The organism is Streptococcus parasanguinis, assembly GCF_000963275.1.
Lineage (GTDB): Bacteria > Bacillota > Bacilli > Lactobacillales > Streptococcaceae > Streptococcus > Streptococcus parasanguinis_B.
This window is the reverse complement of sequence record NZ_JYOW01000001.1, coordinates 634,914-691,224: the sequence shown is the minus strand read 5'-3', so window position 1 is coordinate 691,224 and position 56,311 is coordinate 634,914. Positions and strand designations below refer to the sequence as shown.

Sequence of the window (56,311 nt, the reverse complement as noted above, 5' to 3'; positions counted from 1 at the left end):
CTTTTACCACTGCCTTACAAGCATCTACAAACATGTCAACAGGTACTTGAGGCATCAGCAACCGATCTGCTGTGCGTTGCAAACGTTTAGCGTTTTGATCTGGACGGAACAATTGGACGCTTCCATCTTTTGTACGGTAGGCTTTCAACCCTTCAAAGGCTTGCTGACCGTAATGCAAACTTGGAGAAGATTCGGACAAATGCAAAGTCGCATCTTCTGTCAATTCCCCTTTTTCCCAAGCTCCATTGCGATAATATGCCAAATAGCGATAAGGTAATTTCATATATGAAAAGCCAAGGTTTTCCCAATCAAGTGATACTGTCATGATAATGCTCCTTTTAATTCTTTCTATTCCTAGTCGATCTGATGCAGGTCGATTCAGTTTCTCAATCTATGTACACTATTGTACACCATTTCATGAGAATTTCAAGCGAAATTTTCAATTTTCAGAAAATTTATTTTTAAAGAAAGTCAGTCCTAGAATGGACCGACGCTTTCTTTTATTTGATGGTAGCTGAAAAAACTTCTTGATCCGAAATGGTATCGTTGACAAAGGATCCATTGCTTGTTCTTTCAGAAATGCTTAATTGCGTCAAATCAATTTCTGTCACCTGCCCTGTTGTAGAAGTGATCTGAAGAATTTGATCTTGTTCTGCCACTTCATCTTGGCTCGTAAAGAGATCAAAATCTCCCTGGTCAGTGAAGACTGGACCTGCCTTGAAGACGCGGTGTGGTTTATTTTTCAACTCACGCAAGACCTGTAGTCCCCGTTTAGCCCGACTGGTCACAGGAATATCGTCCTGAGACATCCGTTTGAGACTGCCTCGCTGGGTCAAAATATACATACTTGGAGTCGTCGACTTAAAGACCGCTACCACTTGATCTCCATCTTTCAGGTTAATAGCTTTAACCCCTGCTGCTTTGGCTCCTACGACAGGGACCTCTTCAATATTGAAGCGCAAGCCATACCCATTTTTGGTGATGATCATGATGTCTTCAAGGACAACTGGCGCAACAGCTACGATACAATCGTCTTGGTCTTTTAGCTTAGCGTACTTAGTCGATTTAGAACGATAGGTCCGCCATGGGCTCAATTCCTTGCGTTCAAAGCGCTTGATTTGTCCTTGTTGAGTTGCTGCAAAATAGGTTACTCCCTCAAACTGATCCACAATCTCCGCAAAGAGAATTTCTTCCTCTTGCTCGAAATTGGTCAAGGTCTGACTGAGGTGCTCTCCGATATCCTTCCACTTGGTATCTGTTAATTCATGAATTGGTCGATAAATGGCATTCCCCAAGTTGGTAAAGAGTAAGAGATGCTGAGTGGTCTTAGCAGGCTCTACAAAAATCAACTCGTCATCGTCTCGCTTACCGACTTCTTCCAGTGTTGAGGCATTGAAAGAACGAGGCGAGGTCCGTTTGATATATCCAGCACGGGTTACGCTGACGAAAGTTTCCTCTTCAACAATGAGACTGGCTGTATCAATCTCAATCGTTTTAGCAGTATCTTGCAACTCACTGCGACGAGGGTTGCCAAAGAGCTTCTTAACTTCACGCAATTCCTTCTTCATGAGATTAAACATAGTCCGTTCATCCCCAATGATGGCTGCCAAGGTCGCGATTTGCTCCTTGAGACTGGCATGCTCTTCTTCCAAGGTCACGATATCGGTATTGGTCAAGCGGTACAATTGCAAAGTGACAATAGCTTCTGCTTGTTCTTCCGTGAAATCGTAGCTGACCTTGAGGTTTTCTTTAGCATCTGCCTTGTTATCAGAAGCGCGGATCAAGGCGATGACCTCATCGAGAATGGAAATGACGCGGATCAAGCCCTCTACGATGTGGAGGCGTCGCTCTGCCTTTTCCTTATCAAAGCGCGAGCGAGCGACAATGATATCCCGACGGTGTGCAATGTAGCTAGAGAGAATCGGTACAATCCCCACCTGACGTGGTGTGTAGTTGTCAATCGCCACCATATTGAAGTTGTAGTTGACCTGCAAGTCAGTATACTTGAACAAGTAGTTCAAAATCAAATCTGCATTGGCATCTTTCTTCAACTCAATCGCAATGCGAAGACCATCTCGGTCAGACTCATCCCGAACTTCTGCGATACCAGCCACCTTGTTGTTAACACGAACATCGTCGATCTTCTTGACCAAGACTGCCTTGTTGATCTCATAAGGAATCTCGGTGACAACGATTTGTTGCTTACCGCCTTTTAGCTGCTCGATCTCAGTTTTAGAGCGGACAACCACCCGACCCTTACCAGTTTCATAGGCTTTCTTAATCTCATCCCTGCCTTGGATAATGGCACCAGTTGGGAAATCCGGTCCAGGTAGAAACTCCATGAGCTTGTCTACCTTGGCAGATGGATGGTCGATCATATAGACCACGGCATCAATGACTTCAGCAAAGTTGTGTGGCGGAATATCTGTCGCGTAACCAGCTGAAATCCCTGTTGCCCCATTGACCAAGAGGTTTGGAAAGGCTGACGGCAAAACAGTTGGCTCTTTTTCCGTATCATCAAAGTTCCAGGCAAAAGGCACTGTGTTCTTTTCGATATCTTGCAAAAGATAGCCTGCAATTTCAGACAAACGGGCCTCGGTATAACGCATGGCTGCAGGTGGATCACCGTCCATGGAACCATTGTTTCCGTGCATTTCCACAAGGATCTCACGGTTCTTCCAGTCTTGAGACATGCGGACCATGGCATCATAGATGGAACTGTCTCCGTGAGGGTGGAAATTCCCCATGATATTTCCGACAGACTTGGCAGACTTGCGGTAGCCCTTGTCATGGGTATTGCCATCCTTATTCATCGAATAAAGAATCCGTCGTTGAACTGGTTTCAAGCCATCCCGAATATCAGGAAGAGCCCGTTCTTGAATAATGTATTTGGAGTAGCGACCAAAGCGCTCCCCCATGATGTCCTCCAAGGACATATTTTGAATATTAGACATAAGATACAAAGCCCTTAAAATACAAAGTGAAAATTAGAAATTTATCTTTTTCACACAGCACTCAGGGCGTGTTCAACTCCTTTCAAAGAATGTTGAGTAGTCTTTTGTAGAAAAAGGCAATCGGTTACCACAAGCAACCAAAGGATCCTTTTTTTAGTTTAAAATAGATTCATTGAATGATTCGAAAGTTTCTCTTTAGCATAAGAAGTCATTTTTTCTGCTACTTCCTTATCGTAAGTAAACCCCATCTCTTGGGCCAGAATTTGAGCTTCTCGATTGAATAGCCCCATGGTAGCAAATAAAGACTGAGTGATTTTATCGAAACTTGATAAATCAAGCAAAGCTGAGAACTCCTTCTCTTGCCCGGCTGGTAGATACTGGAAGAGGTACTTGTAGTTCTTTCCGATATCAACTATTCCCCTATCGCTTGTCACCTGCCAAGCTATGACCTTAAGCAATTCTTGCTGACAAATGCCATAGAGGTGGTCGGTCGCATAAATAAGCTGATTTCTTCGAATAGCCTTGACGACATATGCCGATACCCACCAAAATTCATTGCAGGCGGCTGCAAATTCCTCTTCAGTAGGCGGAGCGGTCCAATAGCGCTTGGAATTAGGCTGATAGGCTTCAAACAAGCCTTTGTCGTCTTTTATAACTTCAAAATTTGCTTCGCTGTCCACCCACTCTTGGATAGACTCCTTGGGACAGAGGGTCAAATCGATACGGTTGCCATCTTCAAAGAGCATGAGATACAGACGACGGTGTCCCAGTCGGTTGTGCTGTTCGATGAGTCGGTTTCCGTACTGATCCAACCAGGATAAATCCGAAATCAGGTCTTCTAGATCATCAACGATATAGACCACATCATAATCTTGAAACTCGTCTTTGGGTGCCCGAGGATTGGCTCGCGAACCGGATAAGGCCACTGCTTCCACTTGCAAGGACTCAGCTATCTGCAAAATCAGATTCATCATTTCTGTATCAGTTCTCATGTCGATTCCTTACCATTTCTACATCCCAGCTTATTTAATTTATAAGTAGAAAGTGATTAAAAAACTGTATTTTCTTCCAAGGTAAACTTAACATTGTCTTCAATCCATTGACGACGTGGTGCAGCCTTATCTCCCATAAGGACAGAGACACGGCGTTCTGCACGCGCTAAATCATCAATGGTGACACGGATCAGGGTACGAGTTTCTGGATTCATGGTCGTTTCCCAAAGCTGATCCGCATTCATTTCCCCCAACCCTTTGTACCGTTGGAGGGTTGCTCCACGGCCAAAGGTCCGACGCAACTCTTCTAATTCGCTATCTGTCCAAGCATAGGCTACTTCTTCTTTCTTGCCTTTGCCTTTCGACATCTTATAAAGAGGAGGAAGTGCAATGTAGACATGACCTGCTTCTACCAAAGGGCGCATATAGCGATAGAAGAAGGTTAAGAGGAGGGTTTGAATGTGGGCACCATCCGTATCCGCGTCGGTCATGATAATGATCTTATCGTAGTTGGCGTCTTCCACTGAGAAATCTGCCCCAACGCCAGCACCGATGGTGTAGATCATGGTGTTGATCTCCTCGTTTTTGAGGATATCACTCATATTGGCCTTCTCAGTATTAAGAACCTTCCCACGAAGGGGGAGAATCGCTTGGAACTTACGGTCCCGCCCTTGTTTGGCAGAACCGCCGGCTGAGTCTCCTTCGACTAGATAGAGTTCGTTTTTCTTAGGATTTTTAGACTGGGCTGGTGTCAATTTCCCAGATAAAAGTCCTTTGTCTTTTTTGCTCTTCTTGCCATTTCGACTTTCATCTCGCGCTTTTCGAGCAGCTTCACGCGCATCCCGGGCTTTAATAGCCTTACGAATGAGATTGGAAGCCAACTCCCCATTTTCCATGAGGAAGAAGGTCAATTTATCAGAAACAATGCTATCGACGACTGGACGAGCCAAGGGACTTCCTAATTTGTCTTTGGTTTGCCCTTCAAACTGCAAATGAGCTTCTGGAACCAGGATAGAGAGAACAGCCGACAAACCTTCACGATAGTCTGATCCTTCCAGATTCTTGTCTTTTTCTTTGAGAAGTCCTGTCTTTCTTGCATAGTCGTTCATAGCCTTGGTAATAGCTGTCTTCAGACCCGTCTCGTGGGTTCCCCCATCTTTGGTGCGGACATTATTAACGAAGGACAAGATATTATCTGAGTAGCCATCATTGTATTGCATAGCCACTTCTACCTGAAAACCATCTGATTCGCCACTAAAGTAGAGAACCGGTGTCAAAGTTTCCTTGTCTTCGTTCAAGTACTCTACGAAATCTTGGACACCATTTTCATAATGAAAGGCCACATGGTTGTCTTCTTCCTTACGAAGATCGGTCAGCGTCAGCGTCACGTCCTTCAGCAAGAAGGCTGATTCTTTGATTCGCTCAGCAATGGTATTAAATTTGAAATCCGTCGTTGAAAAGATGGTTGGATCTGGCATGAAGGTGACCTTGGTCCCTGTCTTAGACTTGGGAGCAGAGCCGATCTTTTCGAGGGTTGTAACTGGTTTTCCACCATCTTCAAAACGTTGCTTGTAGACAGCTCCATCACGAGTAATTTCTACCTCTAGCCAGCTAGAAAGGGCATTGACGACAGAAGATCCCACTCCGTGAAGACCTCCAGATGTCTTATAGCCTCCTTGACCAAACTTCCCTCCGGCGTGGAGGACTGTAAAGATCACCTCAACGGTTGGTTTACCCATAGCATGCATCCCGGTCGGCATCCCACGTCCCTGGTCTTCTACCGATAGCGAACCATCTTTATTAATCGTTACATCGATTTGTGATCCAAAGCCAGACAAGGCTTCATCGACCGCATTATCCACGATCTCCCAGACCATGTGATGCAAGCCATTTCCGTCGGTCGATCCGATATACATCCCTGGACGTTTACGGACTGCATCCAACCCTTCTAGTACCTGAATGGCATCGTCATTATAATTATTAATATTGATTTCCTTTTTTGCCACAAGGAACCTCCTGTTTGTTCATCTTTTCTATATTACAGTTTTTTAGGAAATTTTGCAAAATTTTTTCTCTTTATATGGAGATTTCTATATCTCAGTAAAAAAAGCTGGCTTGACACTTTCTTCAGATGTCACACTTGAACTCCAGAAATTGCTTTTTCTATCGATGGCTTTTTGATATAATGAGAGTATGATAAAAGAAATAAGTGTTTTAATTTTAGCCTATCTGTTAGGCTCCATTCCTTCGGGATTATGGATTGGGAAAATCTTTTTCCATATTAATTTACGGGAACATGGCTCGGGCAATACAGGAACGACCAATACCTTTCGGATTTTAGGGAAGAAAGCTGGGGTCATTGTCTTTGCGATTGATTTCTTGAAAGGAACTTTGGCCGTTCTCCTTCCGACTTTCTTTGGAATTCAGGGGATCTCGCCGATGGTCTTTGGTCTCTTAGCCGTTTTGGGGCACACTTTCCCAATTTTTGCTGGATTTAAGGGTGGAAAGGCAGTGGCGACGAGTGCTGGTGTCTTACTTGGTTTCTCGCCTATCCTGCTACTCATTTTAGCAGTTTATTTTGTAGCTAGCCTGTATTTAACCAGTATGATTTCGTTTTCGAGTGTTACCGTTGCGCTACTCGCCATTCTTTCGGTCCTCCTTCTTCCTTTGACTGGATGGATCTTGCACAGCTATGATCCACTTTTTACAATCATTGTCTTGGCACTAGCGACCTTGATCATTCTTCGTCACAAGGACAATATCCAACGGATCAAAGAGAAAAAAGAAAATCTCATCCCTTGGGGAAAGAATATCACCCATCAACAACCAAAAAACTAGAGCAAGCGCTCTAGTTTTTTATGTTCATTAAACAGAAGATCTATGGAAGAAAGCAAATAGGAGTCTCTTTCTTCTATAACTTCACTTTCAGGAGTCTCTCAATTTCTTGATAAAGAATCTTTGTTGGCTGGTAGACTTTGCTTTTCTGAGCCAGAGCCTTTAGGTGTGACCAATCTTCCCGAGAAACCAATTCATTAAATAAGCGCAAAACTTCGGAATCTGTCTTTTTACGAGAAACCAATCCTACTTGGAATAACTCAGCCCGAACCGCATTGTCAAACTGGTCATAGTCCTGAGGCAAAATCAGACTAGGAATCCCCTCTTCGATACACCCCATCAAAATCCCAGCACCTGCATGATGAATGGCAAAGTCCATTTGATCCAGAACATCTGAATAAGGGAGGTAATCAAAGATCAGAAGATTTTCCGACAACATCCTTGGTGGATGCTCCAAACCACTAGGGTCGCCTAGGGTTACGTAAAAGACATAGTCAGGATGTTCTTGGCTCAAAAGCTTTGCCAACTCCACCATCCTCTCCTTTTCCCATTTTAAATGGGTCCCACAGGTAACGAGGACCCGCTTTTTAGAACTCGTAAAATACTGTTTCTGTTCTTGAGGAAGTCGATCAAAAGAGAGACAGCGATAACCAACCCATTTAAGCTGGGAAGGAAAATCGTCTCGAAACTCCAACTCTTTCATGCCCAGTGCCAAGATTGAATAGGGAGAATAGACCGCTTCTGTCCCATCTTCACGGTAGAGTTTAAAATCCTGTATGGTATCAAGATTCTTCTTAACCAGCGCAAACCCAACTTTCTTTGCCAGACGGATGACTTGCCTACCCAGAGCATCTCTCCATTTGTAGAAGGTCCCCTGATGCGGTTTCCATCCTCCTAGATAAGCCGGAGTGGTCGTGCGACTTTCAATTGCTACTGGACTTGGAATGGTCGTAATCCAAGGAATCCCCAAACGATCTGCTAAAACTCCAGCAGGAGCGGCTACAAAATCTGCAATAATCAAGTCTGGTCTCCCCTCAGAGTCCCAAACTCGATTTATCTCGTTGAAAACTTCAGGAATCAGTTTGCTATTAGCCCCTAATTGTTGGTACATGATAAAGAGATTTGCTTGCTTGGCAGTATTAGCTATATCTTCCATGACTGTCGGACGGTCAGGAAACAAGGCAAGGCAGTCGAAGCCAATCTGCTCGACCAATTCCTTTTTCTGAAAACCTGTGATGACTCGAACCTGAAAACGAGGATCCTCCAGCAAGGGCTTGACCAAAGTCAAAGTCGGAAATAAATGACCACTAAAGGGGACGCTAATCACATCGATTTTTATCACTTTGTCTAATCCAGTCATAGATGATTCCTTTCACATCTTCTCTGTATTCATAGCTATAATGATTCGTATCCACTTGGATATCCGCTGAATGGCGGTCCAAAATTCGTGAATAAGGATCTTTTTTGCCTTTGATAACCAATACCTCTATCTCCTTTTGACTTAAAAGAAGCTGGGAAACAGGGCCAAGCGCTATCACGCGCAAGCTTGGCAAGGATACCTCCTTCCCTACACTTCTAAGCCACTGCGTCAGCATATTGACCCCTGAACTCTTACAAATAAGAACCACTTCCTGCACTTCCAGCAAGGGAGACAAGTGTTGTTGTAAGAGCTTTTGGAAGCGAGGGTTCAAAATCGTATGCCAATAGTAGATGATATTGGATGCAGAAGCTGACAAGGGGGATACTTGAGGAAACTTTATATGTTCAAAATCTTGATTGAAGGGAAAATTGCTGGCTACTACTGAATAGCCTGATGGACAAATCGCATGAAGGAGGTCTAGCTGCCCAGCTGTCAGCCCGGCACAAGTGACATCACTGCTCCCACTGAGAAAGAGAACCAAGCGATTAGAGTCTAGCATGGTCTGATCAAGAGATAAGTCAGACAAACGGTCTAGATAGGACTTCATCTTACTCATAACGAATCTTTCCGTCCGTCACACGAATCTTCCGTCCCCGCCAGTTTATCACAGGAGGAGTCAATAGAACATAGACAAACAACCAAGGAAGCAGGAGATCATTCAGCACTTCATAGATGACTTCATCCAAGTGTAGGCGATTGGATAGAATGCTTTGCCGATAGAGGAGCATCCATACTGCCTTGAATACCAGTAAGCTTAAGGCTAGAAGAAGATAAGGCCATCCTAAAATGAGACTTAGGATCAAACCTGGAAGAGGTAGAAAACTCGGTAAACCTATGAGACTAAACAGCTTCCAATCCAGGTGTTCTTTGAGGTAGATAGAGCTAAAGAGAAGCCAACGCTTCATCTGGAGCAAATATTGCTTGGCATCCTTGATAGTCGTTCGAACATTACAGGTAACTCGCGTTTGAATAATGGATATTCCTTTACTACTCAAAAAATCGGCCACGGCTAAATCATCACATAGATAATCCTTAATCGCTGTGAAAAGCTTCTGGCCTTTTGCAAGTTCTACCGGTAGGATATAAAACATCCCGTTGATGGAGTGATTCGCCTCAACTTCTGCCATTGTAAAATAGGTAATAAAGGAATTGCCATTTACAAATGCTGCGACCAGCTTGGACCAGAAATTGCTTCTCTCCTGGTTATAAGGAATACCTGTCAGAATGACCTCTTGACCCAAATAGGCGGTCAGCTCACCCATTTTAGAAAAATCAATCACACTATCATCGTCCAAAACAATCAGATAAGGCCGGGTCAGCTCCTCTACAACCTGCTCAATCTTGTAACTCTTGGGATTAATCCCCTGAGGGACGTCTTCAATGAGAAAAATTCGAATGCGGTGGGCAAAGGATGCGTCTTTACAAATCCGATCTGCTACTCGCTGGGCTTCTGTATCAGACTGATCAATCAACCAGTAGAATTCTACTGCTTCAGTTTGCTGGAGATTGGCCCGCAAATCACTCTCTAAACGAGGATCCCCAGAAAGGATGGGTTGGACCACCGTAAAAAGCTCTTCTGGAAAGTCCGCAGTATGAACCTGACCTCTTTTATAATAAGTAAAGGACAGCAACCAACGGATGAGAAATAAAAGAAGATAAGTAACGGCTAAAAATATAAATACAAATTTCATCTATTCAGTCCCTTTTTTAAATATATAGCAAGGAGACGGATGATCCACCTTTGGGGAAGCAGGCGACCTAGCCAAACTAGCAAGCGATAGCGAAGGCCGATAATAGCATAGGAAGTATCCCTTTCTATAAATCGGATCAACTGCTGAGCGACTTTCTCAGGCTTCATCTGCAAGCGACTGCCACCCAATGCTTCTACTAGTTTGGGAGGAAAAATAGCTGTTTGGACTGGTCCAAGAATATAGAGACCTAGCTGAATCGGGGAATCTGATTGCCTCAGTTCCTCCTGGAGAGCAAGAGTGTAGGTCTGCAAGGCAGCCTTACTGGCACTATAGGCTGCTAGATAGGGATGAGGAAAAAGAGTAGCCAGAGATGACAACTGGACTAGCTGGATCTTATGATTCTTCTTCACTAATTGCTTAATTAGTTGAACCGGAGCATGGTAATTGACTTGCCAGAGGTCTTGCTCACTAGCTGAATCAAGGTCACTTTCACGGGAAAAGTAAGCTAAACCTGCACAATTAACAAGAAGATCTGCATCTAGGTTCTCTACAAAAGATTCTAGAGCCACTTGATCTAGCATATCTAATGTTAGGATTGAAAGCTGCGCCTTACTCCCAGTTAGTTCTTTTTGGACTTGGGAGAGTTTGTCAGCATCTCGACTCACTAAAAACAGATGCTCCAAACGTTGTGCCAATTCTTTCGCTAGCTGCCGGCCAATCCCTCCTGTAGCGCCTAAAATGATTGCTTTTTTTATAGTATCTTCTATCTTCATAGCTCTAGTGTACCAAATTTCAACCAGTTAGAAAACTCTTACTACCATTCTCCAGCTTTACAGTTCAACCCCTACTTGTCAAAAATGTCTCTAACATAAAAATAGAGTCCTTTTTGTCTTTTGTCTATTTCCTAACCCTACTTCGATAACTACTAGCTATTAGGCGATCAAATAGGAAGGGTCGGTTTAATAAAACTACTGGAGCTGTGATGATTACAAATAGTACCAACATAAAAAAGCAAGAGCAAACAAGCAGAGGAACAAGAGTCTACCTGTAGCTTTATTAAACTCATTCATTATAGTCACTAGGCTCAATGGAATCAAGAAGAAATAGGTATCTCATAAGATTTCTCTTAGATCAGTATCCACTATAAAGCATCGACTAAGTCCATCAGTATTTCCATAGGTGTTTTTTTCCTACGACCATTAACCGTTTCGATAAGATGATAAACTTTTAAACGATTGTCGTTACTGAAGACAAAATCAAAGCGAAACTCACGACCGTTCGGTGCCACTGTATCAAATTTCGTTTTATATTTATCATGAACGGGGCTAACTGGAAATTTATTGAAGAGTAATCGTCGTTTCTCCCCTGCTTCTTTCAAACAGTTTTCTAGCTCCTGACAATAGTTATAAAACAGCTGATAGAGGTCTTCTTCTGAAATTCTTCTTCTCCGAACTAATGATGAAAAATCCGAAAAATTCCTGCGCGGGATGTCAATACTAAATGAGAATCCCTCTTGGTTGATTCTTTCTAAAAATGCATCTCTTGAAATCATAGAACTACTCTTTCTTTTATCAATTTGTAGTGAACCCTTATTGTTTCTATACACAGTCAATCCATTATGTAATCAAGCAGATCCATCAAGGTTAGTTTCTTACGACCATTGACGGTCTCAAATAAATTATAAACTCTTAGTTCTTGGTTCTTTTTAAAAGCAAACTCAAAGCGAAACTCGTGGCCATTACATGCAGCTACATAAAATCCGGTCTGATACTTCCTCTTATCCGCTACAGCTTGCATTTTCCGGTCTTCTACCTCTTTACAAAGTAAAAGAAAGATCTGATAGAGTTGCTCCTCAGAGAGCCTTTTTCTCCAAACTAATGACTTGAAGTTATTGTACGTCCACCATGGGATTTAGATATTGAAGGAAAAACCTTCCTGATTAGCTTTATCGATAAATGCTTTTCTGGAGACCATACCACTTCCCCTTCTATTGGAACATCGTTTGACTTTATTATACCACCTTTTATCCTTTCACAAAAAAAGCATTCCAAATGGAATGCTTTTTTCTGTTTCTTAATAGTATTCCCCTTGGCGGTAGTTCCAAGAGTTGAAATGATCAGATAAGTGCATCATGATCTTATCGATATCCAATCCTTTACGAATCACAACTGGACAAGTATTGACAGAACGGCTACCTGCTCCTTGTTCTGGGATGAGTTTTCCTTCGGCATCAACCATAGAGACCATCACACCTTGTTCATAGCGAGTTTCAATGGTCTTGTCTGGTTGGATAGAAGCTACATAATCATCGGCTTCGATAACCAAGTCCACGGCACCTTCGATGCGCTCACCGATTCCTTCGACCTTCCCGCGGTTTCCTTTACCGGAAGGGTTGGCTGAAGAAGCGTAAACCATTTTGCCTTCTTTTTCCCACATTTCTTTGGCGATTTGCTCACCAGCTTTACCAAATTTGATGACAAAGCATGAAGTTCCACGAACGTCTGTCATGAGTTCTTCACGTCCATCTCCAAAAGCTTGCAATTTTGCATAGGCATCTTCACGCCACGGAAGGATACAACCAAGCAAGATATCTTCATCCCAATGTTTTTGGTAGAAGGCTTCGATTTCAGGATTCAATTGCGCAAGGGCACGAAGTTCATCCATGCTTCCGCAGAGAACCACACCTGGTTTGTTGCGGTTGCGTTCTTTGGCTTCGAATTTACGTTCCAAGCCAGCCTTGTCACTGGTCATGATGATGTAGCCAACTTTGGTAGGGCAGACGATACAGCCACCCTCTCCTTTAAGAATATCAAATCCTTCTTGTGAAAGTTGTCCGTCCCATTGAATGTGTTTTGTCATAAGTCTCTTTCCTTTTCTATTCTTTTTAGTATTGTATCAAAAAATAGTCTCAAATTCAATATATTTTCAGAAAATTCGCAATTCGGTATACAATTTTATCATTGCCAGTAAGCTGGCCGGTTCTTCTCATAAACTGCGATCAAGTCTTCATACTGAAGCGTAATCCCGATATCATCCAAACCATTGAGCAATTTGTGCTTCCAATCTTGATCGATCTCAAAGCGAAACTCTCCAACAGGCGAGATGATCTTCTGCTCTTCCAAATCTACCGTCACTGGATCTGTCGGCTTCAAACTTGCCAATTTTTGACGAACCTCTAGCGGTTGGACAATCGGTAGCATGCCATTATTGAGCTCATTATTGTAATGGATATCTCCGAAGGATCCGGCGATAACGACTTTAAAGCCATAATCGGCTAAAGCCCAGGCTGCGTGCTCCCGAGAGGAACCAGCCCCAAAATTGTCACCAGTGATCAAAATGGTCGCCTTGCGATATTCTGGCTTGTTAAAGATAAAATCTGGATCCTCAGTATACTGGTCATCCAAATAGCGCCAAGCATACATGAGGTATTTCCCAAAGCCTTTTTTATCAATCAACTTTAAGAATTGCTTGGGGAGGATTTGGTCGGTATCAATATTATCGTTCATCAAAGGAACCGTAGTTCCTGTATAAATGGTAAATTTCTCCATGCTTCCTCCTTTTACTCGACTTCTGGCATTTGGCGCACATCGACAAAGCGGCCGGCGATTGCTGCTGCAGCGGCCATTGCTGGGCTACAGAGATGGGTTTTAGCCCCAAATCCTTGGCGGTCTTCAAAGTTCCGGTTGCTAGTAGAGGCACAGTGGACCCCATCTGGAACCTTGTCTGGGTTCATTCCTAGACACATGGAACATCCTGGATCACGCCATTCAAAGCCCGCATCCATGAAGATCTTGTCTAAGCCTAATTTTTCAGCGGCTTGCTTAACCGGACGAGAGCCAGGTACCACAATAGCAGTTAAGTTTGGCGCAATTTTTTTGCCTTTCACAAACTTGGTTGCCAACTCCAAATCGCTGAGACGCGCATTGGTACAAGAACCGATAAAGATATAGCCTAATTCAATGTCTGATGGTTTTTGGCCAGGTTCTAGATCCATATAATGATAAGCCCGTTCATCATTCATGTCGCGAATCTCTGGAAAAGGAGTCTCGAAGTCCACTCCCATAGAAGGATTGGTCCCCCAAGTCACCATCGGAGCAAGATCAGATACATCCATACGGATGACCTTATCATAAACGGCATCGTCATCACTGACTATAGTCTTCCAATCAGCTACTGCGGCCTCAAAATCATCTGGCACACATTCGCGTCCCCGGAGGTAGTCAAAGGTCGTCTCATCTGGATTCATGATCCCCATTTTGGACCCGAACTCGATCGACATGTTACAGATGGTCATGCGTTCTTCCATGGTCAAGCGATCAATTGCTTCTCCCCGATACTCTACGACATAGCCAACTCCACATGCAACACCGTAGCGCGCTATCAAAGCTAGGATGTAATCCTTTGAATAGATCCCTTTTTGTGGGGTTCCGGTAAATTCAACCAACATTTTCTTTGGTTTGACTTGCCAGATGGTTTGGGTAGCAAAGACATGCTCCACTTCACTGGTTCCAATCCCAAAGGCAATGGCACCAAAGGCTCCGTGGGTTGCGGTATGGCTGTCTCCACAGACAATAAATTTCCCAGGCTGGGTCCGACCGGTTTCAGGGCCCACCATATGAACGATTCCTTGCTTAGCAGAACCATGGGCAGCATGATCAATCCCAAAGTCCACCACATTCTCAGCTAATTTATCAATCTGGGCTTTTGAAATCACATCTCTAATATCAAAAATATTGACCGTTGGAACATTGTGATCAAAGGTTCCAAAGGTTAAATCAGGTCGTCGGACCTTGCGTCCTGCGTCCCGTAATCCTTGAAAGGCTTGCGGACTCGTCACTTCGTGGATGTAGTGTTGGTCCACATACATGAGTTGGGGTTGCCCTTCCACTCCTGTAATCACGTGGCGGTCCCAAAGTTTATCAAAGATAGATTTTCCACTCATCATCTTTCTCCATTTATCTTGTTGTTAAGAAATCCATTGAAGGATTAGAAAGAGGGCACCTGCTAAAAGAAGGCTACTGCCCCACCAGGTGGCTTGAAAATACCATTTCCGCACCTTGTGGTGAAAGAGATATCCACTTAGTAGAGCTCCGAATCCACCAAGCACCCAGCTCTCGAGTAACAGGACCTTTTCAGGAATCCGCCACCTGTTTTGGATAGCTTTTCGTTTATCTAAACCATAGGTCAGAAATACGATACTATTCCAAATAGCAATAACAACTAAACAGCGATCTCTCCAAGTCATCTTAGAGATTCCCAATAATGGCTGCAGTCATCTCAGCAGTAGAAGCCTGACCACCTAGATCTCGCGTCAAGATTCCTTGATTCAAGGTTTGATTGACGGCTTCCTCGATCATTTCTGCACCTGCTGTTTCTCCAAAACTGTCTCGGAGCATCATGGCAACGGACAGAATCATGGAAATCGGATTGGCAATGCCTTGACCTGCAATATCAGGTGCTGAACCATGAATCGGTTCGTACATACTTGGTCCTTGGTCAGAATGACTAGCAGATGGCATCACGCCTAGTGTTCCTGGAAGGACGCTGGATTCATCAGATAAGATATCTCCGAATAGATTCTCTGTCACTACAACATCAAAGCGGGCTGGATTGGTAATCATGATCATGGCCGCACTATCGACAAGCTGGTGCTCTAAGGTCACATCTGGAAATTCTTTAGCCACTTCTTCTGCCACTTGGCGCCACAATTTAGAAGTTGCAAGGACATTTTGCTTATCGATACTGGTCACTTTCTTACCACGTCCTTGCGCGATCTTGAAGGCTTGGCGCATAATCCGACGGATTTCTTCTGCACTGTAATCATTGATATCGCGCGCTGTATCTTCTTTCAAGATATGCTCTCCAAAGTAAATCCCACCTGTCAATTCACGCACGACCACAAAGTCAACACCCTCGATACGCTCTGGCTTCAAAGGAGACAAGTGTTTCAAGGCGTCAAAAATCCGTACAGGACGAATATTGGCAAAGAGATTTAATTCCTTACGAATAGCAAGCAAGCCTTGTTCTGGACGAACAGGAGCATTGTCATATTCCGGACTCCCGATGGCTGCGAGAAGAATAGCATCCGCTCCTTTAGCTACTTTGAGAGTATCTTGGGGAAGTGGGTGGCCAGCGGCATCAATCCCAGCACCCCCAAAAGGTTTGTCTTCTAGACTATAATCAAAGCCAATTTTGGGAGCAACGGCTGCGAGGACCTCTAGTCCAGCTGCCATGATCTCAGGGCCAATCCCATCTCCTGCAAGTGTTACAATTTTCTTTGTCATGTTCAGTTCCTCTTAGGCTTGTGGAAGATCACGGTAGGAGACAGCTCGTCCCATCTCACCCGCATTCTCTTTTTGAACCAGCGTGTTAGCATTGATATAAGCGATGGCAGAGGCTTTCAATACGTCGAAGTCCAAACCAGAGGCATTGAAAATCGTATCTGTATCAACATTTTCCACGGATACCAAGACACGGGCTTGGGCATCGATCCCATCAGTCACTGCATCGATATTGTATGAGGTCAAGCGAACAGTTTGGTTGAAGAATTTATCAATTGCATTAAAGATCGCTTCAACAGACCCTTGACCATTGGCAAGGAATTCAAGTACTTCCCCTTCTTCATTGCTGAGGCTAACCGCTGCTGTAATCGTTTCGTCTGCATTCGTTGTCAAGCGGAGATCGTTAAATTGGAATCCTTCTGGATTTTCAACTGCTGTACCGGCTACAAGGGCGCGGATATCGGCATCTGTGATCTCGTGTTTCTTGTCTGCAAGAGATTTGAACTTAGCAAACAATGGCTTGATGTCTTCTTCTGTGAAATCCAGTCCCAACTCATGCAGTTTTTCGACAAAGGCATGGCGACCAGACAATTTTCCAAGAGGGAGACTATTGCTCTTAACACCAACCAACTCAGGCGTAATGATTTCGTAGGTAAGAGGATTTTTAAGAACTCCGTCTTGGTGGATCCCAGACTCGTGTGAGAAGGCATTGCCACCAACAACCGCCTTGTTTTTAGGAATTGGAATACCAGAGTAACGAGAAACCAACTCAGAAGTGTTGATGGTTTCATTTAGGACAATCGGACTTTCAACTTGGAAATAGTCTTCACGGATATTGAGAGCAACCGCTACTTCTTCAAGCGCCGCATTGCCGGCCCGTTCACCGATGCCATTAATGGTTCCTTCGACACGACGGGCACCATTTTTAACAGCAGCGAGGCTATTCGCCACCGCCATACCTAGGTCATCATGGCAATGAGGGGAATAGATAATCTCGCGATCTGTCTTGACATGGTCAATCAAGTATTTGAAAATGGCACCGTACTCCGCTGGTGTCGTGAAACCGACTGTATCAGGAATGTTGATGTAGCTAGCACCAGCATCAACTGCAGTCTGTACGACTTGCAAGAGGAAATCCAATTCGGTTCGTGTCGCATCTTCTGGTGAGAATTCCACAATCTCAAATTTTGAGCGAGCGTAAGAGACGTGCTCTTTGATCGCTTCAAGGATTTCTTCCTTTGTCTTGTTGAGTTTAAACTCCCGGTGAATCGGACTGGTTGCGATAAAGACGTGAATTTGTGGATACTTAGCATCCTTCAAGGCTTCATAACAAGCATCAATATCTGATTTGACAGAACGGGCCAAACCTGTCACGGCTGTCTTGGTCAAGACCTTGGCAATCTCTTGAACAGCTGTGAAGGAATCAGGACTAGCTGCAGGAAAACCTGCTTCAATAGCAGAAATGCCCCACTTTTCCAATTGTTTAGCAATGGCAATCTTTTCTTTGATAGAGAAATTAACTCCTGGAGTCTGTTCGCCATCCCGAAGGCTGGTATCTAAAAATTCAACTTTACGCATAGGGTCTCCTCATTTCTATGTAGTGGATATAAAGAAAAACATCTCACTCGGTTAACCAAGCGAGATGTTTTTGCCCGCTTGGTAAGCCAAACAGGACTAATGCTTCTGCACTAGCCCTTGTACCTCAACAACAAAGCAAATTGAATAAACTTAGCTGTTTTCATGTTTGACTTTCTCCTTTGTTCAATGTCTTGTTTAGTATTTTAGCATAGGGAAAAAGCAATGTCAAGAATTTTCTGTAATATTCTGAATTTTTTGAATAGAAACAAAATAAAGCTTTCAGTTCTAGTTAGATTGAGGATAAAGTCATCTTAGAAACTTTCCGTCATGAGAAAAGTGCTAGAAACACTATTGTTTCTAGCACTCGGAATTATTGAACCTAAGGAAATTTTTTAAGATGATTGTGAATTCAATTTGAATAGCCTCTTTCGCCCTACTTCTTCTGATACAAATCAAAAACGATCTTGTCATTATAGAGATCAATGGTATTGGCCTTGACATAGATTCCAAAGTCATTGTCAATTTCTGGTAATACAATGGTGATGGTAGACTGTTTTGGTGAAATTTGGATAAATTCTGGAATAGTTTTATTCTTGCTCAAGAGCTGCAAAACCATCCTTTGTGGAATTTGAAAGGTTCCGACTGAAAAATCCTTCACCGTCAAGAGAATGTTCCCATTTTCCAATTTGGATGGTTGAAAGTAAATATATAAGGGATAATCCTTCCCTAAGAAACTCAACTGCCCTTCTAATAGGATTTGTTGATTGTCTGCATAGACCTTGTAGTCGGACAGCTTATATTTTTTCAGAAGCGATTTGATGGTATCATTGAGTTGATCTCGAGTCGTTGTCATGGTTCCAACTTTGACATCTTTGGTGCCAACTGCTTGATGAAGCTGGCTAACATCTTCTCTTGGCGTCGCTAAGCGTCCTTGCACAACTAAAGCGAAGGCTAAGAGAAGGCTGACCAAACCTAAAAATAACCATTTCCAAATATTGATTTTTTGAAGGAAGGGGACCTTCTCTTTGATGGGATTATTTTTGACTCCAAGTTTTCTTCGTGGCATTGATTTTCTCCAATATTGCTTGTTTCATCTTTTCATAACCCGTATTGTTGGGGTGAAAACCATCCTCTTCATACAGGGCATCATTGATAACGGTTGTCTTCCCGTCACTAATTTCTGACACACCCATTTTGCCATCAATTCCTTTATAGAGCAGATCATTGATCGGAACGAAATAGACCTGATCAAATTGCGCGATGGTTTCTTCCGTCGTCTCATTCCAACGATCGACAGCCGTCTGGATACTGGTTAATTCAGGAAAATTCAGATAAAGAGGATTGTAGATCCCCACTACATAAATGGGAAGATGGGGATTGTCCTTTCTGGCCTTTGTAATAATTTCTTTGAGGTTCGCTGTATAACTCTTGAGCGGCTTTTGGATATCTGATAGAGAAAAATCACTCAGATGATTGACAACGACTTTGCGCAGATCATTTCCGCCAACTGTTAAGGTCATGACACGCGCCTGTTTGAGATCCTTCTGAAGATCTGTTTGCTTCTTGAGTCGTTCTAAGATCTGAGCGCTTGTATTTCCAGCTACTCCATAGTTGACAGGCTGGTACTGGCCGTCATTTTCATTGGATAGGCTTTGAGCAAGAATGGGCACAAAGCCCCCTTGCTTGGTGCTATCCCCTACTCCTTCGGTCAATGAATCCCCTAGAGCTACATAAGTATAGGTGATTTCTTTCGTAGCCGTTTTGGGCTTGGTCATGCGAGGGGACGCAGTTGGTAGCAGAGCACGAAATAGAAAGACAAAGACAAGAAGGCTGGTTAAAAAGAAAACCAAGCCTTGCATCATTTTTTTAAGATTCATATGAATACGATCGCTTATCCTTGAAAAATCACTTGTCCATCACAGATAGTATAAGCAACCTTCCCTTTTAATGTTTCACCCACAAATGGGGAATTTCCAGCTTTTGACGCGAAATGATCCGATACCAGGCGATCTGCTTCTGGATCAAAGAGGGTCAAATCTGCTGGTCCATCCACAGCAATATAGCCGGCATCAAAATCATAGAGACGTGCTGGATTATAGGACATCTTTTCAAGCAATTGCATGAGGCTCAAATGTCCTGCATGGACCAAGTAGGTCAAACCAAGAGAAAGCGAGGTTTCAAGACCGGTCATTCCAGATGGTGCCTTGGTAATATCAGGAACATTCTTCTCATCCGCATGGTGAGGCGCGTGGTCCGTCGCAATCACGGAGATGACGCCTGACTTCAAGCCTTCAATCACTGCTAGACGATCTGATTCCAAGCGAAGAGGTGGGTTCATCTTGGCATTGCTTCCTTTAGTCAAGAGCAGACTTTCTGTTTTCGAAAAGTGTTGAGGTGCCACTTCTGCCGTCACATGAGCTCCTAATCCTTGGGCAAATTCCACAACCTTGACACTTTCTTCCTTAGAAAGGTGTTGGATATGGAGGTGAGCACCTGTCGCATGGGCAATCATGGCATCCCGCGCTGCCATTGAGTATTCAGCTACACCCGTCGCCCCACAAACATGAAAATGTTCCTCGGCAATGTTTTCATTCAACCCAAGGATGCCATTCAACTCAGGGTCTTCTTCATGCAGACTAATAAAGGTTCCTAGACGCTTAGCTTCTTCCAAGGCTTGGCGGACAACCTTGGTGCTTTGAAGGGGAATCCCATCATCTGAAAAACCAGCCGCACCAGCCTTAAGCAGGCCTTCAAAATCTGTCAGGTGTTGACCGTCAAAATTCTTGGTCACCGTCGCAACTGTATGAATGTGGAGATTTTCCTTGGCTGCAGAAGCTAAGACCTCCTCTAAGGTAGCAATATCTGAAATGGTCGGATTGGTATTGGCCATCATAACCACTCGGGTAAACCCACCCGCAGCTGCTGCTAAAGCACCCGTATGGATATCTTCTTTATGGGTTTGGCCAGGTTCACGAAAATGCACGTGCACATCGATCAAACCAGGAGCTACCACTAGACCAGTAGCATCAAGGACTTCTTGTCCATCCGTTGGGAGGTTCTCAGCGATCTCTACAATTTTCTTTCCTTCAATGCGAAGATCACAGACTTGATCCAAGCCAGTTTTGGGATCCATTACTCGACCATTTTTAATGACAACCATTGCATTCTCCTTTATTCATAAAAATCAACATGCGACTCTAACAAGCGGTCGCCGTCATAGCGAAACATTGCTGAAAAGAAGGGTTTATCCTCCAACAACCACTCGACAAAGGTGTGGTCCCCTTCCCAGGTTGGTTTTGAGAGGACTTGATCATAAGGCACCCACTCCAAGGTCCCTTCGTTACACTCGATCAGTTCTCCCTCAAAATCTGTTACCTTGAAGACATATGTATACCAGTCCAAATCTGGAGTGAACTCCGGAAAGGTAATGATCCCTTTTAAGACCGGCTTGGCTCTAAGGCCTGTCTCTTCAAAAATCTCACGCGCAGCACACTCCTGTGGAGTTTCTCCGCGTTCTAGTTTTCCACCAACTCCGATCCATTTGCCTTCATGGACATCATTGGGCTTTTTATTGCGATGCAACATGAGAAATTCTTTCCCATTGTCAATGTAACAAATCGTTGCTAATTGTGGCATTTCTTTCTCCTATCTTAACCAATCAATCGGCTCGCGTCCCGCCTCTTTCAAAAATTGATTGGTTTTTGAAAAGGGTTGGGAACCAAAGAATCCTCGGTAGGCCGATAAAGGACTTGGGTGAGCTGATTCAAGGACTAAATGTCGATCGTGGGTAATCAGAGGCTTTTTCTTACGGGCATAAGATCCCCAGAGGATAAAGATAACTGGCTCCTCCAACTCATTGACCACCTTGATCACAGCATCTGTGAAAGGCTCCCAAATTTGTCCTGCATGACCATTGGCCTGACCAGCAGGAACTGTCAAACAAGCATTGAGCAAGAGCACCCCTTGCTCTGCCCAAGAGGTCAGATCATGGGAGCGCTTCTCTCCGATATCTGAGCGCAATTCTTTGAGAATATTTTGCAAAGAAGGCGGCGCTGGTACATGATCCGGTACAGAAAAACTTAAGCCCTGCGCTTGATCCGGTCCATGGTAGGGATCTTGGCCTAAGATCAAGACCTTGACCTGATCCATCTCTGTCGTCTGCAAGGCCTTAAAGACCTTGTCACGCGGTGGATAAACCACTCCTTTGCTATAGACTTCATTCATAAAGTCATTGATCTGGTGAAAATACCCTTCTGGAAGATGGGACTTGATGGCTTCATGCCAGGGTGAATGCTGCATGGAAACTCTCCGCTATCCAATAAATTCTTACCTTCCATTATACCACATTTGGCGCAGATCCACTGGATAAAAAAGAGGCTGGACAATTGTACTGACCCCAAAAAGTTAGACAAATAATTTAAGTTAAGGATTTAGTCCTGTATTGCACAGGACTAAGTCCTTTTAGTTTTACCTTAATTCGTTTGTTGTTGTAATAGTCAATATAGTTTACAATAGCTTGTTCCAATTGGTTAAGTGACTTAAATGTATTCTCGTAACCATAAAACATTTCCGATTTCAAAATGCCAAAGAAGGATTCCATCATGCCGTTGTCTGGGCTGTTTCCTTTACGTGACATGGACGGTTGAATTCCTTTATCCTCTAAAAAACGATGATAATACTGGTGTTGATACTGCCGTCCTTGATCACTATGGAGAATTGTATTTGTGTAATGATTCTCAGTAAAGGCCTGGTCTAACATAGCTTTCACTTGTTCTAAATTTGGTGAAGTTGAAAGATTATAAGCGACGATTTCACTGTTAAAACCATCTAATACTGTTGATAAATAGAGCTTTTGGCTGCTTGCTGGAATGGCAAATTCTGTCACATCTGTGTAGCACTTTTCCATTGGTTTTGAAGCTTCAAACTGGCGTTGAATAAGGTTGTCGGCTTTCTTACCAATATCTCCTTTGTGAGAAGAATACTTTCGCTTCTGCCGGATTCTAGCTTGTAAATTGAGGACGTTCATCAACCGCTGAACCCTCTTATGATTGACCAAAAAACCGCGATTTCTTAATTCTAAATGTATCCGACGATAGCCATAATTTCCCTTGTGTTCAGTAAAAATAGATTGGATTTCAGCTTTAAGCCCGTGATCCTTATCTGGTTTTTCTAGCTGTTTCAAGTGATAATAGTAGGTCGAACGAGCGAGTTTAATGGCTTTTAGAAGAATATCTAACGAAAACTCAGTGATTAATTCTTGAACAATTTCTGTCTTTCTTCTTTCTCTTTTTCCTCCTTCAATCGGAGTTCTCTCAACTTTTTTAGAATGGCATTCTCCGCTCTCAGGTATTCATTTTCTGCTTGAAGACGTTCTAACTCTGTCATTTCTTCAGATTTCTTCTTTAGCTTGCGTCCCATTTTAGGTGCTCTCCCTCTTGTTTTCTCAACAATAGTATACCCATTTTTCTTGTATTGTGCCAGCCAATTTGGAAGCATTCCTTGGTTTGGAAGAGCATAATCAAGGCTTACACTTCTTTGTGAACGACCTTCAAGTAAGACTTTATCAATGATTTCTCGTTTTAGTTCAGGAGAATAGTAACAATTCTTTCCTTTTTTTACGATTTCTATTCCATAACGATCAATCAATTTAATCATGTACTGAAGATTAGAAATCTTTATCCCAAATTGATTTGAAAGTCGCCTAAAACTCTCTCCTTGCTTTCTTGATTCATATATTTGAACTTTATCTTCAAAAGTTAATTTCATAATAAAAGCACCCCAAAAGTTAGATTTTTCTGTCTAACTTTTAGGGTGCAGTTCAAATTTTGTCCAACCTCAATTTCTGCCTGTCAAACAAGCCAGAGCTTTTAGGTATTTTCTTTCTTGGTAAATCCTGCTAGACCGATCGAAGCGACTAGTAAAATTTGCGGTAAGAATTGGATGAGGTAGCGGGTCTTCCCTCCTTCAAAGATGGTTAAGAAGAGCAAGCCACCAAAAACCGCTAAGGAAAGGAAGTTAAAGTCATCTGTATCTCGACGTTTGAGATAAGCTCCAACCAAACCAGCTGATAGGACGATCCAGATCAGCTGCTTGACAAATTCATAATACCTGTACTGCGGGCGATCAATGCTGAGAAAATAGGTCCGCACCCATTTTGCCAGACCATTATTTTTAGTCAGGGGTGCATAGAGAGGATTGATAAAAGGCGTCTTCTCATACTCTACATCGCGGTAAAGCCAACCCAGGGTCCCTTCTGCTACCGTCAAGGATTGCTTGTAGTAGATATGCCCGATCAAACCGAACGGTCCGTACTCCTTGAGACGGCGCTTGATTTCTTTGATCACATTTTCTTTTTTAAAGAGGCCATTGTTGTAATCCGACCGCTTATCCTCATCAATATAGGCTAGCAAGCCCTCTTTCATATCTTCTTGGTTGTGCCCCATATCCGTCAAGCCCAGATTGATAAACAAGAGTGGTCCCTTAGCCAGCCCTTCTTGTTTCAAGATCGGCACAACTCTTTGATGATTAACCGCTGTATTCAATCCTGCAAAGACAAAGCCCGTCATCATGACCGTCACCGTAGCAATCTTTCCAAAGGCCTTCCAATTTCCTCTAAAGAAAAGCACAGCCCAAAAGGCAATCATGACAATAATGGTCGTTGGACGGATCAACATGGTCACGCCAGATAAGATCCCCAAGCCAACAATCTTCTTCCAGGAGATGCTTTCTTGGTTTTCCTTTAAGAGATCCAAGGCCCACCATAACTGAAGAGCGATCAAAGGAAGCGGCGGAATATCTGTATACATGGAATAGAAATAAGGCGAGTAACAGATCAAGCTCACATAGAAGAGATAGGCTAGATCAGCCGTTTTTTGATTGAAATGCTTCTGGGACAGCTTGTACAAGAGGACTGCTCCCAGATTGACATAGAGGATATTGAGAGCCTGCATGACCCACAGACCGCTAGAGCCAAATAAGACATAGAAAAACTTCTCGTAAAGAAAGAGCGGAATGTTATTGGGATTGCGACTGAGGTAGTTGGTTATGGAAGATTGCTTCAGAAGATCAAAAGCCCCTTTGAAAACAACTGCAGCATCCCGACGGATAAAAAGCTCCGCACAGACCATGACAATCACCTGAAAGACAACCGCTCCAAGCAAGAAGCCTTTTTTGTGCCGGGTCAACCAAGCAAAGGCACTCTTTAGCCCATCGCGTTTCAACCAGGCTAGCAGAAATAGCAATCCAGCACCTAAAATGGCTAGCCATGAAATCTCTCTCAGATAGATCACACTGATCAAGAACCAGTGGACCATCACTAGCAACATGACAACATGAAGCATCCAAAATAGAATACGTTTACTTTTCGATAACATAGGTCCATTATATCAAAAAAACAGCATTTCTGCTGTTTTGGACTGACTATCAACTGTAAAGTGCAAAGAAAAGTTGTTCTGAAATGTAATTTATAAACATACTCATTTTATCGAAGCAATTTTTAACTCTTAACCTTAACTAACAGACCTAAAATACTAGGATTAAAATACATACTAACCCAAGATAAATCCCAACCGTTAGAATCATTCCTATTTTATAGAAACCGACTAAGCCGGCATATCGTTCGACAAAACCGATCTGTGGGTCGACTGGATTATAAAAGACTGTCATGGGAGACCCGATTGGGAATATCATCCGCAAATCCAGATTTTTTCCGGCTCCAAGAACATAGGTTCTATCGAAAACATTGGCCTGCCTAGATTTGGAAGAAGTTTCCCTAAAATAAGCATAGGTGAATGTCTTTTGGTATCTTTCGCCCCCGACTAAATATTCCACCACAGGCAAGGATATAAGGAATTGATTTTTAGAATCAAAAGCAACGACTTCTCCCAGAACTTTTGCGGTTGATTCTGTTTTCACTTTTATTTCACGGCGATACAAGGTGTAAAAGATAAGCAGCATGATCAAGAAAACAAGGGTCAAGATTCCCAAACTAAGCCAGAATGTTGTTACTGTCATTTGTTTTTTACCCTTTCACATAAACTAGTTGAATTCAAACCACTTGAAAAGTCATCTTATTCTCCTCTTTTCAACCAATTCTGTTGCTGCGCTTTTTCTGCAAGATCTTTTGCTTTGTTTATATCTAGTGAGTTTGAATCTGATGGGGCATTGGATTTAATCTCTTCTTTTAATTCTTGTAAAGTTTGAACATCTTTCGGGGTTAAATTAGAGACTGTGCTAGATTCTTTTTCTGTCGAATTTTCTGGCACAGACTGGATCTCTCGATAGGTTTTGATTACTTCAGTTCCTGCATCAGTTGTCGGAAGAGGACGATAGAACATGAAAAAGCCCATAATGACAATCAGAAGAGCTAGAGCTGATACGAGAATCCCTTTCTGCAGATCTTCCACAGGTATTTTAGAATCTTTAGTGGATAATTCCTTCCACTCAGGATGTTCTTCCTCAGCTTCTTTTTTGGCATTGAAAACAGGATAAATCAAGGCTTGGTTCATCAAGGTCACTGCTCCCAAGCACATTAGTAAATATGGGATATGACGTGATTTACTAATGATCACTAAAATCCCTCCTGCAATCGCAATCAATCCAATGATGATATTGATAGTAAACCAGATGCGAACCTGCTTCTTCAATTGCAAATAATGTTCTTTTGTCATTTTTTCTCCCTTAAATTAGTTTTTATCTTCCTTTAATAAAAACAATTACTACTATCATACAGGATTTTACTTTGAGTTTCAAGTTAACCACCAACTAGTGAAAAGAGTATAAAAAAGAAGCGTTAGAAACGCTTCCGTCTTATTATTTTTCTTGCCAAGTTTCTTGGTTTTCTTTGAAACGCCGCAACAACTCTAATCCTTCGGAGGTAATGTAGCCCTGTTCTTCTGCTAAATGGATCAATTCTGTGTAGTTTGACAAGGTTTCGAGCTGAACACCAGCTTCCGCAAATTTCTTATCAGCTTTCTCCAATTGGTAAGTAAAGATCGCTACCACACCAAGGACGTCTGCTCCTTCACGTTTCGCAGCTGCAACAGCATCCAAAACAGAACCACCAGTAGAAATCAAATCTTCCACTACCACCATCTTTTGACCTTGTGGTACACGGCCTTCGATTTGGTTTCCAGCACCATGATCTTTTGGTTTACTACGGATGTAAGCAAAAGGAAGGTTCATCTTGTCTGCAATAATCGCTCCATGAGGAATCCCCGCAGTTGCTGTCCCTGCAATTACTTCGACTTCAGGGAAAGCTTCCTTGATTTTATCCACGAATCCATTCTCAATCAAGGTACGAGTTTCTGGATAAGCAAGGGTCACGCGGTTATCCGTATAAATAGGGGACTTGATTCCAGAAGCCCAAGTAAAAGGTTCTTCTGGTTTCAAATAAACGGCTTCAATTTTTAGAAGATGGCTAGCAATATCTTTAGCTAATGACATGATAACTCCTTTTTACGATTTTAATCATATACGAATTAAATCAACAGATGATTTAAACAACAACAGTACAGGTTAGTAAGTAAGTTAGAGAAGGTCCCATAGGACTTCCCGTAGAGCTACAAAAGTTCCACTTTTAATAGCGACACGTATTCCGACACTTAGTTGAAAGAAACGATATTTTTCTTTCCTCTAATCTAGTGAATAGTTTAGGAAAGGTCCCATAGGACTTCCCGTAGAGCTACAAAAGTTTCACTTTTAGTAGCTCTTACGCATTCCACTGTCTCTTAATTTCATGGTAAGCGTCCCATGGGTTTTCTGCTTGGATGATTGGGCGTCCAACGACAATATAGTCAGATCCAATTTTATGAGCTTCTTGTGGGGTCATGACCCGTTTTTGGTCACCGATTTCAGCTCCTGCTGGTCGAATCCCTGGTGTGACACAGACAAAGTCTGATGAAGTGGCATCTTTGATCAAGGCTACTTCATGGGCTGAGCAGACAACGCCATCCAAGCCTGCTTCTTGGGCCTTGCGAGCATAATTGACTACTGATTCTTGGACTGTTGTTTGGATGTTTTGGCAATCACGCATGTCTTCTTCACTGGTAGAAGTCAACTGGGTCACGGCTACCAACTTAGCCCCTTCACCAAGAGCTGCCTTGGCTTCGCGCATCATCTCTACACCACCGGCTGCGTGAACTGTCACCATATCTACTCCGAAAGTCCCCAGTACGGACATGGCTGATTTGACTGTATTTGGGATATCATGCAATTTTAAATCAAGGAAAATACTGTGTCCAAGCCCTTTGAGGTAATGTACAATTTCAGGACCAACTGCATAGAAAAATTCCATTCCGATTTTTACAAATAATTTTTCGTCTTCTGGAAAATGCTCTAAAAAGTGTTTGACATCCTCGAAAGCTGGGAAGTCAAGGGCGATAATAGGACGTTCTTCACGCATGGATTACTCCTTTTTTGATTGATCATTTTATCTACAAAAAAACCTTGCCCGAGGCAAGGTTACACGAAAATTAGGCAGGAACAACTACCATGATTCACCGTCTAGACCTTAGGAGCCTCTCTGGACTGCTTTAAAGGTTTTAATTTATTGTAGTACGATATTTGGGAAAAGTCAAGGATTTATAGTAGTTTTTCCCGTACATGTTTTCGGAAGTTCTCAAGTGTGTCAATACCATAGCGATCCATGACCTGTGGCAGATCTTCGATGATGCTTGGACAAGCATAAGGATCGGTGAAATTAGCGGTTCCAACTCCAATCGCAGAGGCACCAGCAATCATCATTTCAATGGCTGCTTCGGCTGAATCCACACCTCCCATTCCGATAATCGGAAGTTTAGTGGATTGGGCCACCTGGCGGATGAGTTTCAAAGCAACTGGGAAAACGGCTGGTCCCGACATACCTCCTGTGCCATTGGCAATGATAGGTTTACCAGTCTTGAGGTCAAAGCGCATCCCAACCAAGGTATTGATCATGGTTAAGCCAGTCGCCCCTGCATCTTCTGCTGCTTTTGCGACCTGCGTGATGTCTGCTACACTAGGCGTTAACTTGACATAGACAGGGACGGAGGACGCATCTAACGCTGCTTTCACTGCCGCATAGGCCAACTCAGGGACCTGCCCAATCAAGAGGCCATTGTTGCCATGGTCTACGTTTGGACAAGAGATATTGAGCTCGATGGCCTTGACATTTGGCGCTTGCGAGATCTTCCGCGATACCGTTGCATACTCTTCATTAGAGAAGCCAGCTACATTGGCGATAATCGGTAGATCTGGATAATGCTGGGCCAACCAAGGGAGTTTCTCTGCTAGGACCACGTCTACCCCTGGATTTTGGAGACCAATGGCATTGAGCATGCCTGCAGGCGTCTCAGCAACACGGGGCGTTGGATTACCAAAACGAGCCTCAGCGGTTGTCGCCTTGATCATGATGGATCCAAGCAGGTCTAAATCATAGTATTTGGCATATTCCTGACCAAAGCCAAAGCAGCCGGAAGCCGGAATAATGGGATTTTTCAAGTCTAATCCTGGTAAGGATACAGCTAATCGATTACTTGTCATACTTTCCTCCCTACATCACAATCGTACCGGTTTCAAAGACTGGACCGTCTTCACACACGCGCTTATTGGCTGCTTGGCTTTCATTTTCTAGATGCACCACACAGGCGTAGCAAGCACCCATCCCACAAGCCATACGCGATTCCATAGAAATGTAGGCGCGGGGATGGTCATGGAATTTGGTATTGACATATTTGAGCATGCCAGGTGCCCCACAAGAATAGATAGCGTCAAACTCCTGGTCCATCTGATCAATGACCGTAGAAACATAGCCCTTAGTGCCATAAGTCCCATCGTCTGTCGTTACAGTGACATGAGCCACCTGAGAAAGCTCTTCTTCCAAAATGACGGCTTCTTTGGTCGCAAAGCCGACAACCACTTCAACTTCTACCCCTTGCTCATGGAGTTGTTTGGCCACTTGGACCAAGGGAGGAACACCGATCCCGCCACCAATGATCAAGGCTTTCTGACCTTGGCCGAGATTGGTGAGATCAAAGCCATTTCCCTGAGGCCCCATCACGCTTAGTTTGCTACCGATTGGCAATTGGGAAAAGATTGCTGTCCCCCCACCTTCGATGCGGTAGATCAAGCGACACGTCTGTGTCTTACGGTCAATCTCAGAAATTGAAATCGGACGGCGAAGGAGCTTAGACCCATCAAGGACGCGGATATGAAGGAATTGACCTGGCAGCATCTGCGCCACCATTTCCCCCTTCAAGACCATAGAATAAATGCGGGGAGCGATCTCTTCTTGGGCGACGAGCTCCATCTCCTCCATCATGATTTTGCCAAAGCGTTTTTTACAACTGTCACTGACCATTGGTTTCCTCTTCTTTCTTCCAGCAAAAAAGACCTCGCAAAAGCAAGGCCCTACAAATGATCAGCTAGACACAGTCTGCTGATCTTTATTCCGTCTTTCCTTGCAGGCCTCTCTGGACCTCTTAAAGGTTAAATTTGTCTCATTATATCGCGCTCCTTCTCGCTTGTCAAGTAAAATCAGTAACTCAGGAAACTTTATGGGGGTCAAAATCTTCTGGGATCGGTTTAATGTATTGCATGGCGATTCGGTTTTCGGGTTTGCGGTCGACTAGATAAAGAACCAGTAAAAAGAGCCATTCCAAAGGTTTCATCAGGTAATAGATCATGTCCATAGCCCATTTTTTCTTGATATGTTTGGCAAAGGGATAGCCATAGCGGTCATAATTGCGACGCAAGAAGCGATGGAAACGTGGCGTCTTTTCTTCTAACACCTGTTCAAAGGCATTGGCAATACAGAGCTGACGATTGACAACAACCGGATGTCCGTGGCGGACGCCCATCCGCTGGGGCTTGACAACATTTTCATGGCCACCAGCCGCAACCGTACAGAGATAGTGCTCATCAATGATAAGATTCTGAGGAGGGATCTTCTGTGAGAAGGCCCAGTCAGCTGTATTGGTCCATGCCTTGATCATGGAATCCGGCTGCTGCCCAAAGAGCATGAGAACAAGGACAACAAGAGCAAGGGTTGGAAGGGCAACCAGAACCGCCAGCCATGGCCAGTTACGTGACTGGTTTAAGAGCCGATGGAAAAACTGAAGTAGACGATTCTCATAGCTTATCTCTGTTCGATCTTCCTGCCACTCCTTAATGCGAACCCATAAGAGATGGATGGAATAGATCAGTAAGAAAAAGGTGTGAAAACTTGCTACCTGCAGTTGATTATCAAAAACTAAGAGGAGAACCACTCCTCCTAGAATGCCACTAATACAGAAGACATTTGCTAACGGCGAAAGTGAATTCGCATCCCGGTAGGAATAGATAATCAAGGCTAGTAAAGTAAGAGCTGCCAGTGTAAAGAAGGTCGGATAGGCGCCAGACCAGATCAAGGCATGTTTCTGAGAATTGATCAAGGGCTCATTCCATTCGTAAAAGGTCATCTCCTTGACGATGTAAATGAAAATCGCTTCGAGAAAGCAACCAAAGAGACCAAACCAAAGAACAATGGTAGGCTGTTGCTTTTTCTTTTTGCTAGGCTTAGGACTAGGTGATTCTTGCCTTTCTTTCATAAGGAATGCGTCATCTTCTCTTGTTCCTTCTCCTTCCTTTGGCCCTCCATCTTCAAACAAAACCGGATCTTTAAGGGATTCTTCCTTTGCTTCTTTGAACTGGAGGCTAGACCAGCGACCGATCCCATAGATAATGACAAAAATATTGGGAACAAAGAGTGCCAGAGTCAAACCGTAAGGAAAGATCTCCATCGTGAAGGCAATGATCTCCCAAACACTAAATTGGACGAATGGATCCTTAATTGCATAAATCGACTCACTAACCACAAAATAAATGTAAAAGGCTAATAGAATCAGTGCATTTGTCACAAAATTGATCTGCAACAGACCGGCTGTGAAATGGGTTTCCAATTCCTTATCCTTTTTCTTATACCAGGACACTAGTTTTTTCATATGATCTCCTCAATCAATTTTTTACCATTCTATCAATCGGATCTCCCTTTCAGCAAGGCAAAACTGTATTTTTCCATCAAAATCAGTCCCCAGATGGAGATTTTGTTTCCAATTTTCTATTTTTTAAATATTTGATCCAGCCTACTTCCTATTACCTACTTCAGCCTGCGTTATTCTCTGATACAGTCCTTGAAAGACCACATTTTACGGGAAAAACGCGCTCTTTTATGTTAAAATAAGAGCATGAGAATACAACAATTACAATACATTATCAAAATCGTCGAAACCGGCTCTATGAATGAGGCCGCAAAACAACTCTTCATCACGCAACCTAGCCTATCCAATGCCGTTAAGGACTTGGAAAATGAGATGGGGATTGAAATCTTTATCCGGAATCCTAAAGGGATCACTTTGACTCGCGATGGGATGGAGTTTCTTTCTTATGCCCGCCAGGTGGTGGAGCAGATCGACCTCTTGTCCGAGCGCTATAAAAATCCTGTGGGCTCTCGTGAGCTTTTCAGTGTCTCTTCACAGCACTACGCCTTCGTGGTTGAGGCCTTCGTTTCTCTCCTCAAGAAAAGCGATATGGAAAAATACGAGCTTTTCTTACGGGAGACGCGGACTTGGGAGATCATCGATGACGTCAAGAATTTCCGAAGCGAGGTTGGCGTGCTCTTTTTGAATAGCTACAACCGCGATGTCCTCTCTAAGATGCTGGATGATAATCACCTGATTGCCACCCACCTCTTTACAGCGCAACCTCATATCTTTGTCAGCAAGACCAATCCTCTTGCCAAGAAAGAGATCGTCCACTTATCTGATCTGGAAGATTTCCCATACCTTAGCTATGACCAAGGGACCCACAATTCCTTCTACTTCTCAGAAGAGATCCTCTCTCAAGAGCATCATAAGAAATCCATCGTCGTCAGTGACCGGGCGACCCTCTTTAATCTCTTGATTGGTCTGGATGGCTACACCATTGCGACCGGGATCCTCAACAGCAATCTCAACGGGAATAACATCGTCTCCATTCCCCTTGATATCGAAGACCCGATCGAGCTGGTCTACATCAAACATGAAAAAACAGCCCTCTCAAAAATGGGAGAAAAATTCATCGAGTACTTGCTTGAGGAAGTGAAGTTTGATAAGTAAAAAAATATCTGAGTGATCCATGTTCACTCAGATATTTTTTATTGTCTTAATTGTGAAAATACTTGGCCAATCTTTCCTTCGATAACCAGGTCTGCTTGTCTGTCTTGTGGGATACCGGTTTTATTGATGACAACCAGCTTCTTCCCTTGGAAATACTGGATCAAGCTAGCTGCTGGGTAGACCACGAGAGAGGTTCCACCGATAATCAGGAGATCAGCCTCTTGGATGGCTTGGGCAGCTTGACTAAAGACCTCCATATCGAGAGGTTCCTCATAAAGAGTTACATCAGGCTTAACCACCTTGCCACAGTCCAGACAGTGTGGAACCGGGCCTTCCAAAGCTAGAAAGGCCTCCAAATCATAAAATCGCTGGCAACCCGTACAGTAATTGCGGTCGGCACTGCCATGGAGCTTCAAAACTTTTTTGGAACCAGCCATTTCATGAAGACTATCAATATTTTGTGTCACCACCGCCTTGAGTTTACCGGTCTCTTCAAGCCACGCGAGATAGCGATGGGCAGCATTGGGCTTGGCATCTGGATAGAGCAAGTATTTCTTATAGAAGTCGAAAAATTCCTCTGGATAACGCGCAAACATGGTATGGGAGACCAATTGCTCGGCTGTCAAATGCCGTCCTACCTGAACGCTATAGACACCGTCTGAGCTTCGAAAATCAGGAATATTTGACTCCGTGGAAACTCCTGCCCCACCGAAAAAAACGATCCGTTGACTCTGATCAATCATCTCCTGTAGTTGAGCAATCTTATCCATCTACTTCTCCTTTAGTAGCTCTTCCATCACAGCATTGGCCTGATCAAAATAAAAGTTAGCTTGATCATAATGGATGCCTGTGTAGCTTGCAAGGTCAACCAAATTCTTCATAAAATCCTGAGAAGAGAAACCTGTCGTCCGATGGAGCTCTTCTTCATCAAAGGGCTTGATCAAGTGGGCCAAGGGGTTGCGAACTGATTTTTCTAACTCCCGCAATTGTTGGGCCGCAACTTTGACGCTATCTGGCAAGTCCAACTGCACAATCAACTCCGTCAAACTGGACGAATTGACCACACTTTCGCTGTGGAATTGCTGCAGGATAGGGTTGGCGGACGCATGAAGGCTCTCAAACTTCCAACGGTCATAACTCGATTCTTTGGAGTTATGAATATAGTTTGTTATGTCAGGAATTTTCAACTGAATCAATCGCATAAAGATCCGATAGATGGCTGGGCTAACGGCACGAACAAAGTCAATAATCTGCTCATTTCGCAACTTCGCCTCTAAGTCATAAAGGTAGTTGGCCAACTGCTCATCTTCTGGATCCTCATGCCAAAAAAGCTGAAAACCAGTCGCTTCTAGCAACTCGGTTCTCAACTTTTGATTCATGACGGGTTGGATATTAAGCTCTCGACGCTCCGCCATTAACTGCAGTAAGCTCACCAACAAATCCGGTACTTCTTCCTGCTGCTTGATAGAGCGCAGAGCCCGGCTGTAGTGATAATTTTGGAGATCGTAGAGCCATTCATCATGAAAGAATTTTGTCATTAGTCTGCAATCAAGGTCTCAAGACCAACTTTCATCATGTCTGTGAAAGTATTTTGACGTTCTTCAGCGGTTGTGTCCTCATCAGGATTGACCAAACTGTCTGAAATAGTCATGATAGCAAGGGCATCAACATGGTGTTGAGCAGCAAGATAGTAAAGAGCTGCTGCTTCCATTTCTACAGCTTTCACACCCCACTTACCAAGTTCGATGTTCTTTTCACCATAGTTTGAATAGAAGACATCTGATGACAAGACATTGCCGACATGAGTCGTCATGCCAAGGTCTTTAGCAATGTGGTAAGCCTTGTCTAAAAGATCAAAGCTAGCGATTTGTGGGAAATCGTATTGTGGCCAGTCGTTACGGATGATGTTTGAGTTGGTTGCGGCAGCTTGCGCCAAGACCAATTCACGGACGTGGACATCGCCATTCAAAGAACCAGCTGTACCCACACGGATCAATTTCTTCACACCGTAGTCCACGATCAACTCACGCGCATAGATAGAGATGGATGGCATCCCCATTCCAGTACCCATGACAGATACACGGTGACCCTTGTAGGTACCTGTGTAACCAAACATGTTACGGACTTCGTTGAAGCAAACAGCGTCTTCAAGGAAATTCTCAGCAATAAATTTCGCACGAAGAGGATCCCCAGGAAGAAGAATTTTATCAGCAATTTCACCTTGCTTAGCAGCAATATGGATAGACATAGTTTATGATACAAAGAGCGACCAGAAAGCGACTGAAAATTAGGAATCTGACGAGAAATCCTGATTTCTCAGTCAGATTATCTATTTTCCGAGCTTTCCGCTCGTGTTCAAATCAGAACACATGCTCTACCTTTCTTTTTTATTTTTTAGAATAGGCGTTAAAGAGTCAAAGTAAAAATAGGAAATCCGACAAAGATACATCGCATCTAGGAGGATTTATCTTTTTTACACAGCCTCTAGCCCGGGTTCAATTTCAAACCCGAACTGCCCTTCCTTTCATTTTTTATTTTGTTAATGAATCCAAAAACGAAAAGAGTTTGGCATTCATTTCTCGATAATCGTAAGCACGAATGGCTTCAGGTTTTTGAACAAAGGTCAGGTTTTGACTTTGTTCTTCCAAAACACTTTCACCGTCAGCAGCAATCAAGAGATCAACTGCTTCTGGATCAAATTCCAAGTGAGCTTGGAAGGCATAGTGTTTCGGACTGAAGCGAATCATCTGACGTGGACACCCTTGACTGATCGCAAGAACAACAGCATCTTCTGTCAATCCTGGCATATCACCATGCCAGTGACCAGTTTCAAGAGTTTCTCCAAACTCACCGACATGCGGATCTGTGAGTCCTTCAGGCGTCAAAGTCACAGGATAAACCCCAATCTCACGTTCTGGACTGTGCTCATACTTCGCTCCATAGGCGACAGACAGTAGCTGGGCACCAAGACAGACCCCAACAATATAACGATCAGCCTTGATGGCTTTTTGAATCAGCTCAATCTCTGCCTGAGGATCGTAGTATGGAAAAGCTTCCCGATTTTCATCCGGTGATTGAGGTCCCCCCATGACGATCAAAAAGTCGATCTCATCCACTGTCTCTGGTAGCGTTTCATTCTCATAGACTTTGGTCGTGGTCACCTGATGGCCACGCTCCTGCGCCCATTTTAGATAAGCGCCCGGCACTTCAAAGGTTTCATGCAGTACAAAATGTACCTTCATCATTTCTTCTCCCATTTCTTTTGAATCACGTAAGACAAACCAGCCGCAAGTGCAAGCGGGATTGTCAAACTCCAAGTTTGGCCTGTAAATCCAAGGCTCAGGGCAATAGCTGTCAAAGGAGCTTGTAGGGTCGTTCCTAAAAAGACGGTCGCACCAAGTAGCATCCCGAGAGCAGGATCTAAATGAATGCCAACGACTGTCATCAATAAAGTCACTAAGTAGCCAGAGCCAATCCCAAGGGCAAATGATGGTGTCAAGGTTCCCCCATAAGCACCATTGCGCAAGAGGAGATAAACCAGAAGCCCCTTCACTACAAGAGTCAGTGGAAGATAAGGAATCGACTGGCTAGACAAGAGGGCTTGCGCTAGTACCTGGCCATTTCCCATAAAGATAGGGAAAAAGGCTACTAGGCTCCCCAGCACTAGAAAGGCTAGAGGAAGAGCCCAAAGAATCGTCCTATCCTTCCGCCGTTTTTGACTAGCCCGCTTGGCGAGGAAAGCAAAGACCAGAGCCAAGGGAGTGACCAAGAAAGCAATCACAATAGCCTGTAAGAAGCCGCTAGCCGACCATGAGACTGCGGACAGGTGATAAACAGCCTCCTGACCAACGATGGACTGAGCGACCCAGGTTGCCAGATAAGTACTGGTCAAAACCAGTAGAAAGTTCTGCCAACTGAAGGCGAGCCCTAAGGTCTCAAAGACGAACAAGCTACTGGCAAAGGGAACCTGATAGACGGCAGCCAAACCAGCTCCAGCACCACAGGCGATCAAGACTTTTCGCTCTTTGAGGGCTAGTGAGAATCCCTTCGCCAAGCGACCAGCTAGAAGAGCCCCGACCTCACGTGGGGCTCCTTCTTTTCCGACCGATGCGCCTGCTCCAACAATTGCCACCTGCATCCCTGAATGAAGGAGGTGTGCGAAGAGCGCTGGTTCCCTGTCTCCAGCTAAGTCAATTTGCTGGCGAATAGACAGGATCTGATAACGCCTTTGCAGGACATACCAGAAGCCAGCTGCCAAGCACCCAGTCACACACAAAACCAGAAATCTACGTAACCCTCCAGCTTCTTGGAATTGCTGGAGCAAATTGGAACTAGCTTGGCCAAAAGCCAGCTCTTGCACCCCTTCTAGTAGATAATGGCAGGCAATTCCGACCAGACCTGTCCCGATCCCTAATGATAAGGTGGCTAGAAGCAACCTCAGTCCGTAGGGCAGCCTTTGGAGTCGTACTTTCATTGGATTAGAGTTCAGCAAGAATCGCTTTCAGCAATCCTTTGAAGTCGCCTTTGATGCGCTCTGTCACTTCTACTACTTCTTCGTGGTTGAGCTCTTCTTGGAAACCAGCCGCAAAGTTGGTAATACATGAAATACCAAGAACCTTCAAGCCAGAATGCGCTGCAATGATGACTTCAGGAACGGTTGACATTCCGACAGCATCTGCGCCAAGTGTCTTATACGCACGGATTTCAGCTGGAGTTTCATAAGTTGGACCAGTCACACCGATATAAACCCCATCATCCAATTTGATACCCAATTTGTCTGCTACTTGATGAGCTGTCTCACGGTATTCAGGTGTGTAAGCTTTAGACATATCTGGGAAACGTGGACCAAAGTCATCCAAGTTTTCACCGATCAATGGGTTTTGACCTGTCATATTGATGTGGTCAGTGATAGCCATCAAAGTACCAGGACCAAAGCCAATACCACCGGCAGCGTTGGTGACAAGAACCCCTTCACAACCCAATACTTTCATGACACGAACTGGGAAAGTCACCACTTCTAGTGGGTTTCCTTCGTAGAAGTGGAAACGACCTTGAAGGGCCAAGACTTTACGTCCAGCAAGATCACCGTAGACCAATTTACCAGCATGGCCGACAACCGTTGAACGACCCCAGTTTGGAATGTCAGAGTAGTCTACTACGACGGCATTTTCGATTTCTTCAGCCAGTTCTCCAAGACCTGATCCAAGGATCAAGCCAAACTCAGGTGCTTCCATTCCTTTGCCTTTCAAAAAAGCAGCTGTTTCATTGATTTTTGCTAATAATGTCATTGCATATCTCCTTTATGATTTCCTTAAAAATTGGCCAATTTTGTCAAATGTATTGGCATTGCGAATGGTCAACAGGCGGTAATCCGGCATCTTGAGGACTTGTCTGTGGTAAGCGGTCTTTGTGTAGGTCTCTTCTGAGTATTTGCCCCAGTAAATCCCTAGATTCCCACGATGGATGATTTCATCACCGAGCGAAAAAGAGGAGACCAGCTCCCAGATAGCATCCTGATTGAGGCCTTCTGTGTAAAAGAGAACATCCTTGCGGGCCAGATCCTCCTGCCACCAGGCTGGTAAAGCAGCGAGATCTTGCGCATAGTCCTCAGCTGAAAAGAGAGAAAAAGACTGGATAAAGGGATAGTGATCACAAAAGAAATGTCCCAGCAAATCCACCAATTCTGCTTTAGAACCAGCAGATTCAAAGAAGATATTGCCACTATTGATGTAGGTCTCTACCCCATCCAGCTCGATCGTTTGGAGCTCCTCTCGAAGCTCTGCCATCACGACCTTGTTTTTCCCGCCAACATTGATCCCTCTTACGAGGAGAGCGAAGCGTGTCATCTTAGTTCAATTTGTCTAAGAAGCTTTCACCGATCATGGCTTTTTCAACACCAAAGTTCTCTGCAATTGTCGCAGAGATATCAGAGAAATGTCCAACTGGAATCACACCATTGCCCTTGAAGGATGGGCTATAAGCCAAGAATGGAATGTATTCACGCGTATGGTCTGTACCAGCGTAAGTTGGGTCATTTCCGTGGTCTGCCGTGATCATCAAGAGGTCATCTTCACGCATCGCAGCGATGATTTCTGGCAAGCGTTCGTCAAACTCATGCAAGCAATCGCGATAACCATGAGCATTGCGACGGTGACCGTAAAGAGCATCAAAGTCTACCAAGTTGGTAAATGAGAAGCCTTCTTGGAACTCAGGAAGTCCCATGGTCTTAATCAAGGTATCCATACCGTGGCTATTTGATTTGTTGTGGCCCATATCGTGGTTGATACCAGCACCGTTGAAGATATCGTTGATCTTACCAACTGCATAGGTATCAATACCTGCTTCGTTCAACTTGTCCAAAACAGTTGGCGCAAATGGTGAAACAGCCAAGTCACGACGGTTAGCTGTCCGTGTGAAGTTACCTGGTTCCCCAACATAAGGGCGGGCAATGATACGTCCTAGAAGAGCTGGACGTTCCAAAGTGATGGAACGAGCGTATTCACAGATACGGTATAGTTCATCCAAAGGAATGATGTCTTCGTGAGCTGCGATTTGAAGGACAGGGTCTGCTGATGTATAAATGATCAACTCACCCGTCTCCATTTGACGTGGTCCAAAGTCATCGATGACCGCTGTACCAGAATATGGTTTGTTAGCTTCGCGGATGACCTTACGTCCTGAGAATTCTTCAATTTTAGTCAAAATTTCTTCAGGGAAACCATTCCAGAAAGTATCAAAAGGTTCTGTAATATTAAGACCCATGATTTCCCAGTGACCTGTCATGGTGTCTTTCCCAAGAGAGACTTCTTGCAATTTTGTCGCATAACCAGTTGGGTTACTTTCAGCTGGCACAGTCTTCAATGGTACTTCACGAGGAATATTTCCAAGACCGATTTTGGCCATGTTTGGTACATTCAAACCGACGGTTTTAGAGATGTGGCCCAATGTATCAGATGCTCCATCTGGAACTCCTGCATTGACAAAGTTATTGGCATCTGGTGCAGCACCGATCCCAACTGAATCCAGCACAACTAAGTGCATGCGTTTAAATTTTGACATATACTGCCTCTTTCCTTTATTAAACTAGCTATATTATACCATATCCCTATAAGAAGAGAGCCGTTGATAGATCCGGCCCCTCTTTAGAGAAACCTATTTTTCAATGATGACAGGGCCATCTGGTGTCCCTACAATCACTTTTGAAATCATGTTCAAGAATAAACCGTGCTCGACAACCCCGACGGTGTGATCCAGTTCATTGGCTAGAGCTTCTGCATCCTCGATCACATTGAGATCCAAGTCAATGATGAAGTTGCCTTGGTCAGTGACGAATCGTTGATCATCCGCGAGACGGAAAGCAGGATGGTAACCTTTTTGCTCAAAGTGACGGAAGAGATTTTCAGCCCCGTATTGCACTACTTCCACTGGAAGTTTGAAAGCCCCAAGAGTTGCGACTTGTTTGGATTCATCCACGATCCAAATGCAATCTTTTGAATTGGTTGCGACGATCTTTTCCATGAGGAGAGCACCACCGCCACCTTTGATCCCGTTCAATTGAGGATCCACTTCATCTGCGCCATCCACTGTTACATCGACCACTTCAACATCGTCGATAGCCTTGAGCGGAATGCCTAAACTTTCAGCCTGATCATAGGTCACACTCGACGTTGTGACAGCTGTGATCTCCAAGCCTTCTTCTTTGATGCGACGACCCAATTCAGCCACAAAATAATAAGCAGTTGACCCTGTACCGAGACCGACAATCATGCCGTCTTTGACAAACTCAGCCGCTTTAATTCCTACCTGTTCTTTTAGGTTTACCATCATAGACCTCCTTTTATATTCTCTTACAGTATAGCATATTCTGAAAGAGATTTCACTAATTATTTGAAAACCTTTCCAGTTTTAGTTCTAAAAGCAAAACCTTGCCCGTCCTCTGACTTTACGATAGAATAGAGATGAATCTACAGGAAAAGAGAAATGACATGATTACTAAAGAATTTGATACCATTGCTGCCATCTCGACCCCTCTCGGTGAGGGGGCGATCGGGATCGTCCGCTTGAGCGGGACAGACAGCTTTGCTATTGCGCAAAAAATCTTTAAGGGAAAAGATTTAAGCAAGGTCGCAAGTCACACCCTCAACTACGGCCATATCGTGGATCCAGATAAGGATGAGATCTTGGATGAAGTCATGGTTGGAGCTATGCGCTCACCAAAGACCTTCACCCGCGAGGACATCATCGAGATCAATACCCACGGCGGGATTGCCGTAACCAATGAAATCCTGCAATTGGTCATTCGTGAAGGAGCTCGTCTTGCAGAACCTGGTGAATTTACCAAGCGGGCCTTTCTGAACGGTCGGGTCGATTTAACCCAGGCCGAAGCCGTCATGGACATTATCCGCGCTAAGACCGACAAGGCTATGAACATCGCCGTGAAGCAACTAGATGGTTCCCTGTCTGATCTGATCAACAACACGCGCCAAGAGATCCTCAATACCCTGGCCCAGGTCGAAGTCAATATCGACTATCCTGAGTACGATGATGTCGAAGAAGCAACCACTGAGATCATCCGCGAAAAGACCAGTGAATTTGAAGCCCTCTTGACCAACCTCCTCAAGACTGCCCGTCGCGGTAAGATCTTGCGTGAAGGGATTTCTACTGCTATCATCGGTCGTCCAAACGTCGGCAAGTCTAGCCTCCTCAATAATCTTCTTCGCGAAGAAAAAGCCATCGTGACCGATATCGAAGGAACCACCCGGGACGTTATCGAGGAATACGTCAACATCAACGGCGTTCCCCTCAAACTAGTCGATACGGCCGGGATCCGGGAAACCGAGGACATCGTGGAGCAAATCGGTGTCGAGCGGTCGAAAAAAGCCCTCAAGGAAGCTGATCTGGTCCTCCTCGTTCTCAATGCCAGCGAGCCCTTGACTGATCAAGATCGCCAACTCCTTGAGATCTCACAAGATAGCAACCGCATCATCCTCCTCAACAAGGTCGACCTCCCAGAGAAGATCGAAATCGACCAACTGCCGGAAGATTACATCAAGATCTCCGTTCTGAAAAACCAAAACATCGATCAAATCGAAGACCGGATCAACGCCCTCTTCTTCGAAAATGCTGGGCTGGTTGAGCAAGATGCGACGTATCTTTCTAATGCCCGTCACATCTCCCTCATCGAAAAAGCTGTTGAAAGCCTCCAAGCGGTCAACGAAGGCTTGGCTCTCGGTATGCCAGTCGACCTGCTCCAAGTCGATCTCACCCGAACTTGGGAAATCCTAGGAGAAATCACAGGGGATGCTGCTCCAGATGAGCTCATTACCCAACTCTTCAGCCAGTTCTGTCTTGGAAAATAACAAAAATGCGTATGTGTGCAAACATACGCATTATTTTTTTATTTTCCTTGTTCTAATCGCTCGACGGTTTGATAAGCTTGGTAGATCAGGAAGAGCCCAGTAGCATTCAAGACTGGAATCGCAATCGGCAACTCGGTCACGATTTGTGAGAAGGGTGAATTTCCAACAAAATGGAGTCCGAACCCAGCTACTATGTATCCCCAGCCTACTAGACGTAAATCCTTGCGTCCTCTGCTTGCTTGGACAATTAGGAAGAGCCCCAGCATAACAAGTCCTGTGTAGACCCAGTGAGACATAGGCGCATTAGCCACACGACCGAGAATTCCTGACACCGTGTAAGAGAAACCTTCCGGTAGGTCCTGACGGATATAGGCAAAGTCCTCCACGATCTGGAAACCAAGACCAGAGGCAATAGCCAAGAGGAAGATTGACTTGATGCGACGGACGCTGAACAAATAGAGGACAAAGAAGATAGGAATCAACTTAAAGGGTTCCTCAAAGAGTGGCGCAGCGATGGCACTCTCGTACTGGTTCCAAAAGTCGCTATTTGGAGCGATCGCTTGAATCATGTCATGGAAATAGGTATTGGCAAAGCTAGACAACCAACCGGCAACAAAGCCCCCTCCTAATAAAGAAAAGAGAACCGGTACCCAAGACAACTTCCACTTCTTCGCAAAATGAAAGAGAGCCCAAACAGCAGGAAGTGCATAAACCAAAAGGATCAGGGTAGAAAGTCCCACAATCCCGTACTGACTACCAGACATCCAGCCTTCTGTCAGTGACTGGGTCTCATAGGCTAGGCCGATCGCTAGCAAGAGTAAATAGAGAAACAAAATCGATTTGCGTTTCATAAAAGACCTTTCTAAAGTGAAATGAAAAAGGCTGGAAGCCCAGTCTTTTCCGAGTACTATCATTGTAACAGGATCAGCTTAAAAAAACAATAAATGTGGATTCGTGAGAAAAATGTAAAACGTAGATGGCGACAGATGGTTAACTAAATTTAGTTACTTAATCACCAAAGCTCCATTTTCCTCCGTTGCCAAGAGCTTCTCATCTTTATCATATATTTTAAGTTTTATACTGCTTGGTGTTTTTTGAGTTGCATTGTATTGCTTTACTATCTCTTCTTTTAAATCAAAAAGCGTCTTACAATAATCTTTTGGATTTATATTTGCTAAAGATAGCATATTTTCTGATACAGAGAAGACAAGGATCAGATACTCTTCATTATAATACACTCTCGCTATCTCATTTTCGCCATTGATTTGATTTTGAAGCATATAAGCAAATACTACATTAGGTTTTTCATTTCCAACCAATGAGGTAGGGGCTTGATTCATCCCTTTGACCACTGATTCTTTACTTTCCTTTGTAGAATCTTTTACATTCTGTTCAGTAGACTGCTCTTTTTTGTCTTCATTCTTCACTTCTTTTTGCGCGCACGATGACAGAAATAGCGAGAGAATGGTCATTGTAGCAAACATAGTTTTTTTCATAGATTTTCTCCTTTTATTTTTACAAGTAGAAAACGACCTGTAATTGACCAAAATTGCATAAGCTTCCTGTAAAAGATATACCAAACCTTTAATCTTATAACCTAATAGGTCATTAGATCTTTAATAGTTTAAAAAATTTTATCTAATATTATTCTACCATAATCTCTCTTACTTCAGTACTGCAAGAATCTGACGAATCATGTCTGGATCCCCGTCTGGCAATGTCACCGTTTCAGCATGGTCCAAGATCCCTTGGGTAAATTGCGTCATAAACTCTTCACTATTGAGTTCATCAGCAGACTGTTGCCAGTGGCTCGGTACAGGATAGATCGTGACTGTTCCATCACCATTGGATGCATAAGTCACATGGCCTTCTGCAGAAATTGGTGTAAACAACTGACGAACATCTTTAGGATAGTCAACTCCTAGCCCACCAAAGTAAATTTTTGTACCAGCACTCTTTTCATTAATACTCAATTCTGTCGGTACAGACTTGATCACATAAGCCCAGACACGCGCAGCTTCGACCTGAGCATCGGTGTAGCCTGGATAATCATTCTTATCCGCCTTCTTCGAAGACTTGACCTCACCATCCGATCGAGTATTCCACTTCTTGGCCTTACTGGTCTTTGTCGTACTACTGCTATCGTCTGTATCTGCTTGCTCCCGATCTTTCGGTTGCTCTTTCTTGCGATAGTAGTAATTATCATCATCACCATAAGCCGGTGACTGACCAGCCCAGATCCGATCCTTGGACTTATCCGAAGCATCGTCTTTGCCCGCTTTCTGACCTTTTGGAAGGAGCAAGAGACCGTAGCCTCCAACACCCGACTTGGCACTAACCGTCATCTCAGCGATCTGGTCCTTCTGCTTAAAGCTCGATGCATCAAGCTCGACATCCTCGCTGACCAAGCCCTTATCATCAAAGATCAGCTCATTGCCACGACCATCGATCCAAGTCCCCTTGATACTCGAGTAGTCCTTAGCCTTGATGGCTTTCAAATCCATACCAGACTGTTTCTTTTCCGAAGTGCTGGTCTGCTTGGTATCCGAACTCTTAGGCGACACCGTCCTCTGAGGACGACCACACGAAGCCAAGACCAAAGCAGAAAGCACAATTACCAAACCTTTTTTCATATCAATCTCCCTTCACACACCTACTATTTTAGAAAAATAAGAAAGGAGAGTCAAAGAAAAAGTGGAGAGAGATTGTGGTCTTACCTAAAATATGTTAAAATTACTACATAGGAATTATTTAATAAAGTTCCCTTTATGAGGATAAAGGAGTTTAATATGAAAAAACTATTACTTTCAAGTGCAGTGCTACTATCTACTGTTTTCGTCACTGCTTGTTCTCAGAACCAAGCAAGCACTGATGCCGAAGATGATGAGGTTGAAATGACAACTAGTTCAACCTCAAATGAAGAGAGTTCTACCTCGACTTCTACTTCTTCAACACAAACTAGCACTTCAACACAAACTGCTACATCATCTGAACCTTTTAATCCAGCAGATTATACTACAGTAGATTTTGCTGTATGGAATCACGATGAGATTGAAAAAGGACAAAAAATTACTTTTAGTGGGAAAGTTCTACAAAATCAAAAACAGGATGGATTCTATCTGTTACGTATAGCTATAGATAGCGATTATAATAAAGTTGTCATGGTTGGTATTCCTAGCACATTATATACAAAGGTAATTGCTGAGAATGATATTATCTCCGTGTATGGTAAAAACATTGGATTAACTGAATATGAAACAGTCCGTGGTGATACTCGTACAATCCCTCTATTACGCACCGATCATTATGAAGTTACTGCTTACGGTAATTAATTAACATATTCCTTATTCGTAATAGATTTTCATCTAGATATTCCACCTATTTTTAACTTCTTTCTTACACACAAAAAGGAACTTGCATGCACGAGTTCCTTTTTTGTTCATGTCCCCTGCCGGAATCGAACCAGCAACTACTCCTTAGGAGGGAGTTGTTATATCCATTGAACTAAGGGGACCTATAAAAAAAGAAGCGAGATCACTCCCGCCTCCTTGTTCGTCTTAACGACGGATTTCTTTAATACGAGCTGCTTTACCTTGCAATGCACGAAGGTAGTACAATTTCGCACGACGTACTTTACCGTAACGTACAACTTCAATCTTTTCTACACGAGGAGTGTGTACTGGGAATGTACGTTCAACACCGACACCGTTAGAGATTTTACGAACAGTGTACATTTCAGTGTGTCCTTGACCTTTACGAGCGATAACAACGCCTTCAAAGATCTGGATACGTTCACGAGATCCTTCGACAACTTTCGCGTGTACACGAACAGTGTCACCAGGACGGAATGCAGGGATATCAGTACGAAGTTGACCTTCAGTCAAGCTTTGGATTAATGGATTCATTTTATTCTCCTATCTTCGTCAATCTTGAGGGACCTCCCTCAGCGGATAAACTGTATTTTTGTGCTTCCATTACGCACAGAAACTATCATATCAGATAATTTCAGGTTTGTAAAGCTCTTTTCTCTACTTTTTCGCAACTTTTTGACCAGAATAAATGCTCCACTCTTTTGGTAAGCAATAGGCGATGGCGCAAGCAATGACGAAGAATGGCAGGTTGGCATAGCCAAAGACTTCTCCTCCGATTAAGATCGGTGCGAGCAAGGTCGTCGTCGCACTGCCAAAGACACTGGCATATCCGATAGCGGCCACGACTAAGACTGGTAGACCTAACATCGGAGCAAGAAAGACTCCAAGTGTAGCTCCGATCGCAAAGAGCGGTGTCACTTCTCCTCCTTGGTATCCAGCAGAGATCGTCACTACGGTAAAGAGGAGCTTCAAGATCCAGTCATAACTCTGCGCACTGCCCTGATGAAAAGCTACATCAATCAGATTGGTTCCAAGTCCACTATAAGTGCCGACCTTGGTCAGCTGGAGGGTCAAGAGGACCAAGCTGAGTCCGGCCCCTATAAGGGCAATCCGGATATAAGGATTGGGCAAGACTTGAGCGACCGTTTTCTTCAACCAGGAAAGGCTAATTGCAAAGAGTTTCCCAGCAAGGCCAAAAGCCAGGCCAAGAATGGCAACTTTGATCAAGGTCTCTGGTGTCCAGCTCAGCGTTTCTCTTAGTGGCACAGCAAATTTCTCTAAACCAAGGGCATGAGAGGTGAAGCTAGCCACGATTGAGGCAATGAGCGCTGGATAGAGAGCCATCAACTGCAACTCCCCAACTGTCAAGACTTCAAGGGCAAAAAAGGTTGCTGCCAGTGGCGTCTGAAAGAGCCCCGCAAAACCAGCGGCCATCCCGGTCATGAGAAAAATACGCGAAGCATCCGGGATCTTGATATGACGGGCAAAACGGTGCGAAAGGGTCGCTCCGATCTGGACTGCTACACCTTCCCGACCGACCGAACCACCAAAGAGATGGCTCATCCAGGTCGTCAGCATGATCAAAGGCACCAAGACCAAGGGGATTTTCTCCTCACGCGCGTGTCCGACATCAAAGATGAGGCCCATCCCTTTTGAAGCCTTGCGACCAAAACGTTTATAAAGATAAACGATGACAAGCCCCGCTAAGGCCAGAAAAACAATCAAGGGCCAATGCTGGCTTCGGAAATCTCCAATCAGGAGAAGACCTTGACCAAAAATCATATCAATGGCACCGACCAAGAGTCCAATGAAAAGAGCCATCCCTGTTAGGACCACATACTGTTGTGCTTTTTGCTTGATCGATAGACTAGTCACGCGCCCTTACCTCCTCTTGGAAGTCTCTCGAGCGCTTCATCATATCTTGAAACTGGGCTTGAATAGTCGCACGATACTGCTCATCCGTCACGAGAGAGCCGACTTTCTCAAGCACTTCTCTCTCCCTTCCTTGATCGAGCACAGGTAATCCCTGCTGCTCCTTATATTCTACAATCTGACCGACACAGACCATCCGCCTTTCCAGCAAGGCTACAAGCTCTTGATCGATCTGGTCAATGTCCTTACGAATCTGATCTAAATCCATGTGTCTCCTCTTTATTTTGGATATAAATCGAGGCTGTAATCCATCGATCCAGCCTCTTTGTCATTAATTTGCTTGTGCTACAAGTTCTTCTGCAAAGGCTTCTAATTTTTCAATGTCTTCGTCTTCTGCAGACAAATCAACTTTGACACATTCAGAACCTTTTTCAGCACCAGTCGCAGCGAAGCAACGGTCGAAATCATCAACTGCTTTACAGAATTCATCGTAGAAGGTATCACCTGATCCTACCACACCGTAAAGTTTACCTTTGAGATCAAGGCCAGCCAAATCTTCGTAGAAATCTTGGATCTCATCTGGAAGCTCTCCATCACCGTAAGTATAAGTCGCTACCACTGCGATATCTGCATCAAGGAAGTCCTCAGCATCCACAGTTGTACACTCATCCACATCTACTTCGACACCAAGATCACGGAATTTGTCCGCTACGATATCAGCAATTTCTTCAGTATTTCCAGTCATACTAGCAAAAACAATCTTCGCTACAGTCATAATTTCCTCCCAAAAGCTATTTCCCGTATTATATCACTTTTTCAAGCATTTTGCACGAAACCTTTCCTGATATACTGAACGAAGGGACACGTTTCAAGAAATTGGACCGATTCAACCTAATCACCCTCATTTTCTTCTTGAATTTCTTTAATCGTTCAATTATTATCCGTTCTTCGCCTCCAACTCATACTCCTCTTCAATATCTTTAATACGCTGGATTTCTTCATCTAGTTTCTTATTAAATTCAGATTCAGTTTGATAGGGATATGAAAAACGGCTCCAGGTATACCACTTCAACCCATCTTTCCCTTTAAAATACCATTCAAGTTTGATCGGTAAATAATTTTGATTATAGGTGATCCGAACTTTGGAAAATTGGTCAGTTTTATCTAAAACTCTAGCCTCAAATTCAGGTGTCATTTTTCCTTTCACTAGTGATTTTGTGATTAGAGATTTCGGATCTCGCTCAATGATAAAGTTTGATTGTTCGATCTCATCTTTTGAAACCTTTAAATTCAGAATTGCGGAAGTGACATTTTGGTATAAGAATAAATGATATCTGTCATCAGGCTTTTCATCTGAACTACCATCATACATCTTCCCATTTTTTACTACTACTTGAGTTTTACTATAAGAATTATTGCTCCTCAAGTCATAGCCATTCTCAAAATAAGATCGATATAAATTTTCATCGCCCGAATCATCCACAACAATAAACCGCTGTTGTTCTAATATCGATTTTGAATTTTCTTGAATCTTGCCTCTGCGGAATGCAATGAAAACACCAGCAACAACTACTAGAGACAAAGCAACTAGAAAGACTTTCGAACTGAATCCTCTCTGTTTAATTTCTTTCATCATATCCATCACATTCTAGCAAAATATACATCCAAAGTGAAGTGTTAAACTATTCAAAAAGCTGAGACATATGTAAGCTCAGCTTTATCTCAAAACTAGGTTAATCTCCCTCATTTTCCTCTTGAATTTCTTTAATATTTTCAATTTCTTCATCCAGCTTTTTATCAAAATCAGACTTATTTTTGAAGGGATACGAATAGGTGCGCCAAGTGTACCATTTTAGTCCTTCTTCACCCTTATAGTACCACTCAATTTTTGTTGGTAGAAATTCTTTGTTGTAGGTGATGCGGATCTTGGTGAATTGACGATTCTTCTTTAAATAAATCGCTTCAAATTCCGGGGGATTTTTTTCTTTCAATAATTTATCGTCCACAAACCTTTTCGGTGAACTAGTAATTTGATAGTTGGATTTCTTAATTTCATCCATAGTAATTTTGCTGCTCAATAATACCGACGAGAGTTCTTCATTCACCGCAGAGTTGTAATATTGTTTACGATCCCAGTCCGCTTTATAACCACCATAAACTGTATCGTCCTTCACCGCTGTCTCATCATTATAGTAATATTCCTTTTTATCAAGATCCACCCCAACCTCAAAATGCTCTTCGGTTGGATCTCCCATTTTGATCATAACAAATCGCTGTCTATTTAAAATATTCAATGCCGGTTGATTGTTACTGCAACTACTTAGACTTAGAAGAATAAGCATCATAGCCCCTATTATTATTACCAACGGTATTCTTAAATTTATTATACTCTTCCACTTTTTCTTCTTCTGACATTCCTTTTGTATTTCGTTGCCATGTTTCATAATCTTGGTTCCCTTTCCTTACAATATCCACAAATTGACCTTTATGTCCAGTCTTTTCATCTTTTTTATCAAAATCATCTTCATAACGGAATAACTCTTTAGCTCTAGCTCTAGTAGCTGGCTCGGGAGTACCATCCACATCGAGCATTCCATGTTTACCTTCGTAAAACTTAGTAACATCTGAATTTTGACCTTTTGAAGGTCCATAGTTGAATGATTCTGTATTGGCAATTTCCCTTAATTCATCTTTAGAATAATGATCTGGATCGGAATCATAACGACCATTTGCTAGTTTGTGCTTGTCATAGGCATCCCATTGGCTATCAAACTCGCCGGTATCCAAATTCACAATAAACTCCACCATCCGGGCATTGTTCAAATCTTTTCCTTTAGCTGAATTGCCCTGAGGGACTTGAACTTTCATATTATACGGACGTTTAAAGCCATATTTTGGATTAAAGCGGTTATGGTAGTTAGAGCCGGTTGTGTAATCAAATTCAATATTATTTTCTTTACCATATGCTAACAGTTTTTCGTAATCATTTGCGCCTTCGTAGTGACTGCGAATATAGTAAATTGCTTGACGATCCAAGTAATAACGGAAGAAATGGACTTGCTGCCGCAATGCAATTTCTTTTTGACTAATTTTCTTTAGTTCATTATTGCGTTCTTCATCAGTAAGTTTTTTATCTTTCAATGAATTAAGATGTTTATCACCGAATGCTTTTACAACATCACGTCTGAAATACATGTTGAAATCACCGTGTGGTGGTAGGTTCTCTGAAATTTTATGAGTCTTGCTTGTCAAATGCATAAACTGATTACCATCCGTTTCTGCACCTAATTGCTTAAGAACAAGTTCTATTTTTGCTTTCGAATCAAGTTTACTACTAGCATACATCTCTGTATAAATATCAGATCCAATCTCCTTGGTTTCCGCATATAAAGCATCTCTCCTTGCATTTAACTCGCTACCTGTCTTGATATCTGCTGTTCTTTTTGAAACGCCTTTGACATAACCTTTGATGGCATCCTTATCCCAACCATCTATTTCTTTAAGGTTCACTGATTGTTCACGTAATCCCGTGAGAAATTGGTTATATTCGAACGCTGATACATCCTTTGGTTTCGTTGGCAAATATTCATTTTCAAACTCTTTATTCTTAATCGTTTCATTTACGAGATCAGACCAGGATAAATCCTTTGGAATAGAATACATTCCAGTATTTGGATTCCACGCTACGTTAATTTGATTGACAGCTATTTGAATAGCTTGGGCTAAGACATCAATTTCCCAGAAGATACTTGGCGATGATGCATTAAACGCTCTGAGTTTATTTAATTTTTCTTGTAGTTTATTTTTAGTAGCTTTAAAAATACTTTCTAATACGTTTAAGCCTTGAATCCTCTGTAATCTCTGCAACCTTTGAAAATCTCCAGCACTAGTCGATTTACTAGCAGCAATTTCATTGATCTCTGCATGAAAGATAGCAATCATCCGATCACACTGTTCAATATCAGAAACCAACTTTTCTTCCTGTAAGTCCTCGTCAGCCACCTCCGAGCGATAGGATGCTGGAAGCTTCTTCACACTTTCTTGTGTAGCTTCTGCTAAAGCTACTCCGGCCTCCTTCAATGGCTGGACAACACTTGTCACAAAGCTTCTAAAAGAGTCGTAAGCTTGGCCAGACAAGCGCGAGGCAGAATTTTCTATTTGAGTTAATGATGTTTCTAGTGATTCATAAGCTTTCAATTGTTGCTCAATCATCGTCCCTGTGCTACTAGCTTGGCTATCCAAACTACCGCGATAAACTTCAATTCCCATCGTCACACTCCTTTTCAATCATTAATTTTTTCCGTTCATGATAGATATCATTTAAATCATCTTCGACTTTTCTTTTTTGAATAGCTAATTCATCCAGCTCTTCTAAATAACTATTTGAAATTTTTCGTGATTCATGAAGAAATCCCTCTTGAAGTTGGTCAAAAAAATTTCTAGAGGAAGGATAGGATTCAAATGCATCCCATAAATAACGGTGCGCATCAGAGCTATAGCCCTCAAAGCGGTTCAACTCATCTTCCAGATTTCTTTTTTCTCTTACAATTTCTCTTTCTTTTTGGGAAAGTTGGTCTTCTTGTATTCTTAATTCCGATAGTTGTTGATCGTGATTCATCTTCCTACTCTTTCAAGCTATTGAATGCTCGCTGCAGCCGCTTCATCCACTACTGTAAATCCAGTTGAAACGCTTTGCAGGTTGGTCCCAATTGACTCAATCGCTGCTGCAATTTCTTCTACTTTGGTTTTAGCAGTATCAATGGCTTGATGGGCCGCATCATTACCAGATAATTTGGTTTGTTCATCTTTTGAAGCTGATGCAACTCCCGAAAGTGCATCCCCACTACTTTTTAAAGAAGCTGCTAACTCTTGTGCCGTATCAGCATTACTTTTAATTTCGATCATCCTAGTCCCTCCCATACTAAATCTATTCATCCATTCTACCAAAATATTGAACTTATGTAAAACCGCTTCCACAGCTCCTAATTAGTGATAAATGCTTGCTTGATGGGCCTTTCTTATGTTAAAATTGACAGAGAAAATGAGGTAATGTATGAACGTAATGAATGAAATTCTTGAAAAAATTCAAGCTTATGACACGATTATTATCCACCGTCATCAGAATCCGGATCCGGATGCGATTGGTAGCCAGGTGGGCTTGCGGGATCTCCTGAGTGCGCACTTCCCTCAAAAGCGGGTTTTGGCAACTGGCTATGATGAACCGACCTTGACTTGGCTTGCTGAAATGGATGAAGTCAAGGATGAGGACTATGCTGGAGCTTTGGTGATTGTCTGTGATACGGCCAATACTCCCCGAATCGATGACAAACGCTATATGACTGGTGATTTCCTGATCAAGATCGACCACCATCCAAATGACGATGCATATGGCGATCTGCTCTGGGTTGATACAGACTCAAGCTCTACCAGTGAGTTAATCGCACTTTTTGCTAAGGAATTGGATCTTGAACTTCCTGTGAGTGCTGCTCGTCTCCTGTATGCTGGGATTGTCGGCGATACAGGTCGCTTCCTTTATCCTGCTACTTCGACTCGGACCTTTGAGATCGCTGCAACTCTTCGAAGCATTCCCTTTGATTTTACAGCACTTGCTCGTCAGATGGATACGATCAATCTCAAAACCGCTAAGCTTCAAGGCTATGTCTATGACCATCTTGAGATCGATGAACATGGTGCTGCGCGTGTGACCTTGACACAAGAGCTCTTGAAGAAATTCGATCTACGGGATTCAGAGACTGCTGCAATTGTCGGAGCCCCTGGACGCATCGATACCGTATCTGTTTGGGCCATCTTTGTCGAGCAGGCCGACGGTCACTTCCGTGTCCGGATGCGTAGCAAACGAAAAGTGATTAACGAAATTGCCAAACGTCATAATGGTGGTGGCCATCCACTAGCTAGTGGAGCTAACTCCTACTCCCTCGAAGAAAACGACCAAATCTACCAAGAGCTACAAGAAGTGGCACGCACAAACGAAGGCTGAGAACGGTTTCTCAGCCTTTTTATCTTGGTAATGGGGTTTTCATTTGCGGTAGCGATTCTTAGCTCTTTCTTGCCATGGGCAAACCTTAATGCTGGAAATTTTGGTTCATACACCTGGAATGGCCTTCGCGGAGATGGATGGTTTGTTATTATCTTCGCAGTCGTTGCGATTGTCCTTGCTTGCTTGAACGATGTAAAATCTTCACTACCAAAAGGTTTTGCAATTGGTGTTATCGTAGCAGGAGCTCTCTCAACTATCGTAACATTGATCGATGTCTTCGGTGTGAACAAGTACGCTGTTGACTTCAATGGTTATGGCGTTTCAATTGGCTTTGGTTTGATCCTTGCTTTGATCGCATCTATCGCTATTGTTGTGACTGGTCTCTTGGCGATGTCAGGTGGTAAAATCACTAAAGGAACATTCGAAGAACTTGCTGAATCAGGTAAAGGATTTGCCCAATCTGTTGGACGTGTGACAACTTCTACTGTAAAAACTGCTGTAGATGAAATCAAAAAAGAATCACACGAACACACTGAAGGACAAGCTGACCAACCAGTTGAAGCACCAAAAGATTCAAATCAATCTGAACAATAATATGATCATCATCACCTTGGTCCTTCCAGGGTGATTTTTTTGATCATTATTTTAAATAAAATTAGTGAAAATACTTGTCAAGATCCTGGAAATTTGGTAAACTAGCTTAGTAACAATCTATGGCTCGGAAAGAGACCATGGCAGAAAGGAAATATTGCAAAATGAAAAAAGATATCCATCCAGAATATCGCCCCGTTGTCTTCATGGACACTACTACTGGTTACAAGTTCCTCAGCGGTTCAACTAAGTACTCTAGCGAAACAGTTGAATTCGAAGGTGAAACTTACCCATTGATCCGTGTTGAAATTTCATCAGACTCACACCCATTCTACACTGGACGTCAAAAGTTCACTCAAGCAGATGGACGTGTGGATCGTTTCAACAAAAAATACGGTCTCAAATAAGAACCAACACAGAACCACTTCCCTTTCGGGAGTGGTTTTTTTGATCTCTGTTTCTTTTATTGTGAATGTACAAAATAAGAGGTTAGGATGTTGATCCCAACCTCTTTTTTCATCTTAATGGAACTGCATTCCACCATCTACGATAATGGTTTGTCCTGTGATGTAGTTTGAATCTGGTCCAGCAAGGAAGCTGACTGCTGCTGCTACATCTTCTGGTTCTGAAAGACGTTTCAAAGTGATATCTTTAGCGAATGTTTGCATACCCCATTCGTCGTCTTTGCCCGCGTTCTTACCTACTTCATGAGCAATGTCAAACATCATTGGAGTCTTAACGATACCTGGTGCATAAGCATTGACAGTGATTCCTGAATCAGCCAAGTCACGTGCCAAAGTTTGCGTAATCCCACGAACTGCAAACTTAGTACCACCATAGACAGTCAAGTTAGGGTTACCTACAACACCTGCTTGTGAAGTTGCATTGATGATTTTTCCGCCATGACCTAGTGCTTTGAACTGAGCTTGAGCTGCTTGTGCACCCCAAATCACACCACCAACATTAATAGCAAATGTACGTGTAAATTGTTCTTCAGTAATTGTATCAAGTGGTGTAGTTGGCGCAACACCAGCGTTGTTAACGACGACGTTTAAGTCTCCGAAATGATCCACAACTTTTTGGAAAGCTGCAGCCACTTCTTCTTGTTTAGACACATCAGCTACGACTGCAAAAGCATTATCTGCTGATAACTCAGCAACTGCTTTTTCAGCTGTTTCAGCATTGTAGTCCAATACTCCGACCTTGAAGCCATCTTGCACCAAACGTTTTGCGATTGCAAAACCGATTCCTTGACCAGCACCTGTGACAATAGCTACTTTAGACATATGATTCCTCCTTGGTATCAACGATACCAGCAAACGTTCATAGAAGAACAGCAAGGGTTGACAACTAGTTTTGGGTGAATCTATCATCAGTTCCTTCCAAAACTATGCTAACAGTATACTCTTTTGTGAAAAATATTTCAATCTCTAGCCTATTTTTTCAAAAAAATAGTTTATTTATATGATATTTTTATTTAGTGATAAATGAACTGGAACGTGAAATAGAATATGGCTTTTAACCAAAATAGATAACTGTCCTATTCTGAAAGATACATAAAAAGAGAGTGGGACAAAAGTCCTAGCCTCTCAATTGTCTTTGAATTGTCGAGCAAGACGCAGTGGTTGAGTGGGCTCTATTACGCTGATTTCATCAGCTTTTAAAGCCCTACTCAACTGTGCGGAGGTGGGACGACGAAATCGAATTCTAACGAATTACCGATTTCTGTCCCACTCTCTCTCATAAACTATTCGTTTGATTGATCCCTTTAGTCATCAGACTCCGCAAATACTTGAGTGGCTTTGACTGCTTTCTTCCACCCCTTGTATAGCTCTTCCTTTCGGGATTCATTCATCTTGGGTTCAAAGATTTGGGCTGCTCCATGAAGAGATTTTAATTCTTCCAAGTCCTTCCAATAGCCTACGGTCAGACCTGCTAGGAAGGCTGCTCCTAAAGCCGTTGTTTCCAAGTTTTTCGCGCGAGCAATCGAAATTCCAAGAATATCTGCCTGAAACTGCATTAAATAATCATTTTTCGCTGCTCCTCCGTCTACTTTTAGGACAGGGATAGGAGTCTTGGCATCTACCTGCATGGTGTCGATAATATCGCGTACTTGATAGGCAATGGATTGAAGGGTTGCCTTGATAAAGTCTTCCTTGGTTGTTCCCCTGGTAAGCCCAAAGACAGAACCACGCGCCTCTTGATTCCAATATGGTGCTCCAAGACCCGTAAAGGCAGGGACCACATAGATTTCATCCT

Annotated in this window: 60 protein-coding genes and 1 tRNA gene (2 of these 61 only partly in view); 7 read left to right on the top strand and 54 right to left on the bottom strand. The window is 43.3% G+C overall.

Annotated features, from left to right (window positions below; translation table 11 throughout):
• From TZ97_RS03470 to parE, 4 genes are all read right to left on the bottom strand, one after another.
• Window positions 1-325: the beginning of a branched-chain amino acid aminotransferase gene (locus TZ97_RS03470; protein ID WP_021153134.1), read on the bottom strand. The gene continues 698 nt to the left of window position 1, outside the view; 325 of the gene's 1,023 nt are visible here — the first part of the coding sequence; its start codon is at window positions 323-325; the stop codon falls past the left edge of the window.
• A 175-nt stretch (window positions 326-500) separates the two neighbouring features.
• Window positions 501-2,954 carry a DNA topoisomerase IV subunit A gene (gene parC / locus TZ97_RS03465; protein WP_045759393.1) on the bottom strand — a complete coding sequence of 818 codons (2,454 nt, stop codon included), beginning with the start codon at window positions 2,952-2,954 and terminating at the stop codon, window positions 501-503.
• Window positions 2,955-3,112: 158 nt separating this feature from the next.
• Window positions 3,113-3,946, bottom strand: a complete 834-nt coding sequence (locus tag TZ97_RS03460; protein ID WP_045759392.1) for an aminoglycoside 6-adenylyltransferase — start codon at window positions 3,944-3,946, stop codon at window positions 3,113-3,115.
• A 56-nt stretch (window positions 3,947-4,002) separates the two neighbouring features.
• On the bottom strand, window positions 4,003-5,952 hold the full coding sequence (gene parE / locus TZ97_RS03455) for a DNA topoisomerase IV subunit B (protein ID WP_003007156.1): 1,950 nt from the start codon (window positions 5,950-5,952) through the stop codon (window positions 4,003-4,005).
• Between the two features lie 187 nt (window positions 5,953-6,139).
• On the opposite strand from parE, the gene plsY reads away from it, so the two are divergent.
• Window positions 6,140-6,784 carry a glycerol-3-phosphate 1-O-acyltransferase PlsY gene (gene plsY, locus TZ97_RS03450; RefSeq protein ID WP_021153125.1) on the top strand — a complete coding sequence of 215 codons (645 nt, stop codon included), beginning with the start codon at window positions 6,140-6,142 and terminating at the stop codon, window positions 6,782-6,784.
• Window positions 6,785-6,857: 73 nt separating this feature from the next.
• Here the strand turns inward: plsY and TZ97_RS03445 are convergent, their stop codons facing one another.
• From TZ97_RS03445 to TZ97_RS03315, 26 genes are all read right to left on the bottom strand, one after another.
• Window positions 6,858-8,141: a glycosyltransferase gene (locus tag TZ97_RS03445; RefSeq protein WP_045759391.1), complete on the bottom strand. Its 1,284-nt coding sequence runs from the start codon at window positions 8,139-8,141 to the stop codon at window positions 6,858-6,860.
• Window positions 8,101-8,757, bottom strand: a complete 657-nt coding sequence (locus TZ97_RS03440; protein WP_045759390.1) for a hypothetical protein — start codon at window positions 8,755-8,757, stop codon at window positions 8,101-8,103. Before TZ97_RS03440 ends, TZ97_RS03445 begins: the two co-directional genes overlap by 41 nt.
• Window positions 8,750-9,892 carry a glycosyltransferase gene (locus tag TZ97_RS03435; protein WP_045759389.1) on the bottom strand — a complete coding sequence of 381 codons (1,143 nt, stop codon included), beginning with the start codon at window positions 9,890-9,892 and terminating at the stop codon, window positions 8,750-8,752. The genes TZ97_RS03440 and TZ97_RS03435 overlap by 8 nt, the downstream gene beginning before the upstream one ends.
• Window positions 9,889-10,665: an SDR family NAD(P)-dependent oxidoreductase gene (locus TZ97_RS03430; protein ID WP_021153120.1), complete on the bottom strand. Its 777-nt coding sequence runs from the start codon at window positions 10,663-10,665 to the stop codon at window positions 9,889-9,891. Before TZ97_RS03430 ends, TZ97_RS03435 begins: the two co-directional genes overlap by 4 nt.
• A 368-nt stretch (window positions 10,666-11,033) precedes the next feature.
• Window positions 11,034-11,444, bottom strand: a complete 411-nt coding sequence (locus tag TZ97_RS03425; protein ID WP_045759388.1) for a hypothetical protein — start codon at window positions 11,442-11,444, stop codon at window positions 11,034-11,036.
• A gap of 56 nt (window positions 11,445-11,500) precedes the next feature.
• On the bottom strand, window positions 11,501-11,689 hold the full coding sequence (locus TZ97_RS10890; protein ID WP_021153119.1) for a hypothetical protein: 189 nt from the start codon (window positions 11,687-11,689) through the stop codon (window positions 11,501-11,503).
• 276 nt (window positions 11,690-11,965) lie between these two features.
• A complete protein-coding gene (locus tag TZ97_RS03415) occupies window positions 11,966-12,751 on the bottom strand; it encodes an L-threonylcarbamoyladenylate synthase (protein WP_003003291.1) in 786 nt (261 codons plus the stop codon).
• A 98-nt stretch (window positions 12,752-12,849) separates the two neighbouring features.
• Window positions 12,850-13,440 (bottom strand): 3-isopropylmalate dehydratase small subunit, encoded by a 591-nt coding sequence (leuD, locus tag TZ97_RS03410; protein ID WP_045759387.1) that lies wholly within the window; start codon window positions 13,438-13,440, stop codon window positions 12,850-12,852.
• 11 nt (window positions 13,441-13,451) lie between these two features.
• Window positions 13,452-14,834: a 3-isopropylmalate dehydratase large subunit gene (gene leuC, locus TZ97_RS03405; RefSeq protein WP_045759386.1), complete on the bottom strand. Its 1,383-nt coding sequence runs from the start codon at window positions 14,832-14,834 to the stop codon at window positions 13,452-13,454.
• Between the two features lie 24 nt (window positions 14,835-14,858).
• A complete protein-coding gene (locus TZ97_RS03400) occupies window positions 14,859-15,137 on the bottom strand; it encodes a DUF1294 domain-containing protein (protein WP_045759385.1) in 279 nt (92 codons plus the stop codon).
• A 1-nt stretch (window position 15,138) separates the two neighbouring features.
• Window positions 15,139-16,176 carry a 3-isopropylmalate dehydrogenase gene (gene leuB, locus TZ97_RS03395; protein WP_031576974.1) on the bottom strand — a complete coding sequence of 346 codons (1,038 nt, stop codon included), beginning with the start codon at window positions 16,174-16,176 and terminating at the stop codon, window positions 15,139-15,141.
• Window positions 16,177-16,188: 12 nt separating this feature from the next.
• Window positions 16,189-17,751, bottom strand: coding sequence for a 2-isopropylmalate synthase (locus TZ97_RS03390; protein ID WP_045759384.1), 1,563 nt, complete (start codon window positions 17,749-17,751; stop codon window positions 16,189-16,191).
• Window positions 17,752-18,184: 433 nt separating this feature from the next.
• Window positions 18,185-18,817, bottom strand: a complete 633-nt coding sequence (locus TZ97_RS03385) for a YpmS family protein (RefSeq protein ID WP_045759383.1) — start codon at window positions 18,815-18,817, stop codon at window positions 18,185-18,187.
• Window positions 18,786-19,628: an SGNH/GDSL hydrolase family protein gene (locus tag TZ97_RS03380; protein ID WP_045759382.1), complete on the bottom strand. Its 843-nt coding sequence runs from the start codon at window positions 19,626-19,628 to the stop codon at window positions 18,786-18,788. Before TZ97_RS03380 ends, TZ97_RS03385 begins: the two co-directional genes overlap by 32 nt.
• A gap of 14 nt (window positions 19,629-19,642) precedes the next feature.
• Entirely contained in the window at window positions 19,643-20,911 is a 1,269-nt protein-coding gene (locus TZ97_RS03375; RefSeq protein ID WP_045759381.1) for a dihydroorotase, read from the bottom strand.
• Window positions 20,912-20,922: 11 nt separating this feature from the next.
• Window positions 20,923-21,387, bottom strand: coding sequence for an NUDIX hydrolase (locus TZ97_RS03370; RefSeq protein ID WP_003003493.1), 465 nt, complete (start codon window positions 21,385-21,387; stop codon window positions 20,923-20,925).
• A gap of 9 nt (window positions 21,388-21,396) precedes the next feature.
• Window positions 21,397-22,050, bottom strand: a complete 654-nt coding sequence (locus TZ97_RS03365) for a uracil-DNA glycosylase (protein WP_045759380.1) — start codon at window positions 22,048-22,050, stop codon at window positions 21,397-21,399.
• A 118-nt stretch (window positions 22,051-22,168) separates the two neighbouring features.
• Window positions 22,169-23,517, bottom strand: a protein-coding gene (locus TZ97_RS10165; RefSeq protein ID WP_152620211.1) for an IS3 family transposase whose coding sequence is annotated in 2 segments (ribosomal slippage) — window positions 22,169-23,076 and window positions 23,076-23,517 — 1,350 coding nt in all. Because the reading frame shifts where the segments join, the coding sequence is not laid out codon by codon here.
• A 101-nt stretch (window positions 23,518-23,618) separates the two neighbouring features.
• The gene (locus TZ97_RS03350) at window positions 23,619-25,124 is read right to left on the bottom strand and encodes a glycosyltransferase family 39 protein (protein WP_045759378.1); all 1,506 of its coding nucleotides are present in this window, start codon (window positions 25,122-25,124) and stop codon (window positions 23,619-23,621) included.
• 148 nt (window positions 25,125-25,272) lie between these two features.
• On the bottom strand, window positions 25,273-25,764 hold the full coding sequence (locus TZ97_RS03345; RefSeq protein ID WP_045759377.1) for a DUF3592 domain-containing protein: 492 nt from the start codon (window positions 25,762-25,764) through the stop codon (window positions 25,273-25,275).
• A gap of 56 nt (window positions 25,765-25,820) precedes the next feature.
• A complete protein-coding gene (locus TZ97_RS03340; RefSeq protein WP_045759376.1) occupies window positions 25,821-26,420 on the bottom strand; it encodes a hypothetical protein in 600 nt (199 codons plus the stop codon).
• Between the two features lie 142 nt (window positions 26,421-26,562).
• Entirely contained in the window at window positions 26,563-27,195 is a 633-nt protein-coding gene (gene pyrE / locus TZ97_RS03335; RefSeq protein ID WP_045759375.1) for an orotate phosphoribosyltransferase, read from the bottom strand.
• A 265-nt stretch (window positions 27,196-27,460) separates the two neighbouring features.
• Window positions 27,461-28,153 carry an orotidine-5'-phosphate decarboxylase gene (pyrF, locus tag TZ97_RS03330; protein ID WP_003003278.1) on the bottom strand — a complete coding sequence of 231 codons (693 nt, stop codon included), beginning with the start codon at window positions 28,151-28,153 and terminating at the stop codon, window positions 27,461-27,463.
• Window positions 28,154-28,332: 179 nt separating this feature from the next.
• Window positions 28,333-29,271, bottom strand: coding sequence for a dihydroorotate dehydrogenase (locus tag TZ97_RS03325; RefSeq protein WP_045759374.1), 939 nt, complete (start codon window positions 29,269-29,271; stop codon window positions 28,333-28,335).
• 10 nt (window positions 29,272-29,281) lie between these two features.
• Complete coding sequence (locus tag TZ97_RS03320) at window positions 29,282-30,088, bottom strand: dihydroorotate dehydrogenase electron transfer subunit (RefSeq protein WP_045759373.1); 807 nt, start codon at window positions 30,086-30,088, stop codon at window positions 29,282-29,284.
• Window positions 30,089-30,272: 184 nt separating this feature from the next.
• Window positions 30,273-31,709 carry a DUF6688 domain-containing protein gene (locus TZ97_RS03315; protein ID WP_045759372.1) on the bottom strand — a complete coding sequence of 479 codons (1,437 nt, stop codon included), beginning with the start codon at window positions 31,707-31,709 and terminating at the stop codon, window positions 30,273-30,275.
• Window positions 31,710-31,952: 243 nt separating this feature from the next.
• On the opposite strand from TZ97_RS03315, the gene TZ97_RS03310 reads away from it, so the two are divergent.
• Complete coding sequence (locus tag TZ97_RS03310; protein ID WP_003003594.1) at window positions 31,953-32,861, top strand: LysR family transcriptional regulator; 909 nt, start codon at window positions 31,953-31,955, stop codon at window positions 32,859-32,861.
• Window positions 32,862-32,899: 38 nt separating this feature from the next.
• Here the strand turns inward: TZ97_RS03310 and TZ97_RS03305 are convergent, their stop codons facing one another.
• The 9 genes from TZ97_RS03305 to rpiA all read right to left on the bottom strand — a co-directional run bounded on the left by TZ97_RS03305 (window position 32,900) and on the right by rpiA (window position 40,685).
• On the bottom strand, window positions 32,900-33,631 hold the full coding sequence (locus TZ97_RS03305; RefSeq protein WP_045759371.1) for an NAD-dependent protein deacylase: 732 nt from the start codon (window positions 33,629-33,631) through the stop codon (window positions 32,900-32,902).
• Window positions 33,632-34,399 (bottom strand): hypothetical protein, encoded by a 768-nt coding sequence (locus TZ97_RS03300; RefSeq protein ID WP_045759370.1) that lies wholly within the window; start codon window positions 34,397-34,399, stop codon window positions 33,632-33,634.
• Complete coding sequence (deoD, locus tag TZ97_RS03295; protein ID WP_040803271.1) at window positions 34,399-35,109, bottom strand: purine-nucleoside phosphorylase; 711 nt, start codon at window positions 35,107-35,109, stop codon at window positions 34,399-34,401. Before deoD ends, TZ97_RS03300 begins: the two co-directional genes overlap by 1 nt.
• A gap of 283 nt (window positions 35,110-35,392) precedes the next feature.
• Entirely contained in the window at window positions 35,393-36,106 is a 714-nt protein-coding gene (locus TZ97_RS03290; RefSeq protein ID WP_045760183.1) for a type 1 glutamine amidotransferase, read from the bottom strand.
• On the bottom strand, window positions 36,103-37,335 hold the full coding sequence (locus TZ97_RS03285; RefSeq protein ID WP_200893071.1) for a chloride channel protein: 1,233 nt from the start codon (window positions 37,333-37,335) through the stop codon (window positions 36,103-36,105). The genes TZ97_RS03290 and TZ97_RS03285 overlap by 4 nt, the downstream gene beginning before the upstream one ends.
• A 4-nt stretch (window positions 37,336-37,339) precedes the next feature.
• Complete coding sequence (locus TZ97_RS03280) at window positions 37,340-38,149, bottom strand: purine-nucleoside phosphorylase (protein ID WP_045759369.1); 810 nt, start codon at window positions 38,147-38,149, stop codon at window positions 37,340-37,342.
• A gap of 12 nt (window positions 38,150-38,161) precedes the next feature.
• Window positions 38,162-38,707 (bottom strand): DUF1697 domain-containing protein, encoded by a 546-nt coding sequence (locus TZ97_RS03275; RefSeq protein ID WP_024056193.1) that lies wholly within the window; start codon window positions 38,705-38,707, stop codon window positions 38,162-38,164.
• Between the two features lies 1 nt (window position 38,708).
• On the bottom strand, window positions 38,709-39,920 hold the full coding sequence (locus tag TZ97_RS03270; RefSeq protein ID WP_003003757.1) for a phosphopentomutase: 1,212 nt from the start codon (window positions 39,918-39,920) through the stop codon (window positions 38,709-38,711).
• 93 nt (window positions 39,921-40,013) lie between these two features.
• Window positions 40,014-40,685 (bottom strand): ribose-5-phosphate isomerase RpiA, encoded by a 672-nt coding sequence (rpiA, locus tag TZ97_RS03265; protein WP_045759368.1) that lies wholly within the window; start codon window positions 40,683-40,685, stop codon window positions 40,014-40,016.
• A gap of 161 nt (window positions 40,686-40,846) precedes the next feature.
• Between rpiA and mnmE the strand changes: the two genes are divergently transcribed.
• On the top strand, window positions 40,847-42,220 hold the full coding sequence (gene mnmE, locus TZ97_RS03260) for a tRNA uridine-5-carboxymethylaminomethyl(34) synthesis GTPase MnmE (RefSeq protein WP_045759367.1): 1,374 nt from the start codon (window positions 40,847-40,849) through the stop codon (window positions 42,218-42,220).
• 38 nt (window positions 42,221-42,258) lie between these two features.
• Here mnmE and TZ97_RS03255 read toward each other — a convergent pair whose 3' ends face one another.
• The 3 genes from TZ97_RS03255 to TZ97_RS03245 form a co-directional block, all read right to left on the bottom strand.
• Entirely contained in the window at window positions 42,259-43,071 is an 813-nt protein-coding gene (locus tag TZ97_RS03255) for a PrsW family glutamic-type intramembrane protease (RefSeq protein WP_045759366.1), read from the bottom strand.
• A 153-nt stretch (window positions 43,072-43,224) separates the two neighbouring features.
• On the bottom strand, window positions 43,225-43,716 hold the full coding sequence (locus TZ97_RS03250) for a hypothetical protein (protein WP_031575757.1): 492 nt from the start codon (window positions 43,714-43,716) through the stop codon (window positions 43,225-43,227).
• A gap of 168 nt (window positions 43,717-43,884) precedes the next feature.
• Entirely contained in the window at window positions 43,885-44,853 is a 969-nt protein-coding gene (locus TZ97_RS03245; protein WP_045759365.1) for a DUF6287 domain-containing protein, read from the bottom strand.
• Window positions 44,854-45,009: 156 nt separating this feature from the next.
• Between TZ97_RS03245 and TZ97_RS03240 the strand changes: the two genes are divergently transcribed.
• Window positions 45,010-45,552, top strand: coding sequence for a hypothetical protein (locus TZ97_RS03240; protein WP_049474866.1), 543 nt, complete (start codon window positions 45,010-45,012; stop codon window positions 45,550-45,552).
• A 110-nt stretch (window positions 45,553-45,662) separates the two neighbouring features.
• On the opposite strand, the gene TZ97_RS03235 is transcribed toward TZ97_RS03240, so the two are convergent.
• The 10 genes from TZ97_RS03235 to TZ97_RS03190 form a co-directional block, all read right to left on the bottom strand.
• Window positions 45,663-45,734 (bottom strand) — tRNA-Arg (locus tag TZ97_RS03235).
• 43 nt (window positions 45,735-45,777) lie between these two features.
• On the bottom strand, window positions 45,778-46,125 hold the full coding sequence (gene rplS, locus TZ97_RS03230) for a 50S ribosomal protein L19 (protein WP_003003254.1): 348 nt from the start codon (window positions 46,123-46,125) through the stop codon (window positions 45,778-45,780).
• A gap of 123 nt (window positions 46,126-46,248) precedes the next feature.
• Window positions 46,249-47,412, bottom strand: a complete 1,164-nt coding sequence (locus TZ97_RS03225) for a chloride channel protein (protein WP_200893077.1) — start codon at window positions 47,410-47,412, stop codon at window positions 46,249-46,251.
• A 46-nt stretch (window positions 47,413-47,458) separates the two neighbouring features.
• Window positions 47,459-47,731: a chorismate mutase gene (locus TZ97_RS03220; RefSeq protein ID WP_045759363.1), complete on the bottom strand. Its 273-nt coding sequence runs from the start codon at window positions 47,729-47,731 to the stop codon at window positions 47,459-47,461.
• 63 nt (window positions 47,732-47,794) lie between these two features.
• Window positions 47,795-48,238 carry a flavodoxin gene (locus TZ97_RS03215; protein ID WP_045759362.1) on the bottom strand — a complete coding sequence of 148 codons (444 nt, stop codon included), beginning with the start codon at window positions 48,236-48,238 and terminating at the stop codon, window positions 47,795-47,797.
• A gap of 162 nt (window positions 48,239-48,400) precedes the next feature.
• Window positions 48,401-49,096 (bottom strand): hypothetical protein, encoded by a 696-nt coding sequence (locus TZ97_RS10160; protein ID WP_235287884.1) that lies wholly within the window; start codon window positions 49,094-49,096, stop codon window positions 48,401-48,403.
• A 100-nt stretch (window positions 49,097-49,196) separates the two neighbouring features.
• Complete coding sequence (locus tag TZ97_RS03205) at window positions 49,197-49,727, bottom strand: hypothetical protein (protein ID WP_235287882.1); 531 nt, start codon at window positions 49,725-49,727, stop codon at window positions 49,197-49,199.
• A gap of 52 nt (window positions 49,728-49,779) precedes the next feature.
• Window positions 49,780-51,732 (bottom strand): DUF3114 domain-containing protein, encoded by a 1,953-nt coding sequence (locus TZ97_RS03200; protein WP_045759361.1) that lies wholly within the window; start codon window positions 51,730-51,732, stop codon window positions 49,780-49,782.
• The gene (locus TZ97_RS03195) at window positions 51,722-52,081 is read right to left on the bottom strand and encodes a DUF3958 family protein (protein ID WP_045759360.1); all 360 of its coding nucleotides are present in this window, start codon (window positions 52,079-52,081) and stop codon (window positions 51,722-51,724) included. The genes TZ97_RS03200 and TZ97_RS03195 overlap by 11 nt, the downstream gene beginning before the upstream one ends.
• Before the next feature lie 17 nt (window positions 52,082-52,098).
• On the bottom strand, window positions 52,099-52,368 hold the full coding sequence (locus TZ97_RS03190) for a TIGR04197 family type VII secretion effector (RefSeq protein ID WP_045759359.1): 270 nt from the start codon (window positions 52,366-52,368) through the stop codon (window positions 52,099-52,101).
• 148 nt (window positions 52,369-52,516) lie between these two features.
• Between TZ97_RS03190 and TZ97_RS03185 the strand changes: the two genes are divergently transcribed.
• The 3 genes from TZ97_RS03185 (at window position 52,517) to TZ97_RS03175 (ending at window position 54,459) form a co-directional block, all read left to right on the top strand.
• Window positions 52,517-53,461, top strand: coding sequence for a DHH family phosphoesterase (locus tag TZ97_RS03185; protein WP_045759358.1), 945 nt, complete (start codon window positions 52,517-52,519; stop codon window positions 53,459-53,461).
• A gap of 30 nt (window positions 53,462-53,491) precedes the next feature.
• The gene (locus TZ97_RS03180; protein ID WP_045759357.1) at window positions 53,492-54,055 is read left to right on the top strand and encodes a DUF5336 domain-containing protein; all 564 of its coding nucleotides are present in this window, start codon (window positions 53,492-53,494) and stop codon (window positions 54,053-54,055) included.
• Window positions 54,056-54,216: 161 nt separating this feature from the next.
• On the top strand, window positions 54,217-54,459 hold the full coding sequence (locus tag TZ97_RS03175; protein WP_003016441.1) for a type B 50S ribosomal protein L31: 243 nt from the start codon (window positions 54,217-54,219) through the stop codon (window positions 54,457-54,459).
• A gap of 114 nt (window positions 54,460-54,573) precedes the next feature.
• Here the strand turns inward: TZ97_RS03175 and TZ97_RS03170 are convergent, their stop codons facing one another.
• Window positions 54,574-55,338 carry a (S)-acetoin forming diacetyl reductase gene (locus tag TZ97_RS03170; protein ID WP_045759356.1) on the bottom strand — a complete coding sequence of 255 codons (765 nt, stop codon included), beginning with the start codon at window positions 55,336-55,338 and terminating at the stop codon, window positions 54,574-54,576.
• Between the two features lie 482 nt (window positions 55,339-55,820).
• Window positions 55,821-56,311, bottom strand: partial view of a glycerol kinase GlpK gene (glpK, locus tag TZ97_RS03165; RefSeq protein ID WP_045759355.1) — the final stretch only. The gene runs 1,021 nt beyond the window's last position; only the last 491 of its 1,512 coding nucleotides appear in the window; its start codon lies beyond the right edge, outside the window — the gene reads right to left on this strand; the stop codon is at window positions 55,821-55,823.

Excerpts from the sequence above, each read along its gene's own strand:
- TZ97_RS10160 (WP_235287884.1), bottom strand. The coding sequence starts at position 49,096 with ATGAAAGAAATTAAACAGAGAGGATTCAGTTCGAAAGTCTTTCTAGTT.
- TZ97_RS03325 (WP_045759374.1), bottom strand. The coding sequence starts at position 29,271 with ATGACAAGTAATCGATTAGCTGTATCCTTACCAGGATTAGACTTGAAA.
- TZ97_RS03180 (WP_045759357.1), top strand. The coding sequence starts at position 53,492 with ATGGGGTTTTCATTTGCGGTAGCGATTCTTAGCTCTTTCTTGCCATGG.
- TZ97_RS03310 (WP_003003594.1), top strand. The coding sequence starts at position 31,953 with ATGAGAATACAACAATTACAATACATTATCAAAATCGTCGAAACCGGC.
- TZ97_RS03240 (WP_049474866.1), top strand. The coding sequence starts at position 45,010 with ATGAAAAAACTATTACTTTCAAGTGCAGTGCTACTATCTACTGTTTTC.
- TZ97_RS03320 (WP_045759373.1), bottom strand. The coding sequence starts at position 30,088 with ATGGTCAGTGACAGTTGTAAAAAACGCTTTGGCAAAATCATGATGGAG.
- TZ97_RS03430 (WP_021153120.1), bottom strand. The coding sequence starts at position 10,665 with ATGAAGATAGAAGATACTATAAAAAAAGCAATCATTTTAGGCGCTACA.
- TZ97_RS03425 (WP_045759388.1), bottom strand. The coding sequence starts at position 11,444 with ATGATTTCAAGAGATGCATTTTTAGAAAGAATCAACCAAGAGGGATTC.
- TZ97_RS03185 (WP_045759358.1), top strand. The coding sequence starts at position 52,517 with ATGAACGTAATGAATGAAATTCTTGAAAAAATTCAAGCTTATGACACG.
- TZ97_RS03195 (WP_045759360.1), bottom strand. The coding sequence starts at position 52,081 with ATGAATCACGATCAACAACTATCGGAATTAAGAATACAAGAAGACCAA.
- TZ97_RS03315 (WP_045759372.1), bottom strand. The coding sequence starts at position 31,709 with ATGAAAAAACTAGTGTCCTGGTATAAGAAAAAGGATAAGGAATTGGAA.
- TZ97_RS03275 (WP_024056193.1), bottom strand. The coding sequence starts at position 38,707 with ATGACACGCTTCGCTCTCCTCGTAAGAGGGATCAATGTTGGCGGGAAA.
- TZ97_RS03390 (WP_045759384.1), bottom strand. The coding sequence starts at position 17,751 with ATGCGTAAAGTTGAATTTTTAGATACCAGCCTTCGGGATGGCGAACAG.
- TZ97_RS03170 (WP_045759356.1), bottom strand. The coding sequence starts at position 55,338 with ATGTCTAAAGTAGCTATTGTCACAGGTGCTGGTCAAGGAATCGGTTTT.
- TZ97_RS03440 (WP_045759390.1), bottom strand. The coding sequence starts at position 8,757 with ATGAGTAAGATGAAGTCCTATCTAGACCGTTTGTCTGACTTATCTCTT.
- TZ97_RS03370 (WP_003003493.1), bottom strand. The coding sequence starts at position 21,387 with ATGCCACAATTAGCAACGATTTGTTACATTGACAATGGGAAAGAATTT.
- TZ97_RS03215 (WP_045759362.1), bottom strand. The coding sequence starts at position 48,238 with ATGACTGTAGCGAAGATTGTTTTTGCTAGTATGACTGGAAATACTGAA.
- TZ97_RS03385 (WP_045759383.1), bottom strand. The coding sequence starts at position 18,817 with ATGCCACGAAGAAAACTTGGAGTCAAAAATAATCCCATCAAAGAGAAG.
- TZ97_RS03380 (WP_045759382.1), bottom strand. The coding sequence starts at position 19,628 with ATGAATCTTAAAAAAATGATGCAAGGCTTGGTTTTCTTTTTAACCAGC.
- TZ97_RS03345 (WP_045759377.1), bottom strand. The coding sequence starts at position 25,764 with ATGACAGTAACAACATTCTGGCTTAGTTTGGGAATCTTGACCCTTGTT.
- TZ97_RS03205 (WP_235287882.1), bottom strand. The coding sequence starts at position 49,727 with ATGATCAAAATGGGAGATCCAACCGAAGAGCATTTTGAGGTTGGGGTG.
- TZ97_RS03250 (WP_031575757.1), bottom strand. The coding sequence starts at position 43,716 with ATGAAAAAAACTATGTTTGCTACAATGACCATTCTCTCGCTATTTCTG.
- TZ97_RS03375 (WP_045759381.1), bottom strand. The coding sequence starts at position 20,911 with ATGGTTGTCATTAAAAATGGTCGAGTAATGGATCCCAAAACTGGCTTG.
- TZ97_RS03190 (WP_045759359.1), bottom strand. The coding sequence starts at position 52,368 with ATGATCGAAATTAAAAGTAATGCTGATACGGCACAAGAGTTAGCAGCT.
- TZ97_RS03280 (WP_045759369.1), bottom strand. The coding sequence starts at position 38,149 with ATGACATTATTAGCAAAAATCAATGAAACAGCTGCTTTTTTGAAAGGC.
- TZ97_RS03400 (WP_045759385.1), bottom strand. The coding sequence starts at position 15,137 with ATGACTTGGAGAGATCGCTGTTTAGTTGTTATTGCTATTTGGAATAGT.
- pyrF (WP_003003278.1), bottom strand. The coding sequence starts at position 28,153 with ATGCGTGAAGAACGTCCTATTATCGCCCTTGACTTCCCAGCTTTCGAG.
- deoD (WP_040803271.1), bottom strand. The coding sequence starts at position 35,109 with ATGTCTATCCATATTGCTGCTAAGCAAGGTGAAATTGCTGATAAAATT.
- TZ97_RS03245 (WP_045759365.1), bottom strand. The coding sequence starts at position 44,853 with ATGAAAAAAGGTTTGGTAATTGTGCTTTCTGCTTTGGTCTTGGCTTCG.
- TZ97_RS03225 (WP_200893077.1), bottom strand. The coding sequence starts at position 47,412 with ATGGCTCTTTTCATTGGACTCTTGGTCGGTGCCATTGATATGATTTTT.
- mnmE (WP_045759367.1), top strand. The coding sequence starts at position 40,847 with ATGATTACTAAAGAATTTGATACCATTGCTGCCATCTCGACCCCTCTC.
- leuC (WP_045759386.1), bottom strand. The coding sequence starts at position 14,834 with ATGAGTGGAAAATCTATCTTTGATAAACTTTGGGACCGCCACGTGATT.
- TZ97_RS03255 (WP_045759366.1), bottom strand. The coding sequence starts at position 43,071 with ATGAAACGCAAATCGATTTTGTTTCTCTATTTACTCTTGCTAGCGATC.
- rplS (WP_003003254.1), bottom strand. The coding sequence starts at position 46,125 with ATGAATCCATTAATCCAAAGCTTGACTGAAGGTCAACTTCGTACTGAT.
- TZ97_RS03365 (WP_045759380.1), bottom strand. The coding sequence starts at position 22,050 with ATGCAGCATTCACCCTGGCATGAAGCCATCAAGTCCCATCTTCCAGAA.
- TZ97_RS03285 (WP_200893071.1), bottom strand. The coding sequence starts at position 37,335 with ATGAAAGTACGACTCCAAAGGCTGCCCTACGGACTGAGGTTGCTTCTA.
- TZ97_RS10890 (WP_021153119.1), bottom strand. The coding sequence starts at position 11,689 with ATGCAAGCTGTAGCGGATAAGAGGAAGTATCAGACCGGATTTTATGTA.
- leuD (WP_045759387.1), bottom strand. The coding sequence starts at position 13,440 with ATGGAGAAATTTACCATTTATACAGGAACTACGGTTCCTTTGATGAAC.
- TZ97_RS03445 (WP_045759391.1), bottom strand. The coding sequence starts at position 8,141 with ATGACTGGATTAGACAAAGTGATAAAAATCGATGTGATTAGCGTCCCC.
- pyrE (WP_045759375.1), bottom strand. The coding sequence starts at position 27,195 with ATGTCATTAGCTAAAGATATTGCTAGCCATCTTCTAAAAATTGAAGCC.
- TZ97_RS03200 (WP_045759361.1), bottom strand. The coding sequence starts at position 51,732 with ATGGGAATTGAAGTTTATCGCGGTAGTTTGGATAGCCAAGCTAGTAGC.
- TZ97_RS03340 (WP_045759376.1), bottom strand. The coding sequence starts at position 26,420 with ATGACAAAAGAACATTATTTGCAATTGAAGAAGCAGGTTCGCATCTGG.
- TZ97_RS03220 (WP_045759363.1), bottom strand. The coding sequence starts at position 47,731 with ATGGATTTAGATCAGATTCGTAAGGACATTGACCAGATCGATCAAGAG.
- TZ97_RS03300 (WP_045759370.1), bottom strand. The coding sequence starts at position 34,399 with ATGACAAAATTCTTTCATGATGAATGGCTCTACGATCTCCAAAATTAT.
- TZ97_RS03270 (WP_003003757.1), bottom strand. The coding sequence starts at position 39,920 with ATGTCAAAATTTAAACGCATGCACTTAGTTGTGCTGGATTCAGTTGGG.
- rpiA (WP_045759368.1), bottom strand. The coding sequence starts at position 40,685 with ATGGTAAACCTAAAAGAACAGGTAGGAATTAAAGCGGCTGAGTTTGTC.
- TZ97_RS03460 (WP_045759392.1), bottom strand. The coding sequence starts at position 3,946 with ATGAGAACTGATACAGAAATGATGAATCTGATTTTGCAGATAGCTGAG.
- parC (WP_045759393.1), bottom strand. The coding sequence starts at position 2,954 with ATGTCTAATATTCAAAATATGTCCTTGGAGGACATCATGGGGGAGCGC.
- TZ97_RS03305 (WP_045759371.1), bottom strand. The coding sequence starts at position 33,631 with ATGGATAAGATTGCTCAACTACAGGAGATGATTGATCAGAGTCAACGG.
- TZ97_RS03350 (WP_045759378.1), bottom strand. The coding sequence starts at position 25,124 with ATGTTATCGAAAAGTAAACGTATTCTATTTTGGATGCTTCATGTTGTC.
- TZ97_RS03415 (WP_003003291.1), bottom strand. The coding sequence starts at position 12,751 with ATGACAAAACACATTCAATGGGACGGACAACTTTCACAAGAAGGATTT.
- TZ97_RS03435 (WP_045759389.1), bottom strand. The coding sequence starts at position 9,892 with ATGAAATTTGTATTTATATTTTTAGCCGTTACTTATCTTCTTTTATTT.
- TZ97_RS03175 (WP_003016441.1), top strand. The coding sequence starts at position 54,217 with ATGAAAAAAGATATCCATCCAGAATATCGCCCCGTTGTCTTCATGGAC.
- TZ97_RS03290 (WP_045760183.1), bottom strand. The coding sequence starts at position 36,106 with ATGATGAAGGTACATTTTGTACTGCATGAAACCTTTGAAGTGCCGGGC.
- plsY (WP_021153125.1), top strand. The coding sequence starts at position 6,140 with ATGATAAAAGAAATAAGTGTTTTAATTTTAGCCTATCTGTTAGGCTCC.
- leuB (WP_031576974.1), bottom strand. The coding sequence starts at position 16,176 with ATGACAAAGAAAATTGTAACACTTGCAGGAGATGGGATTGGCCCTGAG.